Origin of the sequence: Amycolatopsis orientalis DSM 40040 = KCTC 9412 (assembly GCF_000478275.1) — a bacterium.
Taxonomy (GTDB): Bacteria; Actinomycetota; Actinomycetes; order Mycobacteriales; family Pseudonocardiaceae; genus Amycolatopsis; species Amycolatopsis orientalis.
Map to the genome: position 1 here is coordinate 1 of NZ_ASJB01000017.1, position 57,671 is coordinate 57,671.

Here is a 57,671-nt window from a genome sequence, read left to right on the forward strand (position 1 = left end):
CCCTCAAGGTAGCGAAGGAGGCCTTCACTACTTGGCGACCTACGTGGGACTCCCTCACGAGACGCACGTTCCTGAACGGGGTCGTGAGTGGCAAAGAGCGTTCTAACGCTACTTGCCACTCACGACCACCTCGCGAAACCGCACAAACAACCCAAGCCGGACAATTATCTTCAAAAGAGTGTCTCTCGGAGCCACGGCTCGGCTTCCGCCAGCCAGTCCGGACGCTCGCCAGGGCACGACATCTTTGCCTTACCCCTCAATAGAAGAGCGCCAACCCGTCGGCGAAACCGGGATCCTCGCGCAGGACCCGGCGCAGTTCGTTGAGCGCGCGGTGCTGGGTGACGCGCACCGCGCCCGCGCTCGCCATGCCGAGCGCGACGGCGGTCTCCTCGGCGCTGAACCCGAGGATCACGCGCAGCACCAGCACATCGCGCTGTTTCGCCGAAAGGAACTTGAACAGCCGGGACAGCCGTCGGCTGCGATCCGCCTTCTCGACCTCTTCGAAGGTCGGGTTCCACGGCCCGTCCCGTTCGGGCTCCGGGTCGGGCACCGGCGCGGACGGGTCGCGGGCGAGGTTCCGCCGGACGTCGGCGACCTTGTGCGAGGCGATCCCGAAGACGTAGGGCAGGAAGTTGTCGTCCTGGTAGTTGTAGCGCGGCAGTGCGAGGAGGACGGCCATCAGGACCTCCTGCGCGCAGTCGTCGGCGCTGGAGATGCCGCGTGTCGTCCCGCCCAGCCTGCCCGCGCAGTACCGGAACACGATCGGCCGCAGAAGCGCCAGCAGGCTTCCGACGGCGCGCCGGTCGCCGTCGATGGCCGCACGGATCAGTTCGCCGTCCGGTTCCCCCGGACGAGGCGAACGGATCGGACGGACGGCTTCGGACACGGTCATCACGCCGGATGGGCCGTTCTCGGTGTGTACCTGTGCGTTCCCATCATCCCCACCTCCCTGAAGCCCCCAGCCCTTGTTTGGCACTGACGACGTTACGGAGCGCGTACGCGCGTCACACCGGTAAAGCAGCCCGGAGTAGTCGGGTCTTTCGGCCCTGGTGCGTCCCGGCTCTGGACTTTGGCCATATTGGTCTAGACAATTAACCGGTGCGGCAGCGTGCCGCCCTTGATCGGAGAGGAATCGCGATGAGGCGTTCCAGATCCCTGGCCTTTCTGGCCGTTTTGGTGCTCACCTTCGCCGGGCTGATCACCGGCGGAGGCACCGCGAACGCGGCCAATCTGCTCCTCAATCCCGGCTTCGAGGCCGGTTCGACGTCCGGCTGGTCCTGCGCGGCGGGCGCGGCCGTCACCACACCGGTCCGTTCGGGCGGTTACGCCGTCTCGGTTACGCCCGGTTCGACGACCGGGAAATGCGCACAGACGGTATCCGTCCGGCCGAACACCACCTACGCGGTGTCCGCCTGGGTGAACGGGAACCCGGTGTACCTCGGCGTCACCGGCGGGCCGTCGACCTGGACCGCCGCGACCGCGTACACACAGCTCTCGCTTTCGTTCACGACGTCGTCGACGCAGACGACGGCCGAGGTGTACGTCCACGGCTGGTACGGGTCCGGAACCTTCTACGCGGACGACATCAGCCTCGACGGTCCCGGCGGTGGCACCCCGGGAGCGCCGCCCGCGCCGGGGAATCCGGCGGTGGGCACGGTGACGAACTCGTCGATCGCGCTTTCGTGGGGAGCGTCGGCGGGCACGGTGACCGGGTATCGCGTGTACGAAGGCGGTGCGGTGCGCGCGACGGTGACCGGGACTTCGGCCACCATTTCGGGGCTGACGGCCTGTTCCTCGCACAGCTATTCGGTGGCCGCCTACAACGACGCGGGTGAGTCACCGAAGACCGCGGAAGCCGGGGCGACGACCGGCGGCTGCGTCGACACCGGCCTGCCGAAGCACGCGCTGATCGGTTACCTGCACGCGAGTTTCGCGAACGGTTCCGGCTACACGCGGATGGCCGACGTCCCGGCGGCCTGGGACATCGTCAACCTCGCCTTCGGTGAGCCGACTTCGGTGACCTCCGGCGACATCCGGTTCACCCGCTGCCCGGTGGCGGAATGCCCGGCCGTCGAGAGCGACGCGGACTTCATCGCCGCCATCCGCGCGAAACAGGCGCAGGGCAAGAAGGTCCTGATCTCCATCGGCGGGCAGAACGGCCAGGTGCAGCTGACGACGACGGCGGCGAGGGACGCTTTCGTCTCGTCGGTCTCCGCGATCATCGACCGATACGGGCTGAACGGGCTCGACATCGACTTCGAGGGACACTCGCTGTACCTCAACTCCGGTGACAACGACTTCCGCAATCCGACCACGCCGGTGATCGTCAATCTCATCTCGGCGCTGAAGACGCTGAAAGCCCGGTATGGCGCGGGATTCGTGCTCACGATGGCGCCGGAGACGTTCTTCGTCCAGACGGGGTACCAGTACTACGGCGGTCTCGGCGGCGCCGACAACCGCACCGGTTCGTACCTGCCGGTCATCCACGCGATGCGCGACGCGCTGACCGTGCTGCACGTCCAGGACTACAACTCCGGACCGGTGATGGGCCTGGACGGCCAGTACCACTTCATGGGCGGCGCCGACTTCCACATCGCGATGACGGACATGGTCAAGGCCGGGTTCACCGTGGCTTCGACCGGGTTCCGGTTCCCGGGGCTGCGGGAGGACCAGATCGCGTTCGGGCTGCCGGCGGCGGTGAGCGCGGGTAACGGGCATACCGCGCCGGCGGCGGTGCACGCGGCGCTGAACTGCCTGGTGAAGAACTCCGGGTGCGGGTCGTACACGTTGCGCGGCGGTGCTTCTCCGGCGCTGCGCGGGCTGATGACGTGGTCGATCAACTGGGACCGGTACTACGGCTGGGAATTCCAGAACGCCCACGAACCCTTCCTGAACGCCCTACCCTGACCCCGCATTTCGTCCTCTAAATGCGCTATCGCCCTACCCCGATCCCGCATCTCGTCCTCTGGATGCGTTCCGGTCCCGCCCTGATGCCTGCATTTCGTCCTCTGGATGCGGTGGATGCACACGCAAGTAGCGCATTCAGAGGACGAAATGCGGGAGGGGGCGGGACGTGGAGCGGGCCCGCACCGTGCAGCTTCGGTGCGGGCCCGCAGTTCGGGGATACCTCGGGGAGAAGGGACGTCAGAAGCCCGCGGTGATCCGCGTGAAGTCCCAGTCGTTCTGTGCGATACCACTGCAGTTCTCGGCGACCCCGCCGTTCGGGCAGCCACGGTCACGGTTCGTCGACCAGAACGCCAGCCTGGCGATCTTGTTGGTCTTGGACCAGTTGGTGATCCGGGTCCAGGTGTCGAGACTCGTCAGTTCCCGCTGGTCCGAAAGACCGTTCATCCCGCTGATGCCCAGATGGGCGTACGCCGTGGCGTCGTTCCACCCGAACGTCGACTTCAGCTTGTCCCGCAGACCGTTCGCGGCATTGATGGTGTTGCCGTACATGTCCGCGCCGCCACCGAAGTCGAACGGCATGATCGTGTAGACGTCGATTCCGGCGTTCAGCGCCTTCGACTGGTCGATGAGCCGTTGGCCCCAGGAGTTCGGGCCGCTGGTCGTCGTGCCGAAGGTGAGGATGGTCTGGATGCCGGGGTTGTTCGTCTTCACGATCTTCAGCGCGTTCAGGACACGGTCCTGCACCGTCGCGTTCTCGAACTCGTCGGTGTTCTCGATGTCGATGTCGATCGCCTTGAGACCGTAGGCGTCGATCACCTTCTGGTAGGCGCCGGCGAGCGCTTCCGGCGTCGAGCAGTTCGGGCCGAGCTTGTTGCCGCTCCACCCGCCGAAGGACGGCACGATCTGCCCGCCCGCGGCCTTGATCTGCGCGATCGCGTTCGCGTCGACGCCGCCCTGCAGCGGCCTGCTGCCGTCCCACGCCGGGTTGCAGCCGCCGGAGGAGAGCACGAACGCCATCGTGAACCACTTGATCCCGGTCGCGTTCATGACCGTCTGCGGGTTCGGCGGGCTGCCCCAGCCCATGTACAGATACGGCGCGCCACGGCCGCCGGGCAGCGGCGGGTTGCTCGTGGTCGTCGTCGGGGAGGTCGTGGTCGTGGTGGTCGTGGGTGTGGTCGGCGTGGTGGTCGGGCCGCCACCGCCCGGATCACAAGACCCACCGTTGATCTTGCAGTTCGCCGGGGCGACATAACCCCCGGAGTACTTGACGTTGAAGCCGAAACTGGTCGAGCCACCGTTGGAAAGGTTGCCGTTCCAGGTGTTCTTCACCGTCACGTGCTGCCCGGAGACCGAGTAGCTGCCGTCCCACAGCGAAGCGATCGAGTGGCCCGCGGGGAGGTCGAATTCGACCGTCCAGGCGGGCAGGTTCGACCCCGAGTTGTTGCTGATCGTGTATTTGCCCTCCCAGCCCGAGCCCCAGTCGGAGCCCTTGCTGAAGGCGGCACCGACGCCGCCGGCCGCGGAAGCCGGCGCGATCACGAGGACCGCGCCGGCCGTCACGGCAGCGGCGGCCAGGCCCACGGCCTGGATCCAAGTCCGCTTAGCCACTGTCAGCCTCTCAGTTCAGGCCATTGCGCATGGCCGTGACCAGTTCACCGTTCGAGGTGTCACCACTGAGCTCCCAGAAGAAGGCGCCGCCGAGACCCTGGTTCTTGGTCCAGCCCATCTTCCCGTTGATGGTCGCGGGAGTGTCGTAGCTCCACCAGTTGTTGCCGCACTTCGCGTACGCGGTGCCCGCGATCGTGCCGGTCGACGGGCAGCTGTTCTTGAGGATCTTGTAGTCCTCGATGCCCGCCTCGTAGGTGCCCGGTGCCGCGCCGGTCGCGGTGCCGCCCGGGGCGTCCTGCGTCACGCCGGTCCAGCCTCGGCCGTAGAAACCGATACCCAGCAACAGTTTGCTCGCCGGAACGCCCTTGGCCTTGAGCTTCTGGATGGCTTCGTCGGAGTTGAAGCCCTGCTGCGGGATGCCGGGGTAGGCCGTCAGCGGCGAGTGCGGGGCCGTCGGACCCTGCGCCGCCCACGCGCCGAAGAAGTCGTACGTCATGACGTTGTACCAGTCGAAGTACGCCGAAGCGGGGCCGTAGTCGGCGACGTCGAGCTTGCCGCCGCTGCTGGCGTCCGCGGTGATCGCGGCGGTGACCAGGAACGAGGAGCCGAACTTGGTGCGCAGCGCCTGTGCCACGTTCTTGATCGCGGCGGGACCGCTGGTGTCACAGGAAAGACCGCAGGCGTTCGGGTATTCCCAGTCGATGTCGATGCCGTCGAAGACGTCGGCCCACCGCGGGTCCTTGATCAGCTTGTAGCAGGAGTCCGCGAACGCGGCCGGGTTCTTCGCCGCCTGGCCGAAGCCGCCGGACCAGGTCCAGCCGCCGAACGACCACAGCACCTTCAGGCCCGGGTACATCTTCTTCAGCTTGCGCAGCTGGTTGAAGTTCCCGCGCAGCGCGCCGGCGTCCCAAGTGTCCGCGACACCGTCCACACTGGACCCGGCGTCGTAGAACTTGTCGTAGTCGGCGTAGGTGTCGTCATTCGCGGTGCAGGAACCGTTGGTGACGTTGCCGAACGCGTAGTTGATATGCGTCAGCTTGGCCGCCGAACCGGAGGTGTGGATGTTCTTCACGTGGTAATTGCGGCCGTAGACGCCCCACTGTACGAAGTAGCCCAGGTTCTTCTTCGCGCCGGGGTTCGGGTTCGAGGTCGTCGTCGTGGTCGGCGGGTTGCTCGTGCTGGTCGACGTCGGGGGATTCGACGTCGTGGGGGTGGTGGGTGTGGTCGGCGTCGTCGTCGGGGTGCCGCCACCCGGGTCGCAGGAGCCGCCGTTGATCTTGCAGTTCGCGGGCGCGCTGTAGGCGCCGGAGTACTTGACGTTGAAGCCGAAGCTGGTGGAACCACCGTTGGAAAGGTTGCCGTTCCAGGTGTTCTTCACCGTCACGTGCTGGCCGGAGACGGTGTAGCTACCGTCCCACAGCGACGCGATCGAGTGCCCGGCCGCGAGGTCGAACTCGACGGTCCAGGTCGCGAGGCTCGACCCCGAGTTGTTGGTGATCGTGTACTTGCCCTCCCAGCCGGACCCCCAGTCCGACCCCTTGGTGAGCGAGGCTCCGACCCCGCCCGCCGCGTTCGCCGGGACGGTCACCAGACCGACGGCCAGCGCCGCGACGGCCGTGAACAGACCGATCAGATGCCATCTTTTTCTCGACATTTCACTCCTTACAACCCGGTGCAGGGAAATGATCTTGGAGAGGATTCCGTCAAAGCGAAATCAGCGACATCACGTTGCCTCGGCCGAAGCCGGGCAGGCGGGGATGCGTCTTCATCGACCACCTCCATGGCGGAACGCTTTGTTGCGGGAGACGGTACGTGGTCTGGACCAATATGGGAAGCGTCACTACGTAGAGTGGTGATTTTCCTGCGAACGGCCTAATACGTTCGACAGCGTTAGTCGTTCACTGGTTCGGTGCCGCTATCGGCGAGGTTCGTCCATTTCCCCGAGCCGGGCGATATTCGCCGATTCGTCGGGGTCCGGTGCGATACCGGAAAGGAACACGTCGGTGATTTCGACAGCCACATCGGGGGCGAGCCGTTTGAGGCTCAGCGCCAGCACGTTGGCGTCGTTCCATTTGCGCGCGCCCGCGGCGATCCAGGTGTCCCAGGCCAGCGCCGCGCGGACCCCGGGGACCTTGTTGGCCGCGATGGCCGTGCCCGTCCCCGTCCAGCACATGACGATGCCGTAGTCGGCCTCGCCGTCGGCGACCGCCTTGCCCACCGCCGCGCCGAGTTCCGGCCAAGCTTCCGACGTCACCGGCAGGAGCACCTCGTGACCGGCTTCGGCGAGGAAGGCCCGGACGGCGTCCGTGGTCGAGTTCCGGTCGTCGGCCGCGAAGGCGATCTTCATGTCCGGATCGTACGCCGCGTCGAGAGGTGATGGACCGGAAGTCGTGGGAGGATCGCGGCGTGGACTCGTCTGCCGAGGAGCGCCAGGTCCAGCGAGATCAGGAGATCGCGAGGACGCGGATTCTCGACACCGCCGCCCGTCTCATCGGCGAGGCCGGCTTCGCCCGGCTGAAGATCGGCATGATCTGCGCCAGGACCGGCTATCCCAGCGGTGTCGTCTACCAGCTGTTCGGCTCGAAGGAGACGCTGGTGCAGCGGCTCGTCGAGTTCGCGGCGGAGAAGTTCGCCGACGTCTTCAGCGCCGCCGTCGCCACCCGGACGGGTGGCCTGACGCCCAGCCCGATGGACATGCTGCGGGCGCTGCTGGACGTCTTCTTCGAGCTGCTCACCGACATGCCGCCGCTGAACCGCGCGTTCGTGGTTTTGTGGACGGACGCGACCGTCGGCGATCCGGCCGTGCGGTCGGCGATGACCGAGGCCGATCGCCGGTACCGGTTCGCCATCGCGCAGACCGTCGCCGCCGGACTCGCGGACGGCTCCATCACCGGCGTCCGCGACCCCGACGCCTACGCGGCGGCACTGGTCGGTCAGCTGCGGGGGATCGCCGTGGCCTCGATCATCGACCCCGGCGGAATCGATCTCCGCGCCGTCCGTGCGGAGATGGAGTACGCGGTCGACCGCCTGGCTTAAGCCGATTTGGTCAGCTTGGCCGCGCCGAAGGAGACGCTGAACCGGTCGCACCAGATGGTCACGCTCGAATAGCGCGCCAGATCGGTGCCGGCGGGCAGGATGTAGTTCTGGCTTCCCTTGTTGCCCTTGAGTTTTCCGGCGCTCACATACGCGCCGTCGTCGAAGACGAACCAGCCGTCCTTGCCCGGCAGGACCGGCGCGTCGGTGAGCCAGACCCGCAGATCGGGTCCGTTGCTCGTGTCGAGGTTCTCCAGGCGCAGCACCAGCGAGCCGTCGGCCGCGCGCAGGATGCGGACGCCGCCGCTGGTCGCGTGCTCATGGCTGATCAGTTCGCCGGTCGCCAGCACCGTGGGCTCTTTCGGTGCGGGCGCAGCACTCGCGGAAGGTTGTGCCGATGCCTGTGCCGAGGTCTGAGCCGGGGCCGGGGCGGCGGGCAGCGCCTCCTGGACCGTTTCGTTCACCCAGAGCTTCCAGGGCTGGAACCAGTACAGCCCCGCCGCCACCACCACGACCAGCCCCACCGCCAGGACGGTGAGCACCCGCTTGCGATTCATGGCGTCATTCAACCGCGTGCGGAGTCCGGAATGCCGGGTTGGCGCGCTTACCGATCTCTTACGGCGTGAGCACCACCTTGCCGGCGACCGTCCCGGATTCGGCCAGGCGCATCGCTTCCGCGACCCGGTTCAGCGGCAGCCGGGCGGCGACCTGGGCGGTGATCGTGCCGTCCTTCAGCGCGGCGAAAACCTGGGTGAGGTCGGTGCGCAGCCGGGCGCGGAAGCGCTTCTTGGCGAAGGACCGGCCCGCCCAGACGTTGAAGAAGTAGGCGGCACGGCCGTTGGGCAGGCTGTTCCAGAGCAGGACACGGGCGAGGATCTTGAGCACGGGCAACTGCTTGGAGCCCTCGTCGTCGCGGGTGGCGGCGCTGCCGTACGCGACGAGCGTTCCGCCGCGGGCGAGCAGTCGCCACGACGCGACCACACTCGCGCCGCCGACGTGGTCGAAGACGGCGTCGACGCCCTCGGGCGCGAGTTCGCGGACGCGGGCGGGGACGTCCTCGGTGCGGTAGTCGATCGGCAGGACTCCCAGGCGCCGCAACGTTTCGTGGTGCCGCGCCGAGGCCGTTCCGATCACCCGCACACCCGCCTGCGCGGCGAGTTGCACCAGCAGCGAGCCGACCCCGCCGTTGGCGCCGTGGACCAGGATCGTCTGCCCGGCGCGCACCCGGGCCTTGCGGTGCAGCATCTGCCAGGCGGTGATCCCGTTGACCACCGCGGTCTCGGCCTCCGCGGCACCGAGCCCGTCCGGGACCTCGACGACGTCTTCGGCGTCGAGGAGTACGTGACTGGCCCAGCTCCCGACCTTCGTCAGCGCGGCGACCCGGCGTCCGGCGAGTTCGCGGCCGACCCCGGCGCCGGTGGCCAGCACCGTGCCGACCAGGTCGTAACCGGGGACGAAGGGGAACGGCGGCTGGTCGTAGTACTTGCCGCGGCGCATCTGCTGTTCGGCGAACGAGATCCCGGTCGCCTCCATCGCGATCACTACCTGCCCGGGTCCTGGTGCGGGGAGCGGGCGTTCCCGCAGCTCCAGACCTTCCGGTTCGACCTTGCCCGGCAGCACTACCTCGGTGAGCGTGTCCATCTCGATCTCCATGATCCCATCTCAAGTTCGTTAGAAGATATAACAATAGTGAGCACTGCTCTCGGAAAAGTCAAGTGGGGTCACGCCGCGGTTTCGGTGCCTTGACGGTGCTGTCGCCGCTTGACACGATGCCGATCTGAAAAACGGCATATCGGACGGAGGCCCCTCGATGGGTTCGGCGATGTTCTCGATCCTCCTGCCGATCGCGCTGGCGCTGGTCATGTTCGGACTGGGGCTGACCCTGACCGTCGGCGACTTCACCCGGGTGCTGAAATATCCGAAGGCGGCCGTCCTCGCACTGGTGTGCCAGATGATCGTGCTGCCCGCGCTCTGCGTCGGCCTCATCCTGCTGTTCGGCCTCGACGGGGTGCTCGCGGTCGGGATGATGCTGCTCGTCGCCTCACCCGGCGGGACGTCGGCGAACCTGTTCAGTCACCTGGCCGGCGGCGACGTCGCCCTCAACGTCACCCTCACGGCGATCAACTCCGTGCTTGCCGTGTTCACCCTGCCGCTGGTGGTCGGCCTTTCGATGGCGGAGTTCCTCGACGGCGGCGCCTCGCTCGGGCTCCAGCCGGCGAAGTTCGTGCAGGTGTTCGCGATCGTGCTGATCCCGGTCGTGCTCGGGATGGCGGTGCGAGGCCGGTACACCGGCTGGGCCGAGCGGATGCGCAAACCGGTCAAGATCGGGTCCGCCGTGGTGCTCGTCCTGGTGATCGCGGCGGCGATCGCGCAGGAATTCCGGACCCTGGTGGACAACATCGGGACGCTCGGGCCGGTGGCACTGGCGCTTTCCGTGCTCAGCCTCGCGATCGGCTACTTCGTGCCGCGGCTGTTCCGGGTGGACCGCGGGCAGTCGATCGCGTCCGCGATGGAGATCGGCATCCACAATGCCACCCTCGCGATCGCCGTCGCGATCTCCGTACTGGGCGACAAGGCGATGGCCGTACCCGCCGGGATCTACGGCGTGCTCATGTTCTTCCCCGCCGGGATCGCGGCCTTCCTGTTGTCCCGCAAGCCGGAGCGCGCGGCGGTCTGAGTTACTTTGGGGGCGTGCGACGTCTTCCGATCGGCGACATCCTCGACGTGAACGGCGTCGCCGTCCATGTCCGGCAGGACGGAGCGGGTGCGCCGCTGGTGCTGCTGCACGGGTATTGCGGCTCGGTGCACTGGTTCGACCGGCTCACGCGGGGCCTGGCTTCGGAGCATCACGTGATCCGGGTGGATCTGCTGGGGCATGGGTGCACCGGCGGTTCGTCCGGTCTCGACGCGGTGTCGCAGGCGCGCATGGTGGCGGACGTCCTCGACTCGCTGGGCGTCGAGGACGTCCTGGTGGCCGGCCACTCCTTCGGCGCGGACGTCGCCGTCGCGCTCGCCGGGATCTCGCCGCGCGTGCGCGGAATCGTCGTCATCGCCCAGGCGCCGGACTACAGCTACGCGTCCTTCCCGCCGGGAAGTTCGGTACTGTTGCCGATGGCGAGCGCGGTGGTGCGGATGGTCGCCCGGCGGCGCTGGGGCCGGTTCGCGGCGAGGTTCCGGCGCGGGGTCCTGTTCGATGACCCCGCGCAGGATCTGGTCGATCACGCCGTCACGGCGCCCGCCATGGCCCGGGTCGTGCTCGTGGACCGGGCGCGCTTGCTGGCGGCACGGCCGTTGGACGCGCAGATCGCCGAACTCGGGTTGCCGTGTTTGGTCATTCTCGGGCGGCGGGATCGGTTTTACGACTGCGAAAGGACTTCTGCCCGGTATTCGGCGGTGGGGGCGCTGGTGGAGATCGTGGAGGGTGCTGGGCATTCTCCGTTTCTGGACCGGCCTGGCGAGGTGGCTCGGTTGCTGAAGGCTTTCTCGGCCTCCGGTAAGGAAAGGCCATTAGTCGACTAAATGCTCAGGGTGGTCGTGAGTGTTAAGTGTCGTTAGAACGACACTTAACACTCACGACCACCGTGACTCGTCGCTCAAAGGACGAACTGCGCGCAAGCGTCCCCGATGGCCTGATCCAGCACCGCGAGTCCTTCCGACAGCTCCTCCTCCGTCGCCGTCAGCGGCGGCGCGATCCGGAAGACCCCGCCCATCCCCGGCAGCTGCACGATGTTCATGTGCAGCCCCAGTTCCAGGCAGCGTCGCGTCACCAGCGCGCCCAGCTCGTCCGAACTCCGCTTCGTCGCCCGGTCCACGACGAGTTCGACGCCGACCAGCAGGCCACGGCCGCGGATGTCGCCGACGACGGGATGGCGGGCGGCGAGGTCGTCGAGGCCGCGGCGGAGGAAGGTGCCCAGTTCGGTGGCGCGTTCGTCGAGGCGGTCGCGGGTGAGGACGTCGAGCACGGTGTTCCCGACGGCCGCCACCAGCGGGTCCGCGACGTGCGTGGTGAAGAACAGGTAGCCGCGGTCGTGTGCCTCCTGCTCGATCTCCGCGCTCGTGATCACGGCCGCCAGCGGGAGCCCGGCACCCAGCGTCTTGGACAGGGTCAGGATGTCGGGGACGACGCCGTCGCGTTCGAAGGCGTACCAGTTTCCCGTGCGGCACAGGCCGGTCTGGGCTTCATCGAGGATCAGCAGCATGCCGCGCTCGCGGCACTTTTCCCGCAGGGCGGCGAAATATCCCGGTGGCGGCTCGATGATCCCGCCCGAGCTGAGGATCGGCTCGACGACGCACGCCGCGAGACTGCCGACGGACTGGGCGTCGATCATCTCGAACCCGAAGTCCAGCTGGCGCCTCCAGTCGAGCCCGCCGTCACCGTCCACGAAGTCCGGACGGTAGGAATTCGGCGAGGGGATCGCGAAGTTGCCCGGTGCCGCCGGGCCGTAACCCTTGCGGCCCGCGCTGTAGGTCGCGCTCGCGGCCGCTTGCGTCATCCCATGCCACGACCTGGCGAACGACACGATCTCGTGCTTGCCCGTCACCAGTTTCGCCATCCGGATCGCGGCCTCGTTCGATTCCGCACCGGTGGTCAGCAACAGCGCCTTTTCCAGCGGTGACGGCAAAGTCCCGGCGAGCCGCCGGGCGAGGTCGACGACGGGACGGCTCAGCATCCCGCTGAAGAGATGGTCGAGTGAGCCGATCTGACGTCGCACGGTCGCGACGATCTCCGGATGCGAGTGACCGAGGATCGCGCTCATCTGCCCTGAGGTGAAGTCGAGGATCCGCCGTCCGGATTCGGTGAACAGATAGCTTCCGGCGGCGTGGTCGATGATCTCGCGGGTGAAGTCGCCCGCCCCGGCGTAGCGCACGAGGTGCCGGTCGGCGTCGGCCCAGAAACGGTCCGCGGTGGACAGGTCGGTGATCGGAGCAGCCATGTCCCGACGGTAAGGCGCCGCCGAGCGACACGTCCAGCTCACAATTCCGGCTGTGCTGTTCGCCTGATCCGTACAACAATGGCCCCATGCTCAACCCCTGGAGGCTCAGCCTGCTGAGCAGGCTGGACACCCTCGGCACGGTCCGCGCGGTCGCGAAGGCGGCCAACCTGAGCGCGTCCAGCGTGTCCCAGCAGCTCGCGGTCCTCGAAGCCGAGACACGCACGCAACTGCTGGAGCGCACCGGCCGCCGTGTCCGGCTGACCCCGGCCGGGCTGATGCTGGCCCGCCGCGCGAGGGCGATCCTCGACCACATGGAGACCGTCGAGGCCGAATTGCGCAGCCTCGGCGAAGCACCGGCGGGCCTCGTCCGCGTCGGCGCCTTCCAGAGCGCGATCCACACGATCGCCGTCCCCGCCGTGACCCGGCTGGCCCGCTCGCATCCGCAGCTGGACATCGAACTGCTCGAACTCGAGCCGCACGCGAGCCTGCCCGCGCTCCGGGTGGGCGACGTCGACGTCATCATCACCACCACGGATTTCGTCGAGCAGCCGCTGGGACCGGACGTCGACCTCGTGCCGCTCGCGGCCGACCCGATCGTGCTCGTGATCCCGCCCGGCCATCCGGCCGCGGGCCGGGGCCGCGCCGATCTCTCCGCCTACGCGAACGAACCCTGGGCTTTCGACATGCCCCGGTCGTACATGGCGAACCTCGCGACCAGGCTCTGCCGCGAGGCCGGGTTCGAGCCGCGTGTGGTGTGCCGGTTCAGCAACTACATGATGACCCTGCAGCACGTCGAGGCCGGGCTCGCCATCGCACTGCTGCCCGGCCTCGCCGTCGACAAGCGCTACCGCGTCGCCACCCGCGAACTCGCGACGCCGGTCACCCGCTCCATCACCGCGGCGATCCGGCGCGGCTCCGCGCCTCGCGCCGCTGTCGACCTGGTTCTCGAGGCGATCCGGAGTCATCCGGAACTGCCGCTGTGAACCCGTTCCGCCGGGCCAGGAGCACCACGGCCAGCGTCGGCACCAGCAGTACCAGGACACTCCAGGGGAACACCCCGGCGCCGAAGCCGGCGAGGAGGACACCACCGGCGATCCCGCCGCCCGCCATGGCGGCGTTCCACAGGGTGACGAGCATGGCCTGCGCGATGTCGGCCGCGCCGCCTTTGTCGCCCGCCTGCGCGGCGGCGGTCTGCAGCAGCGTCGGGACGCCGCCCCAGCCGAGCCCCCACAACGTCGTCGCGACATAAACCAGCGCCGGATTTTCGCCCAGTAGAGCCAAAACGGTCGCGCCGAGGGCGACGAGGAGGGTGCTCGCGACGGTCAGGAAACGCAGCCGCCGGTCGATGAAGAGGCCGACGATCCAGATGCTGACCATCGACGCGAGCCCGAACACCAGCAGGATCCGGTCGACGGCGCCGCCCATCGAGACGTGTTCGAGGAAGGTGGCGATGTAGGTGTAGAGGATGTTGTGCGCCAGCACGAAGGTCAGCGTCACCACCAGGACCGCGGCCACGCCGGGCACGGCGAGGGTCCGGCGCACAGGGAGCCTGCCGCCCTTGTCCTGCCCCGGGAAATCGGGGACGGCCAGCGCGATCCAGCCGAGCAGACCGAGCGCGATCACCGACATGATCGAGAACGTCACCTGCCAGCCGAAGGCGCCGCCCAGGAACGTTCCGGCGGGGATGCCGAGCGAGAGGGCGAGCGGGATACCGGTCATCACGACGGCGATCGCCTTGCCCCGCACCGGTTCCGGCGCCAGCCGCCGCGCGTAACCGGTCAGCAGGGCCCAGACGATGCCCGCGGCGATTCCGGCGACGAAACGCGCGCCGAGGGTCAGCGGGTAGTTCGTGGACAGCGCCGTGACCGTGTTGGCGACGGCGAACCCGGCCACCCCGGTCAGCAGCAGACGTTTGCGGCGCCAGCCCGAAGTGGCCGCGGACAAGGGGATCGCGGTGAGCGCGGTGCCGATCGCGTACACCGTCACGAGCTGTCCGGTCGCCGCTTCGCCGACACCGAGCCCGGCGCTCATCGCGGGCAGCACCCCCGCGGGCAGGGCTTCGGTGAGAACGGTGACGAACGCCGCCGTGGTCAGCGCGAGGAGCGCGCCGAGTGGGAGTTTCGGAGTCATGATCCGTATGCTCGAACCATCACATAGATGTCAAGGTCAAGCCTGACGGGGTGAGGTGGCGCACATGCGGATCGGGGAGCTGTCGGAGCGCACGGGGACATCGCGCCGTCTCCTGCGCTATTACGAAGAACAGGGGCTCATCGTCTCGGAGCGGCAGGCCAACGGCTACCGCGACTACGACGAGTCGTCGGTCGACCGGGTCATCCAGGTCCGCGGCCTGCTCGACGCCGGACTGCCGACCCGGATCATCAAACAGATCCTGCCCTGTCTGGACAAGCCCCGGCAGATCTACTTCCCGGACGCGACCCCGGAGATGCTGGAAACCCTGGAGAGCGAACGGGATCGGATGACCCGGCGTGCCGAATGCCTGCTGCGCAACCGGGACGCGATCACCGAGTACCTCGACGCCGTCCGCGCCTACGTCTCGTGAGTGGTAATGACGGTTAGAACCGTCATTACCACTCACGAGACGGAGCCTGTTTCTTGACGCCCGGTCGTTGATCGTTATTCTCGGCTGAAACGGTCAAACGAACAGGCAGGGCGATGCGAGAGCTGGGTGGTGACCGGCGCCGGAGGATTCTGGCGGCCGTCGAGGCGCGCGGGGAGGCGCGGGTGACCGACCTCGCCGCCGAACTGGAGGTCTCCGTCGTCACGGTGCGCCGTGATGTCGAAGGCCTCGCGCGCGAGGGCAGGCTCCGGCGCGGGCACGGCGTGGCGAAGGCCCTGGTGCCGCATGTCGTGGCGAAAGCGGAGCACGAGGTCGGCGGCGGCGCGGTCGCGCTCGTGGTCCCGGAGCGGCACGCGTACCTGAACGAGGCCGTGCACGGCGCGAGGTCCGCGCTGGAAGAGGGCGGGATGCGGGTAGTCCTGCACATCGCGCCCCGGATCGAAGGCAGCGCCGAGCACTCGATCGTCGAACGGGTGCTCGCGGACGACGTGCGCGGCCTGCTGATCGCGCCCCGCTGGCGCACCGCCGAAGCGGAGGAGGCGGATTACGGCTGGATCGCGGACATGCCGGTGCCCACCGTGGTGATGGAGCGGCGCCCGCGACCGGGCAGTGTCCTGCACGCGACGGATTCGGTGTGCACGGACCACTGGTACGGCGTCCATCTCGCGGTCGATCACCTCGTTTCACTGGGGCACAAGCGGATCGTGCTCGCCGCCAGGGACGACAGCCCGACCGCGCGCGCCCTGCGGGCCGCGTTCGCCGAGATCTCCGGCAGGCCGGAGATCGAAGAGAGCGCCGTGATCCTCAGCGCTCCGGACGCGGGCCCCGATCACTCGGCTCCGCCTCAGGACGAGGGCGAACTCGCGGAACTCGTCGGCGAGCGCGGGTTCACCGGGGCGGTCCTGCACGGCGACGTCGACGCGTTGATGCTCGTCGAGCGGCTGGCCGAAGCCGGGCTTCACGTGCCGCGGGACTATTCGGTGGTGGCCTACGACGACGTCGTCGCGGCGCTCGGCAGCACTCCGCTCACCGCCGTCGCGCCACCGAAGGCCGAGGTCGGGCGGGTGGCCGCCGAGCAGTTGCTCCGCAGGCTCGCCGGCGGCGGCCCGCCTCAGCGCGTCCAGTTGATGCCGGAACTGAAGATCAGGGGGTCGACGAAGTCGATCTGATCGTTTGACCGTGTTAAGCGAAACTATTGACCGTAAAACGCTCAGCTGATCAGAATGCGATATCCGAATCGCAGGAGGCATCGATGCCTGGTCGACCGAGCCGACGGTCCGTTCTCGCCGCGACTTTCGCGCTCCCCCTCGGAGCGGCCCTCGGTGCCTGCACCTCGACGGCGCCGCCCAAGGCGGCTTCGGGAGGACCGGTCAAGATCGTCTTCTGGTCGGCCCTGCGCGGAAGCCAGCAGGTCGTCGACGCGTTCAACAAGGCGCAGAATCGCATCCAGGTCGTCTTCCAGCAGATCCCGTCGGCCGATTTCGGCGGCTACGCGAAGCTGAGCAACGCCGCCCGCGCGGGCAACTCGCCCGACATCGCCACCATCGAGTACCCGCAGGTTCCCGGCTTCGCGATCGACGGCGTGGCAAGGGACATCACCGATCTCGTCAGTGGCTCCCTGCGGGCGAAACTGCTGCCGCAGGCGCTGGGGCTGACCACGTTCGCGGGCCGGGTGTTCACCGTTCCGCTCGACGTCGAACCGATGGTTCTGCACTACCGCAAGGATTTGTTCGACAAGTTCGGCTTCGCGGTGCCGCGGACTTGGGACGACTACGCGGACCTGAGCCGCAAGGTCCGCGAGAAGCTGCCCGCGAGCCGGGTCGGTGTGTTCCCCACCGACGGTGCGACACAGTTCGCCGCTTGGGCGTGGCAGGCGGGTGCCCAATGGTTCGACACCCGCGAGGGCGCGTGGAACGTCTCGATCGCCGACGCCCCGACCCGCAAGGTCGCCGACTACTGGCAGCGCCTGATCGACGACGGCGACGTGTTCGTGAACGCCGCCTCCGGGAGGCAGTACGACGCCCAGCTCGCCCAGAACCTGGTGCTCACCAAGCTCAGTGGCGCCTGGGACGCGGGCGCCCAGATGAAGGCGCGGCCAGGCCAAAAAGGACGGTGGGCGATCGCGCCGATGCCGCAATGGGATCCGGCGAACCCGGCAGTCGGCACGCACGGCGGCTCCACCTTCGCCATCACCAAGGACAGCGAGCATCCCGAAGCCGCCATGGAATTCATCGAATGGCAGGTCTCGCATCCCGACGCCCTGCGCGCCCGGCTTTCCAGCGGGGCCAGCAGCCAGTACCCGGTCGCGTCCGCGCTCGTCGACGTCGGCAGGCAGGCGTTCGACAGGTCGTATTACGGCGGTCAGGACATCTACACGCTCTTCTCCGAGGAAGCAGGCAAGATCCGCGACGGCTGGACCTGGGGACCGCGGATGACCGCGACCAACCGGGTCATGCAGGACGGTTTCGCGAAGGCGGGCGGCGGCGACGGGACGATCCTCGACGCCGTCCGCGACGCGCACAACGGCACGATGCCGGATCTCAAGGCACTCGGCCTGGCCACCACCGAACACAGTTCCTGAACCGCCGGAAGAGAAAGGTGGTGCCCCCTCGATGACCGCGACCCTGTCCCCACCCGTCGCGCGGCCGCCCGCGGAGAACTCGCCACGCGTGAAATCACGCCGCCGCGAGCATTTCGCGGCCGGTGTGCTGATGACCCCGTTCTTCGCACTGCTCGTGACGGTGTTCCTGATCCCCGTCGGCACCGCCGTCTGGCTGAGTTTCTTCGGCGACGACCAGCCAGGGCTCGGGTTCGGCCCGGAAGCGACGGTGTTCGCCGGATTCCGCAGTTACACCGCCGTCCTGTCCGATCCGACGTTCCTCAGTGGACTCGGCGTCGTCGTCCTGTACTGCCTGCTCTACATCCCGCTGCTGGTCGTCGGCTCGCTCGTGCTGGCGCTGCTGCTGGATTCCGGCGCGGCCAGGCTGCGCGCGTCGGCGCAGCTCGCGTTGTTCATGCCGCACGCCATCCCCGGCATCATCGCCGCGCTGATCTGGATCTACCTCTACACACCGGGCCTCAGCCCGGTCGTGGACCTGCTCGGCAAGGCCGACATCGAGGTGAACTTCCTCGGCGTGCACGGCGTCGTCCCGTCGATCGTGAACATCGCGCTGTGGAGCAACCTCGGCTACAACATGGTGGTCTTCTACGCCGCGCTGCAGGCTATCCCGCGCGAGGTGATCGAAGCCGCCGTGGTCGACGGCGCCGGTCCGGTCCGGACGGCGGTGCGCATCAAGGCGCCGCTCATCCGGTCGTCGGTGGTCATGGTCGTGCTGTTCTCGCTGATCTGGGCGCTGCAGCTGTTCACCGAACCGATGCTGCTCAGCCAGTCGACGCCGATGGTCGGCGCCCGTTTCTCGCCGAGCATGTACATCTACGACGCCGCCTTCACCCGCAACAACTACGGGCTGGCCGCGGCGGCGTCCGTGATCCTCCTGGCCTGCACGATCGCGCTGTCCTACGGCGTGACGCGCTGGTCCAACCGCGACCGGGGAGAGAACGACCGATGACCGCTCCCGCCTTGAGGCCCCGGCTGCTGGGCCGGTCGGCCGTCAACCTCGTCGTCGGCGTCTCGGTGCTGTACACCGTGCTGCCGATGTTGTGGCTGATCCTCGCCGCGTCGAAGGACCGCGACGCGCTCTTCGGCAGTGATCTCTTCTCCGCCAAGGGATTCTCGTTCCTCAAGAACGTGGGCGACCTGTTCTCGATGGACGGCGGGATCTACGGCCGCTGGTACCTCAACAGCCTGCTCTACGCCGTCGTCGGCGCCGCGATCAGTTCGCTGGTGAGCATCGCCTGCGGGTACGCCTTCGACAAGTACCGGTTCCGGCACAAGGAAAAGCTCTTCGGGCTGGTGCTGGCCGCGGTGATGGTGCCGCAGACGGTGCTCGCGCTGCCGCTGTACCTGATGGCCTCGGAAGCGGGACTGGTCAACACCTTCTGGGCGGTGTTCATCCCGGTGCTGTTCAACCCGTTCGGCGTCTACCTCGGCCGGATCTTCAGCCAGGGCTACGTTCCCGGCGAGGTACTGGAGGCCGCGCGGATCGACGGCGCCGGCGAGCTGACGATGTACCGCAAGGTCGCCCTGCGCATGCTGGCGCCGGGAGTGGTCACCATCTTCCTCTTCCAGCTCACCGCGATCTGGAACAACTTCTTCCTGCCGATGGTCATGCTGTCGGACCAGAAGCTGTACCCGGTCAGCCTCGGTCTCTATTCGTGGAACAGCTCCGCGTCGGTCTCGCCTGAGTACTATCCGGTGGTGATCATGGGTTCACTGCTCGCCGTCATCCCGCTGGTGCTCGCTTTCGCGCTGCTGCAACGGTTCTGGCGGTCCGGGCTCACCGCGGGGGCGGTCAAGTGACCGTTCGTGCCGCACTGGCGATGAGCAAGGAGGCCGCGACCGCCGTGCTCACCCCCGGACCCCTGGCCGAACTGGGCCGGATCTGTGACCTCGTCGCGGATCCGGTGCTCGACGACTTCGCCACCCCCGAGGCGCTCGACGTGCTGAGGGACGTCGAGCTGCTGGTCACCGGCTGGGGTTGCCCGCCGCTCGACGCCGCCGCGCTGGCGGCCGCGCCCCGGCTGCGCGCGGTCGTCCACACCGCCGGTTCCGTGCACGGGCACGTCACCGGCGACTGCTGGGACCGGGGGATCGAGGTGGCGTCCGCCGCGTCGGCCAACGCGCTTCCCGTGGCCGAGTACACGGTGTCGATGATCTTGCTGACCGGCAAGCGCGTCTTCGAAAGCGCCCGCGACTACCGGGCGACCCGGGACCGGGAAGACTGGCTCTCGACCCCGTCCGGCGTCGGCAATTTCGGCCGTACGGTGGGAATCCTGTCCGCATCGTTGATCGGGCGCCGGGTGATCGAGCTGCTGCGGCCGTTCGATCTCCGCGTCCTGCTGCACGATCCCTACGTCACCGACGCGGACGTGGCGGAACTCGGCGTGGAGCGGGTGGGACTCGGCGAGTTGTTCGCCCGTGGCGACGTCGTCAGCGTGCACACCCCGCTCCTGCCCGAAACCCGTGGCCTGGTCAGCCGCGAGCTGCTCACCTCGATGCGCCCCGACGCCGTCCTGATCAACACCGCGCGCGGCGCGGTCGTCGATCAGGACGCGCTCGCCGACGTCACCGCCGACGGCCGGATCAGGGCCGTGCTCGACGTCACCGACCCCGAGGTACTGCCCCGAGATCATCCTTTGTGGACAAATGAGAACGTTCTGATCACCCCGCATCTGGCCGGATCGCAGGGCAACGAATGGCGGCGGCTGGCCGATCTCGCCGTCGCGGAGGTCACGCGCTGGGTCTCGGGCGAGGGATTCGCGCATCCGGTCAAGCGCGAGAGGCTGGGAAGGATCGCATGAAGCTCCCCGCTGAGGACAGGGAACTGAGCCCGCACACCGGGTACACGCGGCGGCATTGGGAGACGGTCGCGGACGGCCTGCTCGACGCGGCCTGGCGCTGGGCGAGCCCGGGCGGCGCGTTCCTCGACCTGCCGGGGAGGCCGTCGGTCAGCGGCGTCCGCTCCGACGGACTGGAGGGTTACGCGCGCACCTTCCTCGCCGCCGCGTTCCGGGTGGCGGGCGCCAAGGGCGACGATCCGCACGGCTGGCTCGGTCGTTACGCCGAAGGGATCACCGCCGGTACCCGGGATCCCGGCCGCGAGGACGCCGAATCGTGGCCGCTCATCCTGGACCACGACGTCCAGGGTCAGCCGATGGTGGAGTCCGCGTCCGTCGCGCTGAGCCTGCGCCTGACCAGGGAATGGCTGTGGGACCGGCTCGACACCGCGGTGCAGGACCGGGTCGAGGAGTGGCTCCGGGGAGCGTTGCGGCATGTGCCCGCGCCGAACAACTGGTACCTCTTTTCCTCGACCGTGGCGGGATTCCTGGAGGAGGTCGGCCGCGGCGACGCCGAAACCGCCCGTGCCCGCGAGCGGGCGCTGGGCCTGCTGGAGAGCTGGTATCGCGGCGACGGGTGGTACGCCGACGGCGACGGCCGCGCCTTCGACCAGTACAACGGCTGGGCCCTGCATCTGTACCCGGTGCTCGACGGATATCTGACGGGGGAGACGTCCGTCCACGGGCGGAGGCTGCGCGAGCATCTGGCGGGTTTCCGCCTGTTCTTCGGCGGTGACGGCGCTCCTGTCTACTTCGGACGGTCGTTGACCTACCGGTTCGCCGCGGCGTCGGCGATCGGGCTCGGCGCGCTCACCGGGAACACCCCGCTCGGCCCCGGGGTCTCCCGTCGCCTGATGAGCGGGACGCTGCGGTATTTCCTCGACCGCGGTTCGGTGGGCGAAGACGGGCTGCTGAGCCTCGGCTGGCACGGACCGCATGACGCGTCGTTGCAGCATTACTCGGGACCGGCTTCCCCTTATTGGGCGTCGAAGGCGTTCGTCTGCCTGCTGGCACCGCCGGACGATCCTTTGTGGACCGATGTCGAGGGAACGGCGCCGAGTGAAGGCCCGGACACGGTGCTGGCCATCCCGTCCGCCGGATTGCTCGTGCAGACGACGGGGGCCGACGGCGTCGTCCGGTTGCACAACCACGGCAGCGACCACGTCCGCCCGCACGAACCGGACTCCGCCGAGGGCGAGGATCCGCTGTACGCGCGGCACGCCTACTCGACCCGGACGGGGCCGACGGCGATGGGCAATGTCCGGGACAACCATTTCGCCGTCGTCGTCGGTGGCGTGCGGAGTGCCCGCCGCCGGATCCGGCCGATCGGTGCCGGGAACGGTGACGGCTGGGGGTGGGCGGCGTCGTGGCACAACCCGGTGTTCGCGGCCGGGCCCCCGATGGTGCCGGGCCTGCGGGTCGAGAGCGTGACGGTCGCGCGGGGCCGGTACGAACTCCGGGTTCACCGCGTGCTCGGCGCACCGCCCGGGGCCCGGGTCGAACTCACCGGCTGGGCCACCGATCCGGGGGAGTCGGTCTTGCGGCCGCTGCTCGGCTGGACCGGGCAGGACGAACTCCGCGCACCCCAGGGCACGGCGTTCACCCGGTGGGCCGTGGTCCCGCGGCTGACCGCGGACGCCGAAGGCACCGCGGTCTTCGCCGCCCTCGCTTCTCTTTCCGCCGAACCGCAGGAGGGCGTCGAGGTCACCGCGGGTCCTTCCGAGCTCGAAGTCCGGTGGCCCGACGCCTTCGTCACCCGCGTCACCTTCGACCCGATCGAGGTGACCGGTGCCTGACTCCCGCATTTCGTCCTCTGGATGCGGTACATGCACGTGCAACTACCGCATCCAGAGGACGAAACGCGGAAGTGGGTGTCCTGTGGGGAAAGTCCCCATCGTCTCCCGGCCACTTGACACCGCGAGAAAGCGCTTTCAAGATTGATCCCACCTCGCTAAGGAGGGCCCTGGGGTCCTGAGTCCCGGTAGTGAGAAAGCGCTTTCAAAGGAGAACGGATGACCACGCGGAAACTCGGCGTCGTGATGAACGGCGTCACCGGGCGGATGGGCTACCGGCAGCACCTGGTGCGCTCGGTCCTGGCGATCAGGGAGGCGGGCGGGGTCGAACTGTCCGACGGGTCACGGGTCCAGCTGGAGCCGGTCCTGGTGGGGCGCAACGCGGACAAACTCGAAGAGATCGCCACCCGGCACGGGCTGACCCGCTGGACCACCGACCTCGACGCGGCGCTCGGCGACGACGACCTCCCGCTCTACTTCGACGCGCAGCTGACCGCCGTGCGGGAGAAGTCGATCGTCCGCGCCATCGACGCGGGCAAGCACATCTACACCGAGAAGCCGGTCGCGGAGTCGGTCGAGGGCGCGCTCGCGCTGGCGCGGCACGCGGAGGCGGCCGGGGTCAAGAACGGCGTCGTGCACGACAAGCTGTACCTCCCCGGCCTGCTCAAGCTGAAGCGGCTGATGGACAGCGGCTTCTTCGGCCAGGTGCTCTCCGTGCGCGGCGAGTTCGGGTACTGGGTCTTCGAGGGCGACTGGCAGAGCGCGCAGCGTCCGAGCTGGAACTACCGCGCCGAGGACGGCGGCGGCATCGTCGTCGACATGTTCTGCCACTGGAACTACGTGCTGGAGAACCTCTTCGGCGCCGTCAACGCCGTGACCGCGAAGGCCGTCACCCACATTCCGGAGCGCGTCGACGAGAAGGGCGAGCGTTACGCGGCCACGGCCGACGACGCCGCGTACGCGATCTTCGAGCTCGAAGGCGGCGTCATCGCCCAGCTCAACTCGTCCTGGTGCGTGCGGGTGCACCGCGACGAACTGGTGGAGTTCCAGGTCGACGGCACCCGCGGCAGCGCGGTCGCCGGCCTGCACAAATGCGTCATCCAGCCGAGGGAGGCCACGCCGAAGCCGGTGTGGAACCCCGACCTGGCCGAGACGCGGTCCTACCGCGCGCAGTGGCAGGAGGTGCCGGACAACGAGGAGTTCGGCAACGGGTTCCGCGCGCAGTGGGAGCAGTTCATCCGGCATGTCGTGGAGGACACGCCGCATCCCTACGACTTCATGGCGGGTGTCCGCGGCATCCGGCTCGCGGAGGCGGGCCTCGAGTCGTCGCGGGAGAACCGCCGGATCTCGATCGGCAGGGAAACGGCCTAGCGGCCGAACACGGCTCCCGGGTCTTCGGCGATCAGCACCGAGATCTCCCGGATCTTCCGGTTCGTGTGCTGCGAAGCCTCGGTGAGCCAGCGGAACGCCTCGTCGGCGTTCAGTTCCAGACGCGCCATCACGATGCCCTTCGCGGTGGCGATGGTGTCCCTGGTCTCCAGTGCGGCGACCAGGGTCTCCGCCTGCTTTTCGGCGGCGGCCCAGCGGGTCGCGGTCAGGATGATCGCCGAGATCGCCGAGGTGAACATCGCGATCAGCGCCGACTCGACAGGGTCGAACGCGTTCTCGGTGTAGCTCCAGATGTTGAGCGCGCCCGAAAGCGGCTCGGTGTCGCGCCGCTTGAAGCCGTGCCCGTCGTCGGGGACGAACAGCGGGCAGGCCAGGCTGGTCCGGACGCCGAGCTGCTCGGCGGCGGCCGCGAAATCCGGCCAGCGCCCGGCCGCCGTCTCCAGCCGGGTCCGGACGATGGTCCCGCTGCTCGCCGCGGTCAGGCAGGGACCCTCGTCCGCGCTGTACTGGGCCTTGTCCAGGGGAAGCAGCGACTCGTCGGTGGCGGCGACGGTGCTCGGATCGTTGTCCTCGTAGAGCGTGACGGTGGCCGCGTCCGCGTCGGGCAACAGGCCGATCACCTTCTTCGCCACCCGCGCCAAGAGCTCGTCGCGGGACTCGTCGAGCCGGATCGACTCGGTGAGCTCCCGCAACGCCGACGAGGTGTCGCGGAACTGGTCCATCATGTCCCTTTCCCAGGGCCGGCCCGTTTGCGCCGACCACCCGAACGTACTCGGTCCCGCTCCCCGGGCGTTGGACGATTCGGGCTAACCCTCGGCCGGTGGCCGCCCGGCGTGGCGAAGGACTCAAGCCTCGTGAGTGGTAATGACGGTTCTAACCCTCATTACCACTCACGAGACCGGGCGTTGCTGAAGTGCGGAATCCGTGCTTCACTCCTTGCGTGCCGTACCGACGTACCCCGAAAACGCAGGCCAGGCTGGACTCGCAGCGAGGCGAGATCCTGGCCGCCGCCATCGCGTTGCTGGCGGAAACCGGCTACGCGGGCTGCTCCATGGCCGCGGTCGCCGCGCGGGCGGGAGTGGGCACCGGCAGCGTGTACCGGCAGTTCCCGTCCAAGGCCGAGCTGGTCGTCGAGGTCTTCCGCGAAGTCGTCTCCCGGGAGGTCACCGCCGTCGAGGCGGCCGCGTCCCACGGCGACGTCCGGGAGCGGGTGGTCGCGGTGATCGAGACCTTCGCCGGCCGGGCGCTGAAGGCACCGCGGCTGGCGTACGCGTTGCTGGCCGAACCGGTCGACGCCGTGGTGGAGGCCGAACGGCTGGTCTTCCGCCGCGCGTTCCGCGACGTGTTCGCGAGGACCATCGCCGACGGCGTCACCAGGGGACTGCTTCCCCCGCAGGACGCGGAAGCGACCGCCGCCGCACTGGCCGGCGCGGGCGCCGAAATGCTGGTCGGCCCGCTGGCCGGGGACGGCGGCCCGGACACGATCCCGCATCTGGTCACGTTCACCCTGCGAGCGCTGGGAGGCTCCGATGGCCTTTGAGACGCTCACCTACCGCGTCCAAGACCGGAAGGCCTACCTGACGTTGAACCGCCCCGAGCGGCTCAACGCGATCAACGACGTCATGCCCGGCGAGATCCGGCAGGCCGTGGAGCTGGCGAACGAGGACGACGCGGCCCGGGTGATCGTGGTGCGGGGCGAAGGCCGGTCGTTCTGCGCGGGGTACGACCTCAAGCAGTTCGCCGAGCAGGACACCGAAGGCCGCTGGAATCAGGGCCCGGTCTGGGATCCGGTCAAGGACTACCGGGTGATGAAGCGCAACACCGACGACTTCTTCAGCCTGTGGCGGTCGCTGAAACCCACGATCTGCCAGGTCCAGGGCCACGCGATCGCCGGGGGCAGTGACATCGCGCTCTCGTGCGACGTGCTGATCATGGCGTCCGACGCGCGTATCGGTTACCCGCCCGCGCGGGTCTGGGGCTGCCCGACGACCGCGATGTGGGTCTACCGCGTCGGGGCCCAGCGAGCGAAGCGGATGCTGCTCACCGGCGACACCATCGACGGCACCACGGCGGCGGACTGGGGACTCGCGCTCGACGCGGTGGAACCCGAACGGCTGGAAGCCGCCGTCGAGGAACTGGCCGACCGGATGGCCGGGGTGCCGACGAACCAGCTGGTGATGCAGAAGTTGATGATCAACCAGGCCTACGACAACATGGGCCTGTCCGGCACGCAGACCCTCGCGACGCTGTTCGACGGCATCACCCGGCATACCCCGGAAGGCCGCTGGTTCCGCGAGTTCGCCGAGCGCGACGGCTTTCACGAAGCGGTGGCCTACCGCGATTCCGGCCAGGTCATCCCGGACGGCGGCGGACCGCTGCCGGAGAACACCGATTCGAGGAGGTCGTCATGACCGCGAACACCGGCTCGGCCGACGAGCGGGAGCGGGTCGCCGAGCGCCTGCAACGGTCCTCGGCGCGGTTCTCCTACGATCCCGACGTCGATGTCGACTGGCTGGCACCACTGGTCGACGGCGCGTACGGCAAGGCGCCGGAACGCTGTTCCCTGTACGGCACCGAATTGTGGGACCGGCTCGACGAAGGCCAGCGCGGCGAACTCAGCCGTCAGGAGGCCGCGGCCGCGGCGGCGTCGGGTATCTGGTTCGAGCTGATCCTGATGCAGGGCCTCGTACGCCACGTGTACAACAGCGACCCGACGACGCGCAACGCGCAGTACGCGCTCACCGAGATCGCCGACGAATGCCGTCACAGCACCATGTTCGCGCGCTCGATCGCGAAGACGGGCGGCGTCGTCCGGCGCCCCAGCCGTTCGGCGCACCGGGCGGGCAAGGTGTTCGGCGCCCTCTGCGGACCGGCGTTGCTGTTCGCCGGAGCCATCTACGTCGAAGAACTCGCCGACGGCATGCAGCGCGAGATGATGCGTGACTCCAGCCTGCAGCCGATGATCCGGATGATCTCGCGGATCCACGTCCTGGAAGAGGCACGCCACATCAGCTTCGCCAAGGACGAACTGGGCAGGGCCTGGGCGAGGCACGGCCGCGTCGGCCGCGAACTCCTCCGCTGGGCGATCGCCGCCATGGCCTTCGTCGCGACGTCGGAGTTGTTGCACCCCAAGGCATACACCTCCGTCGGACTCGACCCGCGCGAAGCCCGACAGGCCGCCGCCGCGAACCCGCACTGGCGCCGGACCAAGGCGGCATGGGCGGCCAAGGCCGTCGACCACTTCACCGAAATCGGCCTCATCGGCGGCCCGAGCCGAAGGCTGTGGCGCCGCGCCGGCGTCCTCGGCTGAACGAACAGGAAAGGCGGATCCATGTCCTCACGCACCAGCCAGGTCCTCGGCCTCGGTATCGCCGCGACCGGCCTCGCCCACTTCGCCGCCCCGGCGGCCTTCGAACCCGTGACGCGGATGGCGTTCGCCACCGACACCCGGAACTGGACCTATCGTAACGGTGCCACCGAACTCGCCATCGGCCTCGCGATCGCGGCGGGCCCGACCCGGAAGGCCGGGGTCGCGGGACTGGCCGTCTACGCCGGATGGCTGGCCAGGCGGGTTCTCGCCCGGCGCTGAACCCAGCTCACGGGTTCGGCTGCCGGGACCGGTCCTGGTCGATCTGCTCACGAAGGATGTCGCCGTGCCCCGCGTGCCGGGCGAATTCCTCGATCATGGCGAGCAGGGTCCAGCGCAGGCTGACCGTTCCTTCACCGGGAAAGGTCTTGGTGTCGTCGAGATCGAACCGGCCGGCGATCTCCCGTGACCGCTTGCTCGCCCGTTCGAACTCGGCGATCACGTCGGCCAGGGTCTCGTCGTCCGTGACGGTGAAGGTGCCCTCGTCCCGCTTCGAGTAGCCGTCGCAGTCGGCTTCGTCGAGTCCCGCCCAGAAGCGCTGGAACCAGATCCGCTCGGCCGCTGCGGCGTGCTTGAGCAACGAGATCGGCGTCGTCAGCGATGGGACGAGCCGCCGGCGCGCGTCGGCTTCGGACAGGCCGCGCGCCGTCTCGATCAGGGCTTCGCGGTTGCGATCGAGCGTGTTCTCGATGACCACACGCTCGGCGCCATCGGTGATTCTGGTGGTACGCATGGGTTTCACTCCATTCTCGGGCAGGATGAGGACCAGGCCGACAAGCCAGGGGAGGGGAAGTGGCCGGACAGAACGCCGCGGCCGAAGTCGAACCAGGTCAGGAGCGGAACGGTCACTGACGCCTGGTGACGATACGCGGCAGCCTACACCAGCGTTGACGTCGAAATCGCGACCGCGCTCGCAGTCGGCGACGGCACGGTGAAACGCACGTGGTGCGCCTGCTGGATAGATCCGCTCGAAACATCGTTTTCGCTGTTCACGGGCGGTCTGAGGGGTTGAGCGGATACGTATCGCTGTCGTATGGTGACCAGTGGTTACCAACGACGGGGAGGCGTTTGTGACGGGTTATCAGGTGGTGGTCGGCAAGATCCGCGGCACAAGTCAGGCCGCCGGACGAGTCGTCGAGGGCCTGCGCGGAGCCGGCTGTCCGGCCGCCGTGCCTGCGGGCGACCTTGGCATGCCGGGGTCGCGGGCCGCGTTGGCGATGGCTCGGGTCAAGCATGTGCTGGTGTCCCGGCAAGCGCGTTTCGAAGCCCGGCTCGATATCCATGCGGGGAATATGGCGAAGGCCGCGGACTTGTATTCGGCTCAGGACGCGGCCGCGGCGGCGGATATCACGGTGCCCGTGCCCGTGCCGGGGCCGGTGAAGGCCGGCTGATGGTCACGTGGGGTGAAGCGAAGCGGTGGAATCCGGCCGTGTTGCAGGAGGCGGTTGGAGCGATCAACGCCGGCTACAACAAGCTGGTGGCGTGTTCGGATGATTTGCGCGACACCAATACGCCTGAGGGCTGGCATGGTGAAGCGGCCGGCGCGGCGGCCGCAGAAGTGAATCAGATCATCGACGGCCTGGAGGAGTACGCCGCGGACATCGCGGCGTTGCGCCGCGCGGCCGGCGATACCGGGGACGCGATCACCGGTGTGCAGAACGGGGTAAGGGAAGCCGAGACGATCGCCTCGGGTAACCACTTCAGGATCGCGGCCGATGGTGCGGTCATCGACAACGGGGTGCCGGATGTGCCGCCGGAGCAGGAACAGCTGGTCGCGGAGGAACGCGCCCGGCTCGCGGAGGAATTGAAGGACCGGGTCGCGCGGGTGTTGCGGCAAGCGACTGATATCGACGACGACTTGTGTGCGGTGTTGGGGCGGATCGAGGCCGGGCATGTCATCGACGCCACGGGGAACGACAACGAGAACACAAGTCTGGCCGCGGCCGGTAACTCGGGGGCGGTGAACGGTGCCTTGTCGGTGTTGGCTCCTCCGCCGGTGGGTGCGGATCCGTCGATGAACGCTGCGTGGTGGGCCGCCTTGTCCGAGTCGCAGCGCAAGCAACTGATCGCGCAGCGCCCTGGTTGGGTGGGTAACCGGGACGGGGTGAGAGCCGCGGACCGCAGCAGCGCGAACTTGAACCTGCTTGAGCAGCAGAAAAGGGGCTTCACTGCGGAGCTGGAGCGGCTGCGTCGAGAAGATGGCGATTCGGATGAGATCGCGCGCCTCGAGGAACGGGTGAAGGCGATCGACTCGATCACCGGGATGATGCACGACCCGGACGGCGGCCTCAACCCGAATCGGCAGCTGATGTCGCTGGATATGACCGGCGACCATCCGAAAGCGGCGATCGCCAATGGCGATGTCGACACCGCGCAGCATGTCGCGGTGTTCACTCCGGGCATGAACTCCACGGTCGACGGGAACATGCGCGGCTACGTTGATGACATGGATGGTGTCGCGCGCAGTGCTGAGCGGATGCTTGCCACCCAGGGCGGCGGTTCGGTGGCCACGGTTACTTGGATCGGCTATGAGCCGTCCACGTTCGATGATTCGGCGTCGTTGATGGGGCTGGCGACCGCGGAGAACGTGGACGTCGGTGGTGACAAGCTCGCGAAGTTCGATCAGGGCATCAACGCTTCGCGCCCGACCGATCCACATCTGACCGCGTTGGGGCATTCGCAAGGGTCGATCGTGACGGGGATCAGCCTCACCCACGCTGGCACTGGGGTGGATGACGCGGTGGTGTTCGGCAGTCCGGGGGTGGCGAACCATTTCGGCACCGACAACACTGCCCACGATTTGAAGGTGCCTGACGGGCACGCCTACAACATCAGGGCCGAGGGTGACGCGGTCGCCCAGTATGTGCCGGAGGCGTGGCGGTATGGCCGGGCGCCGTACGCGATGGAGGGGATGAATCAGCTGTCGGCTGATGCCGCGGTGGGCGCCAATGGTGCGCCGTTGGCCGCGTCGCATGGGCACAGCGAGTACACGAAGACGATGCCCGGTGGGGTTGATTCGACCAGCAAGCACAACATCGCCGCTGTCGTTGCGGGCATGCCGCAGCTGGCTGTCGCCGCACGCTAGGAAGACGTGTTTCTCATGCCGAGCCGAATCTCTTTTGCCGTGACCATGACCGTGGGCCTCTTGCTGTCGGTGGTGGCCTGCAGTGATAGCGGGCAGTACCTTGGAACGCCATCTTCGGAGAAGTCGATGCCTAGTCAGGATCAGTACGCCGAACTCTCCCGTAGGCCATCGATCGAAGAGGTGGTCGCGCACTACGACAAGCTCCGCCAGGCCCTGCAAGCGAGACTGTCCACGGAACTTGGGGTGACGGGCTGGGTGGACAAGCAGGATGGGCGCCAGTCGGGGTGTGCGAACGAGTTCCCCGGGGTGGATAGCCGGGACGCTGTCCGCATGTTCTTGAGCTTCCTCATCGCGCCGAAACCGGTCACGGGCGAGCAGTGGCAGGCCGCGACGCGGATCGTGACCGAAGTCGGCGCGGCACATGGGTTCGACAAGCCGGGACTGCAGGTGAACAAGCCGCCCGCGTTCGAGTTCGAACTGAAAGACCAGTACCTGGCCAGCGCGACACTGTCGACGGACAAGACCACAGTGATCTCGATCGAGACCGGTTGCCACTTGACGACCGCGGCCAAGCAACGCGCCGGCGGGGCGCCTGCTTCGAAAAGCACTCGAGGGTGACTGTGCTGGACACTCCGGAATCATCGGCGCGTCGCGGGCTGCCGGCGGTGGTGTGCGTGATGTTGGTGCTCGCGGGTGGGCTGGTGGCGTTCACACTCGGTGTGGGTGGGGCGATGAGCAGTGATTCCTGCCGGCCGGGTGACGAGTCGTTCTTGTGCACCAGCACTGGGCAGAATGTCGTGTTCTGGCTTCCGCCCGTCGGCTGGCTCGCCTCGATCGTCCTCGCCGGGTGGTGTTTCACCCGTCTCGACCGGCGTCGTAAGTCCCCGTGGCTCGGGGTCGCTGTGGGCGCGGCGGTGTTCTCGGTCATCGTGGTGATCGACTGGCTGATCGTCTCTGGGTGAGAGCGTCGTTCACAACGCTCACCTCAATGCTCGTCGAGCCGGAGTTCCATACAGGCCAAGCCGTTTCCGCCGATCAGGAGCTGGGGAGCCTTGCGCCGCGAGACGCCGTGCAGGGTGAAGACGTCGCTGTCGAGCAGGAGCGGATGGCCGATCGATCGCGCGGACACGGGATCCCAGGCCTGGACGACACCGTCGTGGCCGGCACTGATCACCGCCGGTCGGCCGTCCGGCAGCCGGACGGCGGTGAGCGCCCCCACCGGACCGCTGTGCGCGGAGATCGGTGTCCCGATGACCTGGACCGTGGCGATGTCCACCGCCCGTAGCATCCCGTCCTTTCCGCCGACCACCGCCACGCTCCGGCCGTCGGGCCAGGTCAGGGCGACACCCGCGGAGATCGAGCAGCCGAGGTTGACGTCGCCGAGGCGGCGGCGCGTGACGAGGTCCCAGACGCAGACGGTGCCGTCGTCGCCGCTCGCGAGGGCTGCCACCCGGCCGTCGGGAAGGACCGCGGTGAGCACCATCTGGATGCCGAAGTAGCCGTTCCAGGGATGCTCTTCGCTCCCGATCTCGTAGTTCACCATGCCGTCGGACCCCGGTGAGGATTCGATTCGCCGGGCACCCGCGAAGGGACCGCGGGAGACTCGGCCGAGTGCGGCGCCGGAGGCCGGGTCCCACAGATGGACACCGCTGCCGAAGCTGCCGGCGCTGATCACCACGGCCCGGCCGCCGGGCAGCACGGCGGTGGTCATGGCCGTGACCCCCAGGCCATGGCCGGTCCAGATCCCCGCCACCGGATCCCCGGTGGCGAGATCCCACACGCGGATCAGCGAATCCCACCCGGAGGAACTGACCGCCACGACCCGGCCGTCGGGAAGGGGCAGGATTTCGGCGATGTTGACGCGCCTGCCCTCCTCGAGCGTCCGCACTTCCGAGCCGCTGCGCAGATCGACGACGCGCAAGGATTCGCCGACATTGTGCACGGTGATCTCCCGGCCGTTGGGCAGCCTCCCCGTGGCGAACGCGCGAACCCTCTCGGCCTCGTTCCGGGCCGAGTACGCGTCGGTGGTCAAATGCCAGAGCCGGACAGCGGCGTCATGGCTGCTTCCCGTCACCGCGGCGACACTTCGGTCGGGGAGCACGATCGTCGCGAGCGAGTCCAGCATCAGCACACCGCTGCCGATGGCCTCGAAGGCGAGTTGCTCCTCGCCGAGCGCCGCGATCCACAGCCGCCCGGCGAGGACGACGAGGCTCTTGCCCCTGCCACCTGGCATGTCGACCAGCACCATCGCCTCGACGGTTTGCTTCTCCGGGATCGCCCCGGTCAGGATTTCGTCACCGGAGACGAGGTCGTGGAACCACAGCTCGCCGCTGGTGCCGCCCACCACCGCCACTGGCTTCCCATCGGGGAACACACCGGCGGTGAGAGCGGACGCGGTGCCGCTGATGGTTTTGAGTAACGAAGGGTCACGCATCACGCCTTCCCGATCGCCCGTCACCCGGTTCCACACGTGAACGGAATCTCCGGTGAGGAGGTCCCAGACACGGACGTCACCGCCATGCACCACCGCCAGCGCGAGCACCCTGCCGTCCGGGAGCACCGTGACGGTAAGGGAGGAACCCTGGTATTCGCTCGCCTTGGCGGGAGAGGGCATCGGTTCGCCGGTCACCACATCCCGGATGTGGACGGCGTTCGCCTTGTCGTCCGAAATCACGGCGACCACCCGCCCGTCCGGAAGGCGCAATGCGGCAAGGGATGTCACTGCGCCTTCGTAGGCGCAGGGTTTCCCGATCGGTGTGCCCGCGGCGAGATCCCAGACCCGGCTCGTCCCGTCAGTGCTCCCGGTGACAGCCACCGTCCGGCCGTCATCGAGGGTGACGGTGGCGATCGCGCTGATCGCGCCGGTGTGGCCGAGCAGCGGATCCCCGATCTGCTCGCGCGCGACCGGATCCCAGCGACCGACGGAGCCGTCATCCCCGCCGACCAGCACGATCGCTCGCCCATCGGCGAAGGTCGCGGCAGTCAACGCCCGGACCGGACCGGAGGATCGGGTGATGATCTCCGCGTGCTCGCATGTCCATCTCAGCCACCGTGGTTCCCAGCCCGGACCGCGCCGGACGGCCCTCGCGGAGTGATATCCCTCGGCGGCCAGGCGGAAGCGCAACGCGTCCGCGTTGATCGGCGCGGAGTCCAATGAGGACAGTTGTGGAGTGCTGCGCCAGTGTCTGAGGAGCGGGCTTTCCGGCTTCGGGCCTCGTGCCGTCACCGAACTCAACCGCGCTACGTCGACGTAGGGCAGGAAATCCTCGGTGAGGATCGTGCTGTCGAGCACGCCACCGCCGGCGGCGTGCTCGACGAGGTGCCGCCTGACGTAGGGCGGAGGATTTCCCTGCGTCCTCAAATCGTCGAGCGCCCGGGTGATCCTGGCCTCGACGGCGGGCCGGGAGTCGGCTTCGAGCGGCGGTCGGTCGAGCAGTTCGTGCCAGTCGTCCCGCAAGGTGTCACGGAGCAGGTCGTGGAAGAGCCGGTAGACGGTCGCGTCGTCTTGCCGGTCGGTGACCAGGTACGCGCCGAGGCGGGAGTCGAGCAGCCAGGAGATGTCGGTGTCGCCGAATTCGTAGTCGCTGTCGCCGACCGCGTTGGCGACGCGGGGCCAGATCTTCCGCCACGGCAGTCCGGCACCGCGGGCGAACGCGATCGCCCGGAGAAGCACGATCGCACGATGCCGGTCGGCCGGGGCGGCGAAGGTGCCGTCTAGGTCTGCCTTGAAGACGCCGGTGACGCCCTGATGAAGAGCCTCACGCCACGACGTCCCGAGCATGCCGTGGGCGAGTGACGTCGCAGCGAGGCGGGCGAACAGGAACGACCGTCCCGCCTGGCCGCCGACAGTGGCCGCCAGCTCGGCGGTCCGGGTGCCGTCGTCGCCGTGGTATCGCGAACCAGCGGTGTTCCGGAGGATCCCGGCGACGTAGGCGACGACGTCGGCGGGGTCCCACCACGGCGCCTCGTCGACCCGGATCCGGTTCGACGCGAACAGGGTCTCGGCGAGGTCGGCGAGCGGAGGCGTGGCGTACCGCACCTGATCCACGCGTCGTTCTCCGCCCGGTGAGCGCAGACCGAGGAGCAGCCGGACCCGGGGTTCCCGTGGATTCGGCTCGAGCCGGGCGATGATCGTGGTGAGCAGGCTCCGCGGCGCGGCGGCTTCGTCGACGGCGTCCACGACCACGGTCACCCGCCGGTCGCTCGCCCGTAACCGGGCCTGCCACGAGGCGAGACGTTCGTCGAGGCTGGCACCCGGGTGCTCGCTGTCGCGGTGCGCCGGCTCGAAGGCGCGCAGGATGTGGTCGAGGACTTCGGTGTCGAGTTTCCCGGTCGCGACGACGGCGACGTCGACAGCGCCCGACGGCGGCATCAGGTCATCCCGGACGGCGGCGAGTTCCGCGGCGTGTGCCCGCCGGAACTCCGGATCGCTCAGGGTCACCAGACGGGCCAGCGCCGCCGATTTGCCGCTGCCTGCCGCTCCGGTGATCACCGTCGTGCCGGGCTCGCCGGTGGCGGCCGCGATCAGCGCCCCCATCAGTTCGGCGCGGCCGGTGAACAGCCAGCCGGGTTCGTCGTCCGTGGCCACGCCTCGTGCCTTGGGGCCCCAGTGGGTGCGCAGATCCTGCCGGGAGAGCGCGAGGTCGTGCCGGGCCGGGGAGACTTCGACCACGGCGTCCGGGCGGTAGTGCGGGTTGGGCAGACAGACGTGCGGCGATCGGCGGGACAGCCCCGTGACCGCCTCGGCTATCTGGCTGCGGCCGAGGTGTTCCCGTAGTCCGTCAAGTAGGTCTTCCACCGACAGATGGGGTGCGTGGCCGAACTGCGCTCCCTCCCGGGAGGCGAGTTTGTCGAGGAACGCGGTGATCGCCCGGCTCAGCACTCCGGTGCCTGCCTGTTGGGTCTCCGCGGCACTGGCCAGGATCACCCACGACTCGGGAGCTTTTTGGTCGAGCTTGGCCAGTTCGCCGATGATCATGCCCGCGTAGCAGGTGTCGACGATGACCACGAGGTGCGTGACATCCGTGCAGGCGAGCCATTTGAAGAGGTCGAACGAGGCGAGAGCGGTCGCGCCCCGCCGATTCGACTCGGTCTCCTTCAGGATCAGATGGTGCGCCTTGTTGACCGCCTCGGCGTGCCCGGTCACGAAGACGACCGCGGCGTCGGCGTCCCGCCAGCGGTCTTCCGGGGGAGGGTTTTCCAGTGCGGCTTGGATGTCCCGTTTCGCCGGGCTGTCGGCCAGTTCGGGAAAACGGTGCTCGAATCGGCGTCCGCCGAGGTGGTCCGCGCACAGCCAGGCGCGCAGGGCCGCGACCTCCTCGCCGACCGGCAGGGGGAGCCAGTTCGGGTCGTCGTACTCCGCCGTCGCGATGGCCACGAAATGCCTGCGGAGAATGCTGTCACCGGTCATCCGCCCGCCACCCGCGGGAGCACCCGCAACAGCGCGGCGCCGGTCTGACGGCGGCTGAGATACCGCTCCGCGGAATGGGCCTTCGCCCCGTTGTCCACGACGATCTCGTCGGTTTCGCGGATCTGTGGCCACCAGGTGCGCAGTTCCCCGCCGCAGGCGACCGGATCATGCGGATCGCGGATGTTGACCCAGGCCGGGACGGGCAGGGCCTCGACCCGCAGGCTGTCCCGCACCATCCGCAACGCCAGGGGCGAACCGGCGGTGATCAGCATTTCGACCCCGAGTCCCGGATTCCGGCGCAGGAGTTCGTAGGCGACCACGGAACCGAGCGAATGTCCGATCACGACCCGGCAGTCCGCCGGGATCATCTCCCGCACCCGGTTGTCGACGGCTTCACGGACGGACGGCAGGCGTAGGTACCGGCGTACCTGCCGGAGTTCCTTGATCGACAGCACCGCGGCGGCCGCCCCGTACCGGCGGTCGATCGCCGCGAGCAGTGCCTGCAGCGGTCGTGGGAAGCGACCGAAACCCTTCGGCACCTCGGCGGCGGCAGCGGCGATCTCGGCCGGGGTGACCAGTTCGGCGAGGGCCTCGGCGACGTCGTCCCATTCCTCGGTGTCGAGGTCGAGATCGTCGACGGAATCGGGAACTCCGGATTTGGTGGCGACGGAATCCGTGGCACCATTCCGGGCCGGAAGAAAAAGATCTCCGTAAAAGGCGATATCGAGGTCGGAAAACATCGGCCGTCGGCCGGCCGCCCGCTCCAGTCCGTCGCCCAGTGCCGGACCCCATGCGGCGAGAAGTTGCTGTCTCCCAAGCCATTGCTGGCCGATCCCGTGCACTCCGACTATCAATGCCATTGGTGCCCTTCCGGTAACGAGGGCGTCGAGCCTAAGGCACGCGTCGAATTCCCCCATAGCCGCCACCCCGGGCGACTACCGACTGCCGGATTCAGATTCGGACATCGTGCCGGGAGGACGCGTCGAGTTTGCGGAGCACGTTGGCGACGTGGTCCTCGACGGTACGTCGTGAGATGAACAGGGCTTGAGCGATCTCCCGGTTGGTGTGGCCGTTCGCCAGCAGGCGTGCGACATCGTGTTCGCGTGGCGACAGCTGTGTTCCGTAGCTGCGGCGGCCACGGACGGAGGGGATGACGGTGCCGGTGCTGCGGATGTGGTGGCGGCAGCGGGCGGCGTCGACGGTGGCGCCCAGCGCGTCGAACGTGACGGCCAGCTCGCGGAACACGGCGGGATCGGCGCCGGAGACGCGAGCGGCCCGGTCGGCGCACTGCGTGGCGCGGTAGCGCTGCCCGAGTTCGTCGTAGCGCAGCCGCGCGTCGCGGTAATGCTGCTCGGCTTCGTCGTGATTTCCCGCCGAGGCGGCCAGCTGGGCCCTGCACACCGTGAGCGCCGTCCGCGCCGAGGGCGCGTCGATGCCGTCCAGTCCTTCCTCGGCCTCCGCGACCAGCTGTCGCGCGGCGTCGGGCTCGTCGTCGGCGAGGTGACACGCGACAGCCTGGGGGACGATCTCGGCTGTCCAGGCCCAGGAACCCTTCGCGCGCAGGAGGTCGAGTCCGCGCTCCGCGTGGCCGCGAGCCGCGGCGTCGTCCCGGCTGAGCAGCATGGCGGCCATCCCGCCCGCCACGGCCACCGCCACCGGGATCACCGCGGTCGGATGGGTGTCGAGGGCGGCGTGGAACCCGTGTTCGGCGGTCAGCCAGTCGCCGCGCGCGGCGGCCAGCCAGCCGATGACCAGGTTCAGTTCGTTCGCGATATGTGGCAGATGGGGATAGACACCGATCAGCGCCTGTGCCCGCTCGGCCAGCCCGGACCACTCGCCTGCCAGCCAATCCAGCCGGGCTTCGGTGGCTTCGGCCGTCGCCACCACGTAATCGGCGCCCGCCCGTGAGGCCAGCGCCAGCCCGGTGTGCAGGAACGTTCGCCCCTGCCGGTCACGGCCGATCCACGAGCACGCGTCGGCCAGATTGGTGTGAGCCCTGGCGAGATGCCTGAGTTCAGCGGGGTCGGCGACGTCGTCGGGCGCGGGCAGCAGGGCGATCCGGTCCCAGCTGACCGGGTCACCGACGATGAGCCGCCCGCCGAGCACGGTGGCCAGCACCGCCGTGCGCGCGGCGCGCCGCGGTAAATGAGTGAGCAGGTCCTCCACCCGCGGAAGCCACGTTCGGTGGTCGGCCACGGTGGAGATGTCAAGATAGGGCACGGAAAGCAGGGCCATCCCGGACGCGACGCGCTCGGGATGGTCGCCGAGAAGCTCAATCGCGTCCGTGATTTCGGCGCATCCGCGGTCCAATCGGGACTCGCGCACCAGCAGGATGCCCAAGCACAGCCGCACTTCGCCGCGCACGGCGGCGACCAACCTGGGGTCTGACCGCAGTGCCTCGATGCGCATGATCACACCGGCGTCGGGCAGCCCGGCCAGCGCGTACCCGCAGAGTTTCGTGGCCAGCCGGTTCAAGTCCTCGGCGGGCACCTCGCGGTCGGAGACCACTTGGGAGAGCACGTCCACCGCGACGGACATGTCGTTCGCCTCGGCCGCCGCGTCCGCGGCGCTTTCGCTGTAACGCAACCACTCTTCCCGCATGCCCGCCTCGGCGCAGTGCCGGGCGAGCCGCCCGACCGGCCATCCGGCGACGTCGGCCAGCACGCGTACCGCGGCGCGGTGCAGCTCCTGCCGACGCGGTCCCGGCAAAGCCGCGTACACCGCCCGCCGCGCCATGTCGTGCCGCAGGCCGTACCGGTTCGGCGGACCTTCCGTCAGTACACCGGAACGCACCAAACCCACCACCGGGTGTACACCGGAAGACCCCGCGACCGCGGTGAGGACCTCCGCCGGTGCCGCGTCGCCCAGCACGGCCGCCGCCTCGGCGACCGCGCGCTCCGGTCCGATCAGCCGGTGCAGTCGTTCGAGGATCGACTCCTTCACCAGGACGGGCACATCGACGGTGGCCAGGACCCGGCGAGCCACCGCCCCCTCGATCCGGGTGTCCACGAGCCGATCGCGCAGCGCACGGGCCGTTTCCGTGACCACGAAAGGGAGTCCGCCGGTCTCGTGCAGCACCGCGGTCGCGAACGACTCCGAAACACCGCCGCCTGTCACGACTTCGATCAGCGTCCGCACCTCCGGGGCCTCCAAGGGGCGGAGTCCCAGACGCGCGGTGGCGACCTCGGACGGCGGGTGCACGACCGGCCCCAACGGGGCATCACCGGGAAGTTCCTCACCCCGATAGGTCAGGACCAGCGACAGTCCGGGCGGCGGGGCCGCGAGCAGGAATCTCAGCACCTGACGGGTGTCTTCATCCGCCCAGTGCACGTCTTCGACCACGAGCACGGCCTGCCCCAGCGCGCGCACCAGCGCGCAGACCGCGCGGAACATCCGATGGCGCTCGGCCTCCGGGCGGTCCAGCGGCGGCGGGGCCGGTGGCAGGAGATCGGCGAGTTCCGGCAGGTGTCCGCGCAGCGCGCCGGTCACCGGATCGGGATGGCGCACCCTGTCCCCGGCTCGCCCGAGACAGTCGAGCAACGGACCATAGGGGAAAGGTTCGTCCAGCGGCTGACAGGTGCCGACGGCCAGCCACAGGTTCCGGCCGCGCACCACCGTCGCGAGCGCACCGATCAAAGTGGTCTTCCCTGCCCCGGCCTCACCTTCCAGGAACGCCACCGCGGGCGGACACGTGACGAGGTCGGACAAGGTGTCCAGTTCGGCGCTCCGGCCGACCATCGGGACGGATCGCCCGCGCGTCGACGGAGACACGCCCATCGCCACCTCCGCACTGGTCACGCCGGTTCCGGGAGGCCGCAACGATACGTCGGACCGTCTCCATCGCGTAACCCTGATCACGGTAATGCCGTACCCCTCCGGGGTCTCACCACGATTGTTTCCCCTCCGCCCGCGCCGAATGGTGAAGCGGTGCGCCAGGCGCACCCGGGAGATGGAGGAGAGATGCAAAAGGCCCGAATGACGTTAGGTCTGTTCGGCATCGCGGCCGCACTGGTGGCGGTGAGTCCCGCCGCGTCGGCCGCGACGCCCGAAAGCGACATCGTGCAAGCCCGGCAGCCCCTCGCCGGTCGCTACATCGTGGTCCTCCGGGACGGCGCGCAGGCGGCCGCGCAGGGTGGGGCAGCGTCGTTGACCCAGCGCTACGGCGGTGCGGTGGTCGACACCTATGCGTTGACCCTGAACGGTTTCTCGGTCCGTGACCTGAGCGAGCGGCAGGCAAGGCGCCTGGCCGCCGACCCGGCGGTGAAGGCGGTGCACCAGGACGGTGTCGCCCGTGCCGCCGGAGAGCAGCCGAACCCGCCCTCGTGGGGGCTGGACCAGATCGACCAGCGCACGAAGACCTTGGACAAGAAGTACGTGTATCCCAACGCCGGCGAGGGTGTCACCGCCTATGTCGTCGACTCCGGCGTGGGCATCCGGCACACCGAATTCGAGGGCCGGGCCACGCACGGCCGCGATTTCATCGACAATGACGACGACGCGACCGACTGCTTCTGGCACGGCTCCCACGTGGCGGGCACCATCGCGGGCAAAACCGTCGGCGTCGCCAAGAAGGCCAAGGTGGTCGCCGTCCGCTCGCTGGGTTGCGGCGGTTCCGGACCGGACTCGGCCACCGTCAGCGGCCTGGAATGGGTCGCGGCCAACGGGAGCAAACCGGCCGTGGTCAACCTGAGCCTGGTCATGGACACCGTCGGCGTCGGCGATGCTCAAGTGAAAGCATTGGTGGACAAGGGTTTCGTGGTCGCCGTCGCGGCGGGCAACAACGGCCAGGACGCCTGCACGGCCAGCCCCGGCCGGACCCCCGAAGCACTGACCGTCGGCTGGATCAACCAGGGCGGCGGCCGGAGCGGGAACTACGGGAAGTGCGTCGACCTGTTCGCCCCGGGCGGCAACATCTATTCCTCCGACCACACCGGCGGTTACCGTACCGGCAGCGGTACCTCGATGGCCTCGCCACACGGTGCGGGGGCGGCGGCGCTGTACCTCGCCGCGAATCCCGGCGCGACCCCGCAGCAAGTACGCGACGCGCTCGTCCGCAACGCCTCGCCGGGTCTGGTGACCGATCCCGGCGCGGGCTCGCCGGACGCGGTGCTCTACACCGGGTTCATCGGCGGAGGTACGCCGCCCAAGTGCGGTGTCGTGTCCAACGACGAGGACGTGTCCATCCCCGACGCCGGGGCCACCGTGGGCAACGCCGTGACCCAGAGCAGCTGTGACGGCAAGGCTTCGGCGGCTTTGGCCGTCCGGGTGGACATCGACCACACCTACTCCGCGGACCTGGCGATCGACCTGGCCGGACCGAGCGGGGCCACATGGCCCCTCAAACGAGCGGGCGGGATCGGCGACAGCGGCGGTGTGCACCAGACCTTCACCGTGGACGCCTCCGGCGAGAACGCCAACGGCACCTGGAAGCTCCAGGTCCGCGACATCCACCGATTCGACACCGGCACCCTGACCGGCTGGTCGATCACGTTCTGACCCGGAACCTCCCTGCGAACCGAGGAGCACGATGAGAACAGCACGTCTGGTCACCGCCTTCGCCATGGCACTGGCCGTGATCACCCTGCCCGCGATCGACACGGCGAAGGCCGGCCCCACCGCCATCGCCGCGACCCCCACCGACCAGCTGCGGCCCCCGGACATGGGTACCCGGGTGGTCAACGGGCAACGGACGACCGTGCGGGAAAACCCTTATGTCATCGCGGGTCTGCGTGCAGGTGGCGGCGGCCCACAGGGCCAGTCCTGCACCGCTTCCGTCGTCGGCAAACGCAAGATCGTCACCGCGGCGCACTGCATGATCGACGTCGGTGGCGCGAAAAGCTACCTCTACGGCGACGACGACCTGAACACTCCGGGCGACGAAACCTTCCGCACACCCGTCGCCTCCTACAAGGTGCATCCCCGCTACACCGGCCCGAACTCCTGGCAGACCGGCTACGACGTCGCGGTGATCACCACCGAGGCCGACCTGCCCGTCCCGGAAAGTCAGTGGGCCAAGGTGGCCGGATCGGGTGATGCCGCGCTGACCGCACCGGGGAAGTCGGGCACCGCCGTCGGCTACGGGCGCACCTCGGCCAGCGGCGGATCCGGCGTCCTCTACAAGACCACGATGCCGGTCAACGACGCGAACACCTGCCAGGTGTTCAACGTGCGGGTGAACCCCGACCTCATGGTGTGCGTCGGCTACGACGACGGACGCACCGCGACCTGCTCCGGCGACAGCGGCGGGCCCTTCATCGTGGACGGCGTGATCGTCGGCGTCGTCTCGTGGGGCTCGGGCGGATGCGACCGCTACAGCATCATGGCCCGGCTCACCAACGAGATGGGCGACTGGGCCCGCGGCGAGATCGGCGGAACTCAGCCCGGTGACGGGAAATTCGGCGTCTCCCTCAGCCCGGCGGCAGGCAAAGTCGAGCCCGGCAAGTACATCTCGACCTCCGTCGTCACCAAGGCGGGCGACACGGGACCCGAAAAGCTCGACCTGTCCGTCACCGGCCTGCCCGCCGGCGCGACGGCCACGTTCCAGCCCGGCTCGTCCGTCACTTCCGGCGACGTCGCCAAACTCACCGTGGAAACCGCGGCGAGCACTCCGAAAGGCACGCACCGGATCACCGTCACGGCGAAAGGCGCGTCCGGCACCAAGTCGGCCGACTACACCCTGACCGTCGGCGACGGCGGCACCACGGACGGGCCCAAGCCGGCCGTGTCACCCGGCGCTGGAACGGTGAAATCCGGCTCGTTCGTCGACGCGACCGTCACCGTCACCGGAGGAATGGGCAACAGCACACTGACCGCGACCGGTCTGACGATGAACCCGATGTTCCAGCCGTCCACTGTGGCCCCGGGTGGTACTTCGCGCATGTCCATCGCCGCGCCGTTCCAGCCCGGCACCTACAAGATCACCATCACCGCCACCGACAGCACCGGCAGAACCGGGACCACCGAATACAGCCTCACCGTCCAATGAGCTGACCTCGTGGAGCCTGTGACCGCCCGGCGGTCACGGGCTCCACTGCTCCGGCCGGACATCGTGGAGCTGGTGACGGGTGAGCGTTTTCGACGACCGGGCCGCAGCCTTGGAGGTCTTGTCGATCGTGCCGGACTTCGACGCGGCTACCCGGCCTCGACCCCCTTCGGGACCGTACTTCCAGGCATCAATCGAACACCGAGCAGGTTGGTAACTATCCCTTGCGGACAGTCATGGGACGCGCCCTGCCTCAAGGGGGACCTTCACGGCGGCGAGCCGATCACGCCACGTTTGACTTACCTCTCAATAGTGCTGGGCGGCCCGTCCGTGGTACGGGACCCGACGCCGCATCCGGCCGACTCAGTGCTGGTAGCCACACCGGCGAAGAGGTGGGCCACCAGTGTCGTCTCTTCCCTTCCCGCGGAAGTGGCTTCAGGGTTTTCGGGTTGTACTGGAGAGTTCCGGCCACTGCGCGCCTGGGGTGCGTGGCGTCGGATTGAAGTCGCATCGATTGTTGTCGGTGTCCCAGCTGAGATAGTTGCGGGACATCGACAGGCCCCATGAAGGCGGCGGAGTGCGCGCCGGCTGCCCTTCCTGGAGACATGTCGATCGGCCCGGTTCCGCCCAGGCGACCGCGTCGACCCGGCGACCGGTGGGGCCGATCAAGGCTGTAGCTCCTGCCCCGGCGGGCATCAAGCTGACGAAGCCGACAATCGGCATGACATTGGTCTGGTCGGAGATGGTGCCCGAGAAATTCTGCCCTGTCACGACGAAGTATTGACCAGTCGAATTAGCGGGTTGCAGCACCGTCGCCGCCGGAATGGTAACGTTTTGGATAACCGTGCAAGTCGGCGTGTAGAAGCGCAGCGCGAATCCTGTGAGATCCACGGGAACAGTGCTGATGTTGCGCAGTTCGAGAAACTCGTCGAGTTCTCCATTCGGCCCCAAGGGGGACACCTCGTTGATCACCACCGTGGTGGACACCTGGGGATCGAGCTCCAGGGAATCCGATGGTGGCGCGGTGACGGCAGAAAAGACGATTACGCCGAGTACTCCACTGACGAGACGTCGCAGCATGGTGTCGTTCCCCTCTGCTCGTGAATCGGTTGTGTTCCCATACTGAGCTGGGGGAAAGTGGCTCACAAGGGGCCAGTTCCTCGCTGTGGAGCAGAGCGCAACCAGCTGTTGCCGGTCATGTCTGGCGTTGTCTGCAGACGTGAGCCGACGGCGGCCTTCACGCCGCTTCCGTGAGGCGACTTCGCGTCGTCGGTCCTCTCGATCCGCCACCGTTCTGCCGTGAGTCCGCGGTCTTGTCCGCACCAGCTGGGAAAGGCACTCGGGGAGTCGGAGCCGGTGATCGGCAGGCCCTTGACCGCCCGGTCACCGCCGATCGTCGGCAGTTCGGCGCATTCCGCGACATGCCCGCGATGGCGTCACTTCGATCGGGATATCCCGGCCTTACCGGAGAGGTTCCGGCGTGATGTCCTCGTCGGGCAGATCGGCGGGTTCGGGTTCGAGAATGTGCCCGGCGCGGTGCCGCGTCGAGAGATCGTCGACCTCACAGGTCAAGCCGAGGAGTTCGCACCACCGCATCAGCACCGGCTCGGATTCCTCGTCGGATTCGCAGAGCTCGCGGTGCGACAGCCTCCCGTTCCGGTGGATACGGACCCCGATCGTGCGGCTGTCTTCGAGGTCCTCGCGCCACATCTCGGTCATGACAGCCACGGTGCAACGCCGTCGACCGGCAAGGTCCGGCTCAACCGCGGCGGGAACCGCACCATCAACTGTGCCCTGCACATGATCGCCATCACCCGGATCCGCGGCATCGGACCAGGCAAGGACTATGTCGACAAGCTCCTCGCCCGCGCAAAGGCCGCCGCCGGCCACCCTCCGAACCCGATGTCGACGACGCCCACCTGGCCAAAGCACTGCGCGGTGCGCAGGACATACCCGAAGCGGTCTACGGGCGGCGCAAGATGACGACGCAGACCGGATGGGCCTACGTGGCGTTCGTGGTCGATGTCCGTCCCCGCGCGATCGTCGGCTGGACCGCGGCGAGCACGAAGACGACCACGCTGGTTTCCAAGGCACTGAAGCATGGCGCTGTGGCGACGCGATCGCCACGGGCGGAGCCCTGCCGATTCGGCCACGAGGCCCCCAGAAACCCAGCCTGTCGTCTCGGGCTCGTCTCGGGCTCGGATAGGACCACAATGGACATAAGAAAGTGGAAGCAATGTATCCGCACAGCACAAAGTCCCACGTCCTCATAATCGAGGACGTGGGACTTGACTGTGCGCCATCAGGGACTCGAACCCCGAACCCGCTGGTTAAGAGACGCGTTTTGGGGTGTCGGGTGGTGCCGAGTGATATCGAACAAGACCTTTCGTCTGGTCGCTGGACATCACTTGTGTCGAACTATGCCGCCTTCTGTCGTGGTGTGCGCGACCTCTCGGGCACTTCTCGGGCACGTGCGTACCGGATTCTGTCGACTTGTTCGTGCAGGTCGATCTTGGTTCATGGTGTGGACGGCGGGGTCAAGCCCTACGCAACGCCGCCCTCGCCCGCCGTCGCTGTGACGTCCTCTACGTCATGCTCCGCAACGGCACCCACTACCGCCACCCCGACCCACCCCGTTCCCACTGCGGCTTGACAACCGCATAGGGGCCCCCGGCGCCGGTCGCCGTGGCCGGTCCGGACGACGACGAACTCGCGGCTTCCGACGGCGCCGGGTTCGCTGCCGTGACTGCTCTGCTTGGTTTCCGTCGAACGGCAGGCACGGGTCGGAAGCGACAGCTGTCCTCCGGGCCAAGCAACGTTTCGTGCTGGTTCGGCTTCCGGAAGTGGCGCAGCCGGTGTATCGCGGGTTGTCGAGGAATGCCGTCACGGTCGAGGAGATTGGCGATAGTCCGGTCGCCGTTGCCGTCCAGGTATTCGGCGAAGACACGGCGCACGACGTCTCGCCGCCGAAGCCGGGGCGGACCAGCACTTCGTCGTCCGAGCCTGCGGCGAGCAGTGTCCGGCCGTGGTCGCCGCGCCGGCTTGCCTTCAGGGCTGCGGGCTGGATTCGTAGGTGTCTCGGTGGTGGACGTAGTCGCCGGTGTGTTGTTCGGCCCAGTCCTGCAGGTGTTGCAGTGCTGAGGTGACACCGCGGGCGAGGTCGGTCAGGGCGTACTGCACCGTCGGTGGGCGGCTGGTGTGCACGGTGCGGGTGATCAGTCCACCGGCTTCGAGGTCGCGCAGGGTCTGGGCGAGCATCTTGTCGCTGACGCCGCCGGCCCGCCGGCGCAGCTCGGACCAGCGTTGCGGACCGGCGATGAGGTCGACCAGGACCAGGCTGGCCCACCGGGCGGTGACCAGGTCGAACAGCTGCCTGCCGGGGCAGGCGGGATCGCGGACGTTGCCTCGCGTGCTTTCCTGCACGTGCTTACCTCACCTCAAGGTATGTACTTCCCAGGAGAAAGTAGCTTGGTCAGAGTGAGCGGGTCAATCCCTGAACGTCAAGGAGTACCTGTGATGACCGACGAGGCCGTGACCGGCGCCGCGAACACCGTGACGGTGCTCGGCGGCCCCACCGCGTTGATCCGCCTGGCCGGCTGGACGCTGCTGACCGACCCGACCTTCGACGCCACGGGCACCGAGTATCAGGACGGCCCGGTCCTGGTGCGCAAGACCGCTGATCCGGCGCTGAAGCCCTCACAACTGCCCGCCCTCGACGCCGTCCTGGCCAGCCACACCGCGCATCAGGACAACCTCGACACCGCCGGGCGTATGGTGGCCTCCGGTGCCTCGGAGGTGCTCACCACCGTCGCCGGCGCCGAGGATCTCGGGGGCGCCGCCGTCGGCCTGGAGCCCTGGCAGACCCGGACGCTGTCGAAGCCGGGCCGCACGCCGCTGAACATCACCGCGGTCCCCGCCCGCCACGGTCCCGTCGGCACCGAGGCCATCACCGGCCCGGTCACCGGCTTCCTCCTGCACACCGACGACGGCTCGGCGCCGACGGTGTACGTCTCCGGTGACACCGTCGACCTGGACGCGATGAGCGCCCTGGCCGGCCGGTACCGCGTCGACGTGGCGCTGCTGCACCTGGGCGCGGCCGGGTTCGAGGAGTTCGGTGACATACGACTGTCGCTGACCGCGGCCCAGGCCGTCGAGGCCCGCCGCCTCCTCGGCGACCCCCTCGTGGTGGCCGTGCACGCCGAGGGCTGGGCCCACTACACCGAAGGCCGCAACCACGTCCAGCAGACCTTCGACGCTGCCGGCGCCCCGCTGCACTGGCCCACCCCGGGCGAGCCCATCACCCTGCCTGGAAAGAACATGACACCGGAAGTCGTGCACGAGCGCTTCGCCCACTACCTCAAGGACCAGGACCTCGACGGACTGGGTTCCCTGTTCGACGAAGACGCCATGTTCGTACCGGGACCGGACCAGAAGCCGGTCTACGGCAAGGAAGGCATCAAGGAAGCGCTGAAGGTCTACCTCGAGTCGCCCAGCACCATCGAGGTGGGGGCCACGTCGGTCCATCAGAACGGCGACCTGGCGATGGTCCAGGCGTCCTGGCGGATCACGGGTGAGAGCGGCACCGTGGAAGGAAAGGCGCTGGAGGTGATGAGGAGGACGAGCGAGGGGGACTGGGTCTACATCATCGACAATCCCTACGGCGTCTGATTCTCGTCAGCCCGGCATCACCGCCGGGCGGACGGAAACCTCGTCACGGCAGCGGCGGCCCGTATCGACTTTCTCGATACGGGCCGCCGCTATTCTTCGCGAAGTAACAGCACTGAAGCCCGGAATCCGTGGAAGGCTGCCACCGCAGAACCGGAGCGCCGCTCACGCGTGGCAGGCGAACAGCGAGTTCCCGCTCTGCAGCGGTGAACTCGGCCGAGTAGCCGCGGTGCCACCGTAGGCCGCGGGATCCACCAGGGCACAGTGCCCGGTGAGCCAGCGCTGCCGTTGGGCGTTCGTGGATCGGTTGCCCAGCGCCGGTCCGATGGACGGAGGGCCGGCCAGGACGAACTTGAGCTTCCCGGTGGCGACCCAGTCGTCCAGCTGGCCTGCCGTGGGAACCGGGTCGGTGCCGCCGTAACCGCCCATGCCGATGACTGTTTCGCCGCTGTCGACGATGAAGGTGGCCATGACCATGCCCGGGCTGTCGACGGCCAGGGTGATGGCCGCGTCGCCGCGGTGGCTCGCCGCGTAGCCGAGAACCCTCCGCTGTTCGTCGGAAAGCTCGTCGGAGAAAGCGCTCCCTGGACCGGCCAGGCCGTGTGTCGTGCCGGAGAGGGGGAGCATCTTGCGGAGTGGGCCGAGGCCGGCGCCGGGCGGACCGGCGGCCGGGAGTGCCGCGAGCGCCTGGGGGTGTGCGGCGGTGCCGACGGACCACGCGGCGGGCACGATCAGCATCGCGAACACGCCCAACGCCAAGGCGACGTGGTCGGTGCGGCTCACCAGGAACGCGATGATCGCGAGCGCGGCGGCGGCCACGGCCACCCAGCGGCCCCAGCTGTTCCACGCCCCGGCCCGGCCGGCGAGGACGAACGCCCACGCCGCGGTCACCGCGAAGCCGAGCGGGAGCAGCCAGGCGGGCCCGTCGCCACGGCCGAAGCGGATCAGCCCGGCGCCGGAAACCGCGGCGATCGCGGGGGCGAGCATGGTCGTGTAGTAGGGGTGCCAGATGCCCTGCGCCAGGCTGTACACCGCGCAGGCCGAAGCCAGCCAGCCACCCCAGAGGACCCATCCGGCCCGCCGGACCCGGTCGTCGTCGCGGCGCCTCAGCGCGGCCACGATCACCGCGGCCAGCACGAGGATCGAGAACGGCAGCAGCCAGGAGATCTGGTCGCCGACGCCGTCGCCGAACATCCGGCCCCAGCCGCGCTCGCCGCCGCTGGCGACACTGCCGATCCCGCCCGCCACGCCCGCCGAAGCACCACCGGCCGCGTCGCCGAAGATCCGGCCGAATCCGTTGTAGCCGAAGACGAGGTTCCAGGCGGTGCCGTCCGTGCTGCCGCCGACGTACGGTTTGGTGCCCGGCCACCAGTCGTGCAGGGCGACCCACCAGAACGAGGACACCACGAGCACCGCGCCCGCGGCCAGCAGGTCGAGCAGCTTCCGCCGGACCGGGCTCCGGCTCCCGGCCAGGTACGCGGCGGCGAGCGCGGGGACGACGATCCACGCCTGCAGCATCTTCGTGAGGAACCCGCATCCGATGAGGAAGGCGCACAGGACCAGCCATCCGGTGCGCCGGCGCGCGGAGTCGGCCAGGGTCGCCCTCGTCACGGCGTAGGCCGCCGCGACGACCCAGAGGTTGAGCAGGGTGTCCGGCAGGTTGTCCCCGCTGATCGCAACCGTCACCGGAGTGAGCGCGAAGACCAGCGCGGCCAGGAGCGCGGCGTTCTCCCCGGCCCACAACCGCACCGTGCGGTGGAGGAGGAAGACCGTGCCGATTCCTTCGAGCACCTGCGGTAGCAGCAGCGCCCAGCCGTGGTAGCCGAAGACGAGCGCGGACAGTGCCTGCGGCCACTGCCCCATGGGTGGTTTGTCCAGTGTGACCACGCCGTAGGGGTCGAACGAGCCGAACAGGAAGTTCGCGGGACTCTGCAGCATCGACCGGACGGACGCCGCGTAGTAGGTGTTGCCGAACCCGCTCACCCCGAGGTTCGCGGCGTAGAGCGCCCCGGCGCCCGCGCAGATGACGGCGAGCGCGATGCCCCGCCAGGGCAGCCGCCCGGCGGGCGCCGCCGCGGGGCGCGCTGTCGCGATGACCATGTTACTCCTTTACCGACTGTCCTTGAAATCCGTTCCATGCTGACGGTCTGTCCGCTGTGGGCGCATCGACCCAGAGGATGAGCCGCGACAGTGCGGGTACCGCGGACGCGGTATTGCGTCCGGCCGGCTGGGGCGCCGTGACCGCGTTGCGGCGCGCCGGTTCCTCGAGCGGCCCCGAATTCTCCGGAACCCGATGGGGAATCCTCCGGAACCGTGGTTTCGCCCGGGGGACGCGACAGCCGCCGGAACTAGCCCATCTCCGCGATGGGCGGCGATGCCGCCGGCGCGAGTTGGGTAGGAAGGAATCCCCATGATCAAACGGTTCCTGCGGGGAGCAGCCGTCACGGCGGCCCTGTGCACCGCGACAGTCGGGCTCGCGACCGCGCCCGCCCGGGTCGCCGGTGTCAGTTGCTACCGGGAAGACGGATTCCGCTGGCCCGTTCACGATTCCTATCGCGGGATCAGAGTCGGCGGGTGGGCTTCGTCAACCGCCGAACAGGTCGGCGGCACGGTCGCCGAGCCGGGTGCGCAGCCGGTCGAGTTCGTGGCTGATCAGCGTGATCCGGGCCGACTCCGCGGTCTGGATCACCGGCCGGGCGACAGTTACGGCGGCGTCGAGGTCGCCGCTGCAGGCGTGGCTGTCGGCGAGGCGGAGGGTCAGCATCAGCCTGCTGGCGTGCATCCGGGCCGGGACGTTCGCCAAGGATTTCCGAGCGAACAGCACAGCGCGCTCTGCGGTCGCCGGGTCCCCGGTCGTGTCGGCCAGGTCCCGCAGCGCGCCGGCGAGGTGCGAGGCGACGAAGGTCTCGCCCTCGGCGCCGGACAACCATGGCGCCTCGACGTGGTCCCATTCCCCCAGCCGTTCCGCCACCCGTCGGGCTTCGTCGGCGTGCCGGGTGAACTCGGACCAGTCGCCGAGCACGGCGTGCGCGCGTGCCTGGTCGAGGTCGGCCTGCACGGTGGTCCAGCGCCGGTGGGGGTCCACCTCGGCCGCGGCGCGGCCGTACCGGAGAGCCGTCGCCGCGTCGCCCTCCATCAGGGCGAGGACGCTCATGCTGCTCAGCGCCTCGCAGGCGGTCGGGAAGTTGCGCGATGCCGACGCCCATTCCAGGCTCCGGTGCAGCCAGGTCATCCCGATGCCGTGCTGGCCGCGTTTGATCCGCAGCCAGCCGGCCAGGTCGGCGTACTGGGCGGCGAGGTGCAGCAGGCCCGTGGCCACCGCGCCGCGGGCTTGGGGGACGGTCTCGATGAGGGCGTGCAATGCCTGCTCGACGGGGACGGCGAGGTCGCCGGTAAGCGCTTCCAGGTCGGCCTCGATGTACCTCGTCAGCAGGGCGGCGAAGCCGTGCACGGTCTCGGCGCCCGCGGTGCGGGCCTTGTCGCCGAGCAGATCCGCTAGGTCGGCCACCGGAGCGGACAGGGTGCAGCCGTCGGCGCCGTGCAGTGGGCAGGTGACGCCGAAGTCGGGCAGGCTGATCGGGTGGACCGGTGGCAGCTCGACCGGGTGGGAGGCGTGGGGAGGGCTGGGCAGGGGCGTCCCGTTCGGCCGGTCGGTCTCACGGCCGTGGCGTTGCGTGCGGATGGCGGTGGCCAGCGCGAGCAGTGCGCCTCTCGCCTTGAGCAGGTCGTCGGCCTGGCGGGCGAACGTGATCGGGGGGACCCGCGCGCCGCTCTCCAGCTTCGAGAGGTAGGTGTGGTCGTAGCCGAGCCGCGCGGCGAGCTGGGCCTGAGTGAAGCCCGCTCGCTCGCGCCACCTCCGAAGCTCCCGCCCGAACCGGTCCACCCTTGGCCTCCGTCCGCCCCGGCGCACACCCCGCGCCGACATTACGCGGAGTGTTCGCCCGTGTCAGCGGCCGTTATGGCTCATTCCGCGCGGAAAACGTAGGTGGTGATGCTCTGGGCCGGGAGGTTCAGCGACGCGGTGCCGCCGGACACCGTGGGCAGCCCGACGGCGGCCAGGTTCTCACCTGCGCTGGTGCGGTACGCGCCACTCGCCGTGACGCCGCCGGACGGGAGCTGCACGCTCAGGGTCTGGGCGCTCTTGTTCAGGTTGTTGACGACGAGCGTCCAGTTGCCGGCCAGGAACGTTGCGGTGATCTGCACACCGTTCGGGGCGCCCGTCACGGGGTGTCGTGCGGATCCCGGCCGGACGAACTTGCTGTACTGGCCGAGTGCGTAGAACCGTTTGGTCAGGTAGAGGTTCTGGTTGCCGTTGCTCGCGTAGTTCGGGTCGAAGTAGATCAGCCCGTCGTTGTAGCCCACGTTGTTGACGGACGTCGCGCACGACGCGTTGCCGGCCGGGTTGCAGCCCATGACCTTGGACAGCGCGGTCCACCAGTGGAAGGCCGAGTCGCCGGCGACGGTGAAGTCCCGGTACATCATGCTGGCCATGCCGAGACCACCGGTGATGGTGGGGTCGTACTGGGCGCCGTAGGCCGGGTTGGTCGGGTTGTTCCAGCAGCAGAGTTCGGTGGCCCAGGTGGTCTTGCCGTACTTGCGGGCCATTGCCGGGATCTTCGCGAGGGTCGTGTCGCTCGGGAAGTCGTAGGTGTGGTGGGCGAGGGCGGCCACGTGCTGCGCGGTGCCGGGCTGGCCGATCCACTGGGGGACTTCGGCGAGGAACTTGTCGACGTGGTCGGACTCGTCGGCGATGATGCGCGTGCCCGGGGCCCGGGACGCCAGGGTCTGGCCCACCGCGCGCACGATGTCGTCGCGCTGGCCGGGGGAGACGTGCATGCCTTCCTGGTGGCAGTCGGCGAAGGAAACACGTGGCTCGTTCATCGGGCTGAGATAGGTGATCTTCACACCCTCGGCGCGGAAGTGGGTGACGATGTCGGCCAGGTAGCCGGCGTACGCCTGGGTCGAGCCCGATTTCAGGTCCCCGCCGCAGGCCTTGCCGTTGCTCTTCCACACCGCCGGTGCGCTGTTGACGAACCCGACGATGTCCGGCACCCCGTACTGGGCGGCGTAGCGCAGGAAGGCCGTGCCGCCGGGGTCGCGGCTCCAGTCGTAGCGGCCCGGGGAAACCAGGAACGTCTGCGGCGCCCGGTCACCGGCGGTCACGCCGGTTCCGCCGCCGCCGATGTTGAACCGGTACGCGGACAATTGGATGCCGCTCGGGCCGAACAGCAGTTCCGCCACCCGCTGCTGGGTGGCCGGGGCGAAGCGGGCCAGGTCGTTGACCCACCAGGCGCCGGACGCCCCGATGTTCTGGATGGTCTGGGCAGCGGTCGAAGAGACCTGGGCGACGGCCGCGGCGCCGATGGCGGTGGCGGGGAGCGCCATGGTGCCGGCTGCCCCGACGAGGACGCTCGATGCGACCGCGGCGAATCTGAACCACGTTCCGGGTTTGGTGGCCATGGTGTTCCTTCCCCTCGCTATTGGACGCCGGTCACGACTCCGGTGGCCGTGTCGATACTCACCCGCGGGTACCAGCTCATCGTCATCGTGGTCGCGGTCGGGAACGTCAGCGGAAGCCACACGTACTGCGACTCGTTCACCGGACGGTTCCACGCACCCGCCCAGCGATCACCGAGATAGAGGTACGACGTCGCCTGCGATCCCTGGACCGCCACGACGTGTGCGGTCTGGGAGCCGTAGGCGGTGCTGTTGCCGACGTTGGTCGGCGAGGTCCAGGTTCCCGTGATGGTGCTCGCTGTCGCGTATTTCTGCTGGTTCGGCTGCCAGTAGGTGGCTCCCGAGGTCAGCAGGAAGTACTTCCCGCCGCGTTTGAACAGGGCGGGCGCTTCCCGGGACGACCCCGGCCACAGCGTGCGCACCAGGTTCGCGACCCCGAGGTAGTCCCCGGTGAGCCGGTAGAGGTTCAGGTCGGCGTTGTTGCGCGCGGCGGACACCATGTACCCGGTGCCGTCGTCGTCGCGGAACAACGTGATGTCCCGGGACATGTTCCCCAGCGGCCGGAAACTGCCCCGCCAGGTGTAGTTCCCATCCACAGTGGATGATGTCGCCACGGCCGCCCGGGCCTCGTTGTAGTCCTTGCCGTTCTCCTTGTGCATCCACATCACGAACTGACCGGTGGAACTGTTGTAGACCACCTTCGGGCGCTCGATGTTCGCGAGCTTCAGCTCCGGGTTCGACGACTGGGTGAGCACGTTGTTGCGGAACTCCCAGGCCCGCAGGTCCGAGGAGCGGTAGACCGACACCGCGCGGAAGGTGTTGTCCGGATTGCGGTTCTCCCCGAACCAGTAGTAGTAGTCGCCGACCTTGAGCATGCCGCCGCCGTGGGCGTGCACGACAGCGCCGGACGTGTCCTTGAACTGCGTACCGTTGGTCACCGTCACGGGCGCCGCGCCGACCGGGGTGGCAGTCGACAGGCCCAGGACGACAAGCAATGTGGCGAGGGAAACTTTGAGAAACACCTTACCTCCTTGGTGTGGACCAGTCGGAAAGCGCTTGCCCGGGGTCAGCCCAGCTGGGCTTCCCACTTGGTCTTGGAGCCGGCGGCGTCGGCGGGGAGGCGGTCCCGTGCGGCGGTGTCGCCGTACATGGTCCAGCGGGCCCAGTCGACGACGGTCCTGGGGAAGCGCTGGTCGCTCCAGAAGCTGGTGTGGCTGCCGCCGACGAAGGTGAGGAACGCCTTGGGCCACCTCATTTCGTTGTAGGCATGCCGGGCCGAGGAGTACGACGTGGTCGAGTCCCGGTCGCCGTGGACGAACAGGACCTTGGCACGGACCGAACTGGCCGGGTTGCCCATGTCCACACAGGACTGTGGGTTGGCGGAGATGATCCGGCTGTCCGGCCAGGAGGTCAGCAGGCCGTGGGTGACCATGCCGCCCAGGGAGTGACCCGAGACGCCCACCCCGATGCCGGTGTTGATGTGCCCCGCCAGCGGACCGCTGCCGTTGAGGGCGAGGGTGTTGGTGAGGACCTGCGAGACGTCTTTGGAAGTGTTGCCGTTGTTGACGTCGCCGAAGTTGTGATTGAAGTGCGGGGCGGGGACGACGAAGCCGGCCGCGGCCAGGGCCTTGATGATGAACAGGGAGTTCTGCGGGCTGCTTCCCCAACCGTGGGTGAAGTTGTAGACGGGAAAGACACCGCCCGCGACCGGGGCGTTCGTCACCGGGCTGCCGCCGGCGGTACCGGCTGCGGGGTAGTAGACGTAGGTGGTGCACGGGCGGCTGCCGCGCTTCCAGTCATACCGGCGCACACCGACTGCGAACGGCGTGCTCGGCGCCGCGCCCAGCGGCGTGCCGGCGGCCCATGCCTGCCCGGCGCCGAGCAGGGACAGGCCCGCGCCCGCCGCTCCGGCGGCGCTCATCGCAAGGAACGTCCGTCGTTGCATGGTCATGGATGACTCCTGAGGTGGGAGGGAACAGGGCCGGCGGGTTTCTTGCCGGCTGGCCGAAAGCGGTGCGACAGCGGATAAATCGATCGCAGTAAGCGCTTACAGTACCGCGCTGCATAAAAGATGTAAACACACAGAAATCCTTGTCATGGCGGGAATAATCCGCCAGCCAGGGCTGGGTTCGATCCTATTCGGCACCCTGCCGAACCCGTTTTCCGACATTGTCAAGATTTGTCAAGTCGCCCGGCTCTTATGAACACCGCGGCTCGTAATCGAAATTCGTCGAATTCTTGTCGAATGCGATCTCTGGCTCGACGCCCACGAGGCCGGCCACCGGCGGGTACCGCGCATGCGGTACGCCGATGACCGCGGGAGGCTGACGCCGCGGGAGGCCGGGGCCGGGAGGCTGGGCAGCGACCGTCCTCCTTCCCGAAAGGCTTTTCACCGTGAGCTCTCTCGCACGTTGGTGCTTCCGCAGGCGGGGTGTCGTCCTCGCCGGCTGGGTGGGCGGCCTCGTGGCCCTGGCCCTGCTGGTGTTCGGCGCCGGCGCGGCGTTCACCGACTCCGCGGACATGCCGGACAGCGAGTCCGCGACCGCTTATCACCTGCTCGGCCAAGCCGGTGGTCCGGCCGGCGGGAACGTCGTGCGCGGCACGATCGTCTGGCACGGCGGCGATGTCGGGTCCGGCACCTTGCGCGATCGGGTCACCGCGGTGCTCGGCGACATCTCGGCGATGCCCGGGGTGAAGCAGGTCGTCAGTCCGTACACCGCGGCGGGCGCGGCCCAGCTGAACGCCGGGGCCGGGACCGCGTACGCGACCGTCGTCCTCGACAAGAGCGCCGCCACCGAACCCGTCGTGCAGGCCGCCGAGCGGCTGCGGGCGCCCGGGCTGGACGTCCAGGCCGGCGGCCAGGCGTTCACCGAGAAGCCCGCCGGCTCGAACGGCACCGAGGCGATCGGCATCCTCGCCGCGCTGGTCCTGTTGCTGCTGTTGTTCCGGTCCCTGTGGGCGGCGGTCCTGCCGATCGTCACGGGCCTGGTCGGCGTCGGCGCGTCACTGCTGGTCGTGATGCTGGCGTCGCACGTGGTCGACCTGGCGGCGACGAGCCTCACCATGGGCGCGCTCATCGGTCTCGGCGTGGGCATCGACTACGCCCTGTTCATCGTGAACCGCCACCGCAAGGCGCTGCGGGCCGGGGCGAGCGTCCCGGACGCGCTGGCGCAGGCGGCGGACACGTCCGGGCGTGCGGTGGTGTTCGCCGGGGTGACGGTGGTGATCGCGCTGCTCGGCATGTTCGTGGTCGGCCTCGGTCTGCTCACCGGCATGGCGCAGGCCGCCGCCGTGACGGTCCTGTTCACCGTCGCCGCCGCGCTCACGCTGCTGCCGGCGCTGCTGGGCCTGCTCGGGTACCGGGTGCTGTCCCGGAAGGACCGCAAGGCCATCGCCGCCGGCCGGTTCCCGGTGGCGGAGCAGCGGACCCGGGAGACGTCCTTGCCGGCTCGCTGGGCGAACCTCGTGCAGCGCTTCCCGGTGGCAGCCGGCGGCGCCGCTCTCGTCGTGACCGTTCTGCTTGCCTCGCCCGTGCTGGGCATGCGGGTGGGCAACGCGGACGCGAGCAGTGACCCGGCGGGCACGCCCACCCGCGCCTACCACGACTTGATGGCCGGCGCCTTCGGTGACGGCTTCGACGCCTCCCTGCTGCTGGTCGCGAACACGCCCGACGTCGCATCGGCCCAGGCGTTCGCCACCCTGGTGCACCGGCTGGACTCGCTGCCCGGTGTCGCGCACGTGGCCGACGCCCCAGGCCGTGGATCCGTCGCCTCGGCGACCGTGATCCCGACGACGACCGCCCAGGCCGAGGCGACCGCGGACCTCGTCACGACCTTGCGCGAGGACGTCATCCCGGTCGCGGAGGCGGGCACCGGGCTGCAGGTCTACGTCGGCGGCCAGACCGCGAGCAGCATCGACGTCGCCGACGCGCTGATGAGCAAGCTGCCGCTCTACCTCGGGCTCATCGCCCTGCTCGGGTTCCTGTTGCTGGCCGCGGCGTTCCGCAGCGTCCTGGTGCCGCTGGTGGGCGCGGTGAGCAACATCGCCACGATCGCCGTCGGGCTCGGCGCGGTCACCGCGATCTTCCAGCACGGGTGGGGCCTGGCTCTGCTGGGCGTCGGCTCGGTGGCACCGGTGATGTACCTGGTGCCGGTGCTGGTCGTCGGCGTGATGTTCGGCTTGTCGATGGACTACCAGGTGTTCCTGGTCAGCCGCATGCACGAGGAGTGGGTCCACACCCGCGACAGCAGGCGCGCCGTGCGGGCGGGGGTGGCCGAGACGGGCCGGGTGATCGCGGTCGCGGCGACGATCATGCTCTGCGTGTTCGCCTCGTTCGGCTTCAGCGGCGAGCGGATCGTGGCGATGATCGGCATCGGGCTGGCGATCGCGGTCCTGATCGACGCGTTCGTGGTGCGGCTGACGCTGATCCCCGCCGTGATGACGCTGCTCGGCCGGGTGAACTGGGCCTATCCGCGGTGGGCGGAGCGGATCACGCCGCGGCTGTCGGTCGAAGGTCCCGAGCGGGTGCAGGAGACGCACGAGATGATGGCCGGATGACGATCCGTGTCCTGCTCGCTGACGACCAGGCCCTGCTCAGGGCGACTTTCCGCCTCCTCGTCGATGCCACGGACGACATGGTGGTGGTCGCCGAGGCCGCCGACGGACAGGACGCGGTGACGAAGGCACGCGAAGCCCAGGCCGACGTCGTCGTCATGGACATCCGCATGCCTGGCGTGGACGGCATCGAGGCCACCCGGCGGATCACCGCGGACGAGGACCTCGCCGGGGTGAAGATCCTGGTCCTCACCACGTTCGAGACCGACGAGTTCGTGGTGGCCGCGCTGCGGGCCGGGGCCAGCGGCTTCCTCGGCAAGGGCGTCGAGCCGGAGCTGCTGCTGCAGGCGATCCGGACGGTGGCGGCGGGGGAGTCGCTGCTGTCGCCGTCCGCCACGACCGCACTGATCGGCCGGTTCCTGGCCCAGCCCGACGCTCGGCCGGTCGAGCGG

47 protein-coding genes (1 of these 47 running past the window's edge) are annotated in these 57,671 nt (G+C 68.8%); 26 read left to right on the forward strand and 21 right to left on the reverse strand.

Annotated features, from left to right (window positions below):
- Positions 1-256: 256 nt before the first annotated feature.
- Entirely contained in the window at positions 257-892 is a 636-nt protein-coding gene (locus L324_RS04930; RefSeq protein WP_081736189.1) for a sigma-70 family RNA polymerase sigma factor, read from the reverse strand.
- Positions 893-1,137: 245 nt separating this feature from the next.
- Between L324_RS04930 and L324_RS04935 the strand changes: the two genes are divergently transcribed.
- Positions 1,138-2,907, forward strand: coding sequence for a chitinase (locus L324_RS04935; RefSeq protein ID WP_037304524.1), 1,770 nt, complete (start codon positions 1,138-1,140; stop codon positions 2,905-2,907).
- A gap of 237 nt (positions 2,908-3,144) precedes the next feature.
- Here L324_RS04935 and L324_RS04940 read toward each other — a convergent pair whose 3' ends face one another.
- The 3 genes from L324_RS04940 to L324_RS04950 all read right to left on the reverse strand — a co-directional run bounded on the left by L324_RS04940 (position 3,145) and on the right by L324_RS04950 (position 6,862).
- Positions 3,145-4,515: a cellulose binding domain-containing protein gene (locus L324_RS04940; RefSeq protein WP_037304526.1), complete on the reverse strand. Its 1,371-nt coding sequence runs from the start codon at positions 4,513-4,515 to the stop codon at positions 3,145-3,147.
- A 10-nt stretch (positions 4,516-4,525) separates the two neighbouring features.
- Positions 4,526-6,169 carry a glycosyl hydrolase family 18 protein gene (locus tag L324_RS04945; protein WP_037304527.1) on the reverse strand — a complete coding sequence of 548 codons (1,644 nt, stop codon included), beginning with the start codon at positions 6,167-6,169 and terminating at the stop codon, positions 4,526-4,528.
- 261 nt (positions 6,170-6,430) lie between these two features.
- Positions 6,431-6,862, reverse strand: a complete 432-nt coding sequence (locus L324_RS04950; protein ID WP_037304530.1) for an RpiB/LacA/LacB family sugar-phosphate isomerase — start codon at positions 6,860-6,862, stop codon at positions 6,431-6,433.
- A 59-nt stretch (positions 6,863-6,921) separates the two neighbouring features.
- On the opposite strand from L324_RS04950, the gene L324_RS04955 reads away from it, so the two are divergent.
- Positions 6,922-7,551 (forward strand): TetR/AcrR family transcriptional regulator, encoded by a 630-nt coding sequence (locus tag L324_RS04955; protein ID WP_037304834.1) that lies wholly within the window; start codon positions 6,922-6,924, stop codon positions 7,549-7,551.
- On the opposite strand, the gene L324_RS04960 is transcribed toward L324_RS04955, so the two are convergent.
- A complete protein-coding gene (locus L324_RS04960; protein WP_037304532.1) occupies positions 7,548-8,105 on the reverse strand; it encodes a DM13 domain-containing protein in 558 nt (185 codons plus the stop codon). The two genes, L324_RS04955 and L324_RS04960, sit on opposite strands and share 4 nt — an antisense overlap.
- Positions 8,106-8,163: 58 nt before the next feature.
- On the reverse strand, positions 8,164-9,189 hold the full coding sequence (locus tag L324_RS04965) for a medium chain dehydrogenase/reductase family protein (RefSeq protein ID WP_037304836.1): 1,026 nt from the start codon (positions 9,187-9,189) through the stop codon (positions 8,164-8,166).
- A gap of 169 nt (positions 9,190-9,358) precedes the next feature.
- Between L324_RS04965 and L324_RS04970 the strand changes: the two genes are divergently transcribed.
- Complete coding sequence (locus L324_RS04970) at positions 9,359-10,225, forward strand: bile acid:sodium symporter family protein (protein WP_037304534.1); 867 nt, start codon at positions 9,359-9,361, stop codon at positions 10,223-10,225.
- Positions 10,226-10,239: 14 nt separating this feature from the next.
- Positions 10,240-11,067: an alpha/beta fold hydrolase gene (locus tag L324_RS04975; protein WP_037304538.1), complete on the forward strand. Its 828-nt coding sequence runs from the start codon at positions 10,240-10,242 to the stop codon at positions 11,065-11,067.
- A 74-nt stretch (positions 11,068-11,141) separates the two neighbouring features.
- Here the strand turns inward: L324_RS04975 and L324_RS04980 are convergent, their stop codons facing one another.
- Complete coding sequence (locus tag L324_RS04980; protein WP_037304541.1) at positions 11,142-12,482, reverse strand: aspartate aminotransferase family protein; 1,341 nt, start codon at positions 12,480-12,482, stop codon at positions 11,142-11,144.
- 86 nt (positions 12,483-12,568) lie between these two features.
- Between L324_RS04980 and L324_RS04985 the strand changes: the two genes are divergently transcribed.
- Positions 12,569-13,465, forward strand: a complete 897-nt coding sequence (locus tag L324_RS04985) for a LysR family transcriptional regulator (protein WP_037304545.1) — start codon at positions 12,569-12,571, stop codon at positions 13,463-13,465.
- Here the strand turns inward: L324_RS04985 and L324_RS04990 are convergent.
- The gene (locus L324_RS04990; protein ID WP_037304547.1) at positions 13,374-14,612 is read right to left on the reverse strand and encodes an MFS transporter; all 1,239 of its coding nucleotides are present in this window, start codon (positions 14,610-14,612) and stop codon (positions 13,374-13,376) included. The genes L324_RS04985 and L324_RS04990 overlap by 92 nt on opposite strands.
- Before the next feature lie 64 nt (positions 14,613-14,676).
- On the opposite strand from L324_RS04990, the gene L324_RS04995 reads away from it, so the two are divergent.
- From L324_RS04995 to L324_RS05030, 8 genes are all read left to right on the forward strand, one after another.
- Positions 14,677-15,042 (forward strand): MerR family transcriptional regulator, encoded by a 366-nt coding sequence (locus tag L324_RS04995; RefSeq protein ID WP_037304549.1) that lies wholly within the window; start codon positions 14,677-14,679, stop codon positions 15,040-15,042.
- A 113-nt stretch (positions 15,043-15,155) separates the two neighbouring features.
- Positions 15,156-16,229 (forward strand): substrate-binding domain-containing protein, encoded by a 1,074-nt coding sequence (locus tag L324_RS05000; protein WP_037304551.1) that lies wholly within the window; start codon positions 15,156-15,158, stop codon positions 16,227-16,229.
- Between the two features lie 83 nt (positions 16,230-16,312).
- Positions 16,313-17,641: an ABC transporter substrate-binding protein gene (locus tag L324_RS05005; RefSeq protein ID WP_037304555.1), complete on the forward strand. Its 1,329-nt coding sequence runs from the start codon at positions 16,313-16,315 to the stop codon at positions 17,639-17,641.
- A gap of 31 nt (positions 17,642-17,672) precedes the next feature.
- Complete coding sequence (locus L324_RS05010) at positions 17,673-18,629, forward strand: carbohydrate ABC transporter permease (protein ID WP_051173637.1); 957 nt, start codon at positions 17,673-17,675, stop codon at positions 18,627-18,629.
- Positions 18,626-19,480 (forward strand): carbohydrate ABC transporter permease, encoded by an 855-nt coding sequence (locus tag L324_RS05015; RefSeq protein WP_037304556.1) that lies wholly within the window; start codon positions 18,626-18,628, stop codon positions 19,478-19,480. The genes L324_RS05010 and L324_RS05015 overlap by 4 nt, the downstream gene beginning before the upstream one ends.
- Positions 19,477-20,481: a hydroxyacid dehydrogenase gene (locus L324_RS05020; RefSeq protein ID WP_037304559.1), complete on the forward strand. Its 1,005-nt coding sequence runs from the start codon at positions 19,477-19,479 to the stop codon at positions 20,479-20,481. The genes L324_RS05015 and L324_RS05020 overlap by 4 nt, the downstream gene beginning before the upstream one ends.
- Positions 20,478-22,313 carry a DUF2264 domain-containing protein gene (locus tag L324_RS05025; RefSeq protein WP_037304560.1) on the forward strand — a complete coding sequence of 612 codons (1,836 nt, stop codon included), beginning with the start codon at positions 20,478-20,480 and terminating at the stop codon, positions 22,311-22,313. The genes L324_RS05020 and L324_RS05025 overlap by 4 nt, the downstream gene beginning before the upstream one ends.
- Before the next feature lie 216 nt (positions 22,314-22,529).
- Positions 22,530-23,681 (forward strand): Gfo/Idh/MocA family protein, encoded by a 1,152-nt coding sequence (locus tag L324_RS05030; RefSeq protein ID WP_037304562.1) that lies wholly within the window; start codon positions 22,530-22,532, stop codon positions 23,679-23,681.
- Here L324_RS05030 and L324_RS05035 read toward each other — a convergent pair.
- A complete protein-coding gene (locus L324_RS05035) occupies positions 23,678-24,424 on the reverse strand; it encodes a GAF and ANTAR domain-containing protein (protein WP_235783400.1) in 747 nt (248 codons plus the stop codon). The two genes, L324_RS05030 and L324_RS05035, sit on opposite strands and share 4 nt — an antisense overlap.
- A 215-nt stretch (positions 24,425-24,639) precedes the next feature.
- Between L324_RS05035 and L324_RS05040 the strand changes: the two genes are divergently transcribed.
- Genes L324_RS05040 through L324_RS05055 form a run of 4 tightly spaced genes read left to right on the forward strand, consistent with a single transcriptional unit; the run spans position 24,640 to position 27,288 of the window.
- Entirely contained in the window at positions 24,640-25,239 is a 600-nt protein-coding gene (locus tag L324_RS05040; protein ID WP_037304563.1) for a TetR/AcrR family transcriptional regulator, read from the forward strand.
- Positions 25,229-26,110 (forward strand): crotonase/enoyl-CoA hydratase family protein, encoded by an 882-nt coding sequence (locus tag L324_RS05045; protein ID WP_037304565.1) that lies wholly within the window; start codon positions 25,229-25,231, stop codon positions 26,108-26,110. Before L324_RS05040 ends, L324_RS05045 begins: the two co-directional genes overlap by 11 nt.
- On the forward strand, positions 26,107-27,009 hold the full coding sequence (locus L324_RS05050; protein ID WP_037304570.1) for an AurF N-oxygenase family protein: 903 nt from the start codon (positions 26,107-26,109) through the stop codon (positions 27,007-27,009). The genes L324_RS05045 and L324_RS05050 overlap by 4 nt, the downstream gene beginning before the upstream one ends.
- Before the next feature lie 21 nt (positions 27,010-27,030).
- Entirely contained in the window at positions 27,031-27,288 is a 258-nt protein-coding gene (locus L324_RS05055) for a DoxX-related protein (protein WP_037304571.1), read from the forward strand.
- A 7-nt stretch (positions 27,289-27,295) separates the two neighbouring features.
- Here the strand turns inward: L324_RS05055 and L324_RS05060 are convergent, their stop codons facing one another.
- Positions 27,296-27,799: a DinB family protein gene (locus tag L324_RS05060; protein WP_037304572.1), complete on the reverse strand. Its 504-nt coding sequence runs from the start codon at positions 27,797-27,799 to the stop codon at positions 27,296-27,298.
- A 310-nt stretch (positions 27,800-28,109) separates the two neighbouring features.
- Here L324_RS05060 and L324_RS05065 point away from each other — a divergent pair, with 310 nt between their 5' ends.
- The 4 genes from L324_RS05065 to L324_RS05080 all read left to right on the forward strand — a co-directional run bounded on the left by L324_RS05065 (position 28,110) and on the right by L324_RS05080 (position 31,113).
- Positions 28,110-28,457: a hypothetical protein gene (locus L324_RS05065; protein WP_235783401.1), complete on the forward strand. Its 348-nt coding sequence runs from the start codon at positions 28,110-28,112 to the stop codon at positions 28,455-28,457.
- A complete protein-coding gene (locus L324_RS05070; RefSeq protein ID WP_051173638.1) occupies positions 28,457-30,151 on the forward strand; it encodes an alpha/beta hydrolase in 1,695 nt (564 codons plus the stop codon). The genes L324_RS05065 and L324_RS05070 overlap by 1 nt, the downstream gene beginning before the upstream one ends.
- A gap of 45 nt (positions 30,152-30,196) precedes the next feature.
- Positions 30,197-30,769, forward strand: a complete 573-nt coding sequence (locus L324_RS40795; protein WP_235783413.1) for an LppA family lipoprotein — start codon at positions 30,197-30,199, stop codon at positions 30,767-30,769.
- Between the two features lie 113 nt (positions 30,770-30,882).
- Entirely contained in the window at positions 30,883-31,113 is a 231-nt protein-coding gene (locus L324_RS05080; protein WP_152546697.1) for a hypothetical protein, read from the forward strand.
- Between the two features lie 23 nt (positions 31,114-31,136).
- Here the strand turns inward: L324_RS05080 and L324_RS05085 are convergent, their stop codons facing one another.
- The 3 genes from L324_RS05085 to L324_RS05095 form a co-directional block, all read right to left on the reverse strand.
- Positions 31,137-35,561, reverse strand: coding sequence for a hypothetical protein (locus tag L324_RS05085; RefSeq protein ID WP_037304574.1), 4,425 nt, complete (start codon positions 35,559-35,561; stop codon positions 31,137-31,139).
- Complete coding sequence (locus tag L324_RS05090; protein ID WP_037304575.1) at positions 35,558-36,421, reverse strand: hypothetical protein; 864 nt, start codon at positions 36,419-36,421, stop codon at positions 35,558-35,560. Before L324_RS05090 ends, L324_RS05085 begins: the two co-directional genes overlap by 4 nt.
- Before the next feature lie 91 nt (positions 36,422-36,512).
- Positions 36,513-39,359, reverse strand: coding sequence for an ATP-binding protein (locus L324_RS05095; RefSeq protein WP_235783402.1), 2,847 nt, complete (start codon positions 39,357-39,359; stop codon positions 36,513-36,515).
- A 177-nt stretch (positions 39,360-39,536) separates the two neighbouring features.
- On the opposite strand from L324_RS05095, the gene L324_RS05100 reads away from it, so the two are divergent.
- Both L324_RS05100 and L324_RS05105 read left to right on the forward strand, forming a co-directional pair.
- Positions 39,537-41,057, forward strand: coding sequence for a S8 family serine peptidase (locus L324_RS05100; protein WP_037304576.1), 1,521 nt, complete (start codon positions 39,537-39,539; stop codon positions 41,055-41,057).
- 31 nt (positions 41,058-41,088) lie between these two features.
- Positions 41,089-42,546, forward strand: coding sequence for a trypsin-like serine protease (locus L324_RS05105; protein WP_037304577.1), 1,458 nt, complete (start codon positions 41,089-41,091; stop codon positions 42,544-42,546).
- Between the two features lie 432 nt (positions 42,547-42,978).
- On the opposite strand, the gene L324_RS41320 is transcribed toward L324_RS05105, so the two are convergent.
- The 3 genes from L324_RS41320 to L324_RS05115 form a co-directional block, all read right to left on the reverse strand.
- The gene (locus tag L324_RS41320) at positions 42,979-43,623 is read right to left on the reverse strand and encodes a lamin tail domain-containing protein (protein ID WP_081736190.1); all 645 of its coding nucleotides are present in this window, start codon (positions 43,621-43,623) and stop codon (positions 42,979-42,981) included.
- A 381-nt stretch (positions 43,624-44,004) separates the two neighbouring features.
- On the reverse strand, positions 44,005-44,262 hold the full coding sequence (locus L324_RS42675) for a hypothetical protein (protein ID WP_037304579.1): 258 nt from the start codon (positions 44,260-44,262) through the stop codon (positions 44,005-44,007).
- Between the two features lie 1,329 nt (positions 44,263-45,591).
- Complete coding sequence (locus L324_RS05115) at positions 45,592-45,966, reverse strand: winged helix-turn-helix transcriptional regulator (RefSeq protein ID WP_037304581.1); 375 nt, start codon at positions 45,964-45,966, stop codon at positions 45,592-45,594.
- 93 nt (positions 45,967-46,059) lie between these two features.
- On the opposite strand from L324_RS05115, the gene L324_RS05120 reads away from it, so the two are divergent.
- Complete coding sequence (locus tag L324_RS05120) at positions 46,060-47,211, forward strand: MBL fold metallo-hydrolase (protein ID WP_201769633.1); 1,152 nt, start codon at positions 46,060-46,062, stop codon at positions 47,209-47,211.
- A 162-nt stretch (positions 47,212-47,373) separates the two neighbouring features.
- On the opposite strand, the gene L324_RS05130 is transcribed toward L324_RS05120, so the two are convergent.
- From L324_RS05130 to L324_RS05150, 5 genes are all read right to left on the reverse strand, one after another.
- On the reverse strand, positions 47,374-49,308 hold the full coding sequence (locus tag L324_RS05130; RefSeq protein ID WP_037304582.1) for an ArnT family glycosyltransferase: 1,935 nt from the start codon (positions 49,306-49,308) through the stop codon (positions 47,374-47,376).
- 484 nt (positions 49,309-49,792) lie between these two features.
- Positions 49,793-51,091 (reverse strand): helix-turn-helix domain-containing protein, encoded by a 1,299-nt coding sequence (locus L324_RS05135; protein ID WP_051173642.1) that lies wholly within the window; start codon positions 51,089-51,091, stop codon positions 49,793-49,795.
- 80 nt (positions 51,092-51,171) lie between these two features.
- Positions 51,172-52,668 carry a glycoside hydrolase gene (locus L324_RS05140; protein ID WP_051173647.1) on the reverse strand — a complete coding sequence of 499 codons (1,497 nt, stop codon included), beginning with the start codon at positions 52,666-52,668 and terminating at the stop codon, positions 51,172-51,174.
- 17 nt (positions 52,669-52,685) lie between these two features.
- Positions 52,686-53,687: a family 43 glycosylhydrolase gene (locus L324_RS05145; protein WP_081736193.1), complete on the reverse strand. Its 1,002-nt coding sequence runs from the start codon at positions 53,685-53,687 to the stop codon at positions 52,686-52,688.
- Positions 53,688-53,731: 44 nt separating this feature from the next.
- Complete coding sequence (locus tag L324_RS05150; protein WP_037304583.1) at positions 53,732-54,616, reverse strand: alpha/beta hydrolase family protein; 885 nt, start codon at positions 54,614-54,616, stop codon at positions 53,732-53,734.
- 443 nt (positions 54,617-55,059) lie between these two features.
- Here L324_RS05150 and L324_RS05155 point away from each other — a divergent pair, with 443 nt between their 5' ends.
- Both L324_RS05155 and L324_RS05160 read left to right on the forward strand, forming a co-directional pair.
- Complete coding sequence (locus tag L324_RS05155; protein ID WP_037304584.1) at positions 55,060-57,222, forward strand: MMPL family transporter; 2,163 nt, start codon at positions 55,060-55,062, stop codon at positions 57,220-57,222.
- Positions 57,219-57,671 carry the 5' portion of a response regulator gene (locus L324_RS05160; RefSeq protein WP_037304586.1) on the forward strand. The gene runs 219 nt beyond the window's last position, so the window shows 453 of its 672 coding nt (coding positions 1-453); it begins with the start codon at positions 57,219-57,221; its stop codon lies beyond the right edge, outside the window. Before L324_RS05155 ends, L324_RS05160 begins: the two co-directional genes overlap by 4 nt.

Coding starts and splice junctions, on each gene's coding strand:
- L324_RS04965 (WP_037304836.1), bottom strand. CDS start 9,189: ATGGACACGCTCACCGAGGTAGTGCTGCCGGGCAAGGTCGAACCGGAA.
- L324_RS04935 (WP_037304524.1), top strand. CDS start 1,138: ATGAGGCGTTCCAGATCCCTGGCCTTTCTGGCCGTTTTGGTGCTCACC.
- L324_RS05105 (WP_037304577.1), top strand. CDS start 41,089: ATGAGAACAGCACGTCTGGTCACCGCCTTCGCCATGGCACTGGCCGTG.
- L324_RS04970 (WP_037304534.1), top strand. CDS start 9,359: ATGGGTTCGGCGATGTTCTCGATCCTCCTGCCGATCGCGCTGGCGCTG.
- L324_RS42675 (WP_037304579.1), bottom strand. CDS start 44,262: ATGACCGAGATGTGGCGCGAGGACCTCGAAGACAGCCGCACGATCGGG.
- L324_RS04950 (WP_037304530.1), bottom strand. CDS start 6,862: ATGAAGATCGCCTTCGCGGCCGACGACCGGAACTCGACCACGGACGCC.
- L324_RS05090 (WP_037304575.1), bottom strand. CDS start 36,421: ATGGCATTGATAGTCGGAGTGCACGGGATCGGCCAGCAATGGCTTGGG.
- L324_RS05140 (WP_051173647.1), bottom strand. CDS start 52,668: ATGGCCACCAAACCCGGAACGTGGTTCAGATTCGCCGCGGTCGCATCG.
- L324_RS05130 (WP_037304582.1), bottom strand. CDS start 49,308: ATGGTCATCGCGACAGCGCGCCCCGCGGCGGCGCCCGCCGGGCGGCTG.
- L324_RS05080 (WP_152546697.1), top strand. CDS start 30,883: ATGAGCAGTGATTCCTGCCGGCCGGGTGACGAGTCGTTCTTGTGCACC.
- L324_RS40795 (WP_235783413.1), top strand. CDS start 30,197: ATGACCGTGGGCCTCTTGCTGTCGGTGGTGGCCTGCAGTGATAGCGGG.
- L324_RS05000 (WP_037304551.1), top strand. CDS start 15,156: ATGCGAGAGCTGGGTGGTGACCGGCGCCGGAGGATTCTGGCGGCCGTC.
- L324_RS04995 (WP_037304549.1), top strand. CDS start 14,677: ATGCGGATCGGGGAGCTGTCGGAGCGCACGGGGACATCGCGCCGTCTC.
- L324_RS04985 (WP_037304545.1), top strand. CDS start 12,569: ATGCTCAACCCCTGGAGGCTCAGCCTGCTGAGCAGGCTGGACACCCTC.
- L324_RS05045 (WP_037304565.1), top strand. CDS start 25,229: ATGGCCTTTGAGACGCTCACCTACCGCGTCCAAGACCGGAAGGCCTAC.
- L324_RS04930 (WP_081736189.1), bottom strand. CDS start 892: ATGACCGTGTCCGAAGCCGTCCGTCCGATCCGTTCGCCTCGTCCGGGG.
- L324_RS05030 (WP_037304562.1), top strand. CDS start 22,530: ATGACCACGCGGAAACTCGGCGTCGTGATGAACGGCGTCACCGGGCGG.
- L324_RS05150 (WP_037304583.1), bottom strand. CDS start 54,616: ATGACCATGCAACGACGGACGTTCCTTGCGATGAGCGCCGCCGGAGCG.
- L324_RS05015 (WP_037304556.1), top strand. CDS start 18,626: ATGACCGCTCCCGCCTTGAGGCCCCGGCTGCTGGGCCGGTCGGCCGTC.
- L324_RS05120 (WP_201769633.1), top strand. CDS start 46,060: ATGACCGACGAGGCCGTGACCGGCGCCGCGAACACCGTGACGGTGCTC.
- L324_RS05070 (WP_051173638.1), top strand. CDS start 28,457: ATGGTCACGTGGGGTGAAGCGAAGCGGTGGAATCCGGCCGTGTTGCAG.
- L324_RS05085 (WP_037304574.1), bottom strand. CDS start 35,561: ATGACCGGTGACAGCATTCTCCGCAGGCATTTCGTGGCCATCGCGACG.
- L324_RS05060 (WP_037304572.1), bottom strand. CDS start 27,799: ATGCGTACCACCAGAATCACCGATGGCGCCGAGCGTGTGGTCATCGAG.
- L324_RS04945 (WP_037304527.1), bottom strand. CDS start 6,169: ATGTCGAGAAAAAGATGGCATCTGATCGGTCTGTTCACGGCCGTCGCG.
- L324_RS04980 (WP_037304541.1), bottom strand. CDS start 12,482: ATGGCTGCTCCGATCACCGACCTGTCCACCGCGGACCGTTTCTGGGCC.
- L324_RS04990 (WP_037304547.1), bottom strand. CDS start 14,612: ATGACTCCGAAACTCCCACTCGGCGCGCTCCTCGCGCTGACCACGGCG.
- L324_RS05055 (WP_037304571.1), top strand. CDS start 27,031: ATGTCCTCACGCACCAGCCAGGTCCTCGGCCTCGGTATCGCCGCGACC.
- L324_RS05050 (WP_037304570.1), top strand. CDS start 26,107: ATGACCGCGAACACCGGCTCGGCCGACGAGCGGGAGCGGGTCGCCGAG.
- L324_RS05100 (WP_037304576.1), top strand. CDS start 39,537: ATGACGTTAGGTCTGTTCGGCATCGCGGCCGCACTGGTGGCGGTGAGT.
- L324_RS05005 (WP_037304555.1), top strand. CDS start 16,313: ATGCCTGGTCGACCGAGCCGACGGTCCGTTCTCGCCGCGACTTTCGCG.
- L324_RS05010 (WP_051173637.1), top strand. CDS start 17,673: ATGACCGCGACCCTGTCCCCACCCGTCGCGCGGCCGCCCGCGGAGAAC.
- L324_RS05025 (WP_037304560.1), top strand. CDS start 20,478: ATGAAGCTCCCCGCTGAGGACAGGGAACTGAGCCCGCACACCGGGTAC.
- L324_RS05035 (WP_235783400.1), bottom strand. CDS start 24,424: ATGATGGACCAGTTCCGCGACACCTCGTCGGCGTTGCGGGAGCTCACC.
- L324_RS04960 (WP_037304532.1), bottom strand. CDS start 8,105: ATGAATCGCAAGCGGGTGCTCACCGTCCTGGCGGTGGGGCTGGTCGTG.
- L324_RS41320 (WP_081736190.1), bottom strand. CDS start 43,623: ATGCTGCGACGTCTCGTCAGTGGAGTACTCGGCGTAATCGTCTTTTCT.